Here is a 43,358-nt window from a genome sequence, read left to right as displayed (position 1 = left end):
GCCGCCGCCGCGGCGAACAGCCCCATCCGGTATTCGGCCGGCGCACCCGTCGCAGTGCGAGCACGGCCAGGCCGGCCAGCCCGACCACCGACAGCAGGCGTGCCACCCACCGTCCCCAACGCGCGCGGATCGGGGTGCCCATCGTGACCGTCGACCAGTCCCGCACCAGCAGGCCGCCGCGGCCGCACCGACGAGCAGGGCCTGTACGCGGGTGTCGGTGCCGAAGTACACCCGGTTGGCGCTCGCCTCGGAGGTCAGCAGCACTGCGGCCGTCGCCGACGCCGCCCCACCGACCACCGCCAGCCCGAACACCCCCCACCGCACCGCCCGCAGCGTGGGCGCGGACCGCCGGATCGCCAACACCCCGACGACGGCGATCAGCAGCGGCCACACCAGGTAGAACTGCTCCTCGACGCCGAGCGACCAGGTGTGCTGCAGCGGTGACGGCGGGCTGCCCTGAGAAGTAGTCGGTGTGCTGCGCGACGAACGCCCAGTTGGCCACCCAGAAGAACGCGGCGACGGCGTCGTCGCGCAGCGTGGTGACGGCGTCGGGTGGGAAGAACACCCGCGCGGCGACCACCGCGGCCACCATCGCGAGCAGGGCGGGCAGCAGGCGGCGGGCCCGCCGGATCCAGAACCCGCGCAGGTCGACCCGCCCGGTGCGGCCGAGTTCGTCGAGCAGCAGCGAGGTGATCAGGAATCCGCTCAGGACGAAGAAGACGTCGACGCCGAGGAACCCGCCCGAGACACCGGGCACACCGCCGTGATCGGCCAGCACGAGGGCCACGGCGACGGCGCGGATACCGTCGAGCGCGGGGATCTCGCGGCGCCCGGCCGTTCCGCGGCGCGTCCTGCCCGCGACCGGCGCCACCCAGCGGCGGCGCGCGACAACGCGCACCGGTGCCGCAGTCACGGCAGTCACGTTCCGGCGCCTCCCATATCGGTTCCGAGCACGGAAGTCTATGGGCGCCGGCCGGTCGAATCGCGGAGGCGCACCGCCCCTTCGCGAGCAGACACAAAAGTGCCCGAAAACCCGGGAAATGGGCGCATTTGTTCGCTCGCAGAGAAGGTGACCTACTTCGTCAGCGCGATGTACTTCGTGTCGAGGTACTCCTCGATGCCCTCGGTGCCGCCCTCGCGGCCGAAGCCGGACTTTGACACCGCCGAACGGCGCGGCGGCGTCGCTGATCACGCCGCGGTTGATGCCGACCATCCCGGATTCGATGGCCTCGGCGACGCGCAGCGCACGGTCCAGCGACCGGGTGTACACGTAGGCGGCCAGCCCGTATTCGGTGTCGTTGGCGACGCCCTCCTCCTCCTCGAGTCGAATCCGGTGATCGGGGCGACGGGCCCGAACACCTCCTCCTTGAGGATGGCGTCGGCCGGCACGTCGGCGAGCACCGTGGCCGGGTAGAAGTTGCCGGGTCCGCCGGGGGCGACGCCGCCGACGGCGACGGTCGCGCCGCGCGAGACCGCGTCGGAGACCAGTTCGGTCACCTTCTGCAGCTGCTTGTTGTTGATCAGCGGGCCGAGCGTGGCGGATTCGTCGAGGCCGTTGCCGAGCGTCACCTCGCTCATCCGCTTGACCAGCTTCTCGGTGAACTCCTCGCGCACGGAGTTGGCCACGTGGAAGCGGTTGGCCGCGGTGCAGGCCTCACCGCCGTTGCGCATCTTGGCCAGCATCGCGCCGTCGACCGCGGCGTCGATGTCGGCGTCGTCGAACACGATGAACGGCGCGTTGCCGCCGAGCTCCATCGACGCGCAGCAGCTTGTCGGCGGACTGTTTCACCAGCGACTTGCCCACCCCCGTGGAACCGGTGAAGGTCAGCTTGCGCAGCCGGCCGTCGTCGACGAGCGCCTCGGTGACGGGTCCGCTGCTGGTCGGCAGCACCGACAGCACGCCCTGGGCAGCCCGGCCTCGGCCATCAGCTTGGCCAGGTACAGCATGGTCAGCGGGTTTCCTGCGCGGGTTTGACGATCATCGTGCAACCCGCGGCGAACGCCGGGCCCATCTTGCGGGTGCCCATGGCCAGCGGGAAGTTCCACGGGGTGATCGCGTAACACGGCCCGACGGGCTGTTTGGTGACGATGATGCGGCCGGTGCCGGCCGGGCTCGGCGTGTACCTGCCGCCGATGCGGACCGCCTCTTCGGCGAACCAGCGGAAGAACTCGGCGCCGTAGGTGACCTCACCCTTACTCTCGGCGAGCACCTTGCCCATCTCGAGGGTCATCAGCGCGGCGATGTCGTCGGCGCGGTCGGTGAGCGTCTCGAAGACCGACCGCAGGATCTCGCCGCGTTTCCGCGCGGGCGTGGCCGCCCATTCGGCCTGCACCGCGCAGGCGGCGTCGAGCGCGGCGACCGCGTCCTCGGCCGTCGCGTCGCCGACGGCCACCAGCACCTCGTCGCTACTGGGGTCCAACACGTTGAACGTCGACTTCGCCTCGCGTTCTTCACCACCGATCCACAGTCCGGTGGGAACTGACTTCAACAGTGCGGTGGTGTCCATACATCCATCATTTACACCTTCATAACGGCGTCCGCACTAGGGTCGGAACACATGACGGCCGACGACCAGCTCACCGACATATCCGCCACTTCCGCCTGGCAGGCGTTGCAGCGCCATCACGGCGAGATCGCCGGAGACATCTGCGGGAGCTGTTCGCCGAGGATCCGTCGCGGGGCACCGAGTTGACGGTGTCGGTGGGCGATCTGTACATCGACTACAGCAAACATCGGGTCACCCGGGAGACGCTGCGGCTGCTGGTCGATCTCGCCCGCGCTGCGGGTTTGGAGAAGCGTCGTGACGCGATGTTGTCCGGCGTGCACATCAACACCTCCGAGGACCGGGCGGTGCTGCACACCGCGCTGCGGCTGCCGCGTGACGCGAGCCTGACCGTCGACGGTCAGGATGTGGTCGCCGACGCACGAGGTGCTGGACCGGATGGGCGATTTCACCGACCGGCTGCGCAGCGGCGACTGGACGGGTGCGACCGGCGAGCGCATCAGGACCGTCGTCAACATCGGGATCGGCGGCTCGGATCTGGGGCCGGTGATGGTCTACGAGGCGTTGCGGCACTACGCCGACGCCGGCATCTCGGCGCGTTTCGTGTCCAACGTCGACCCGGCCGATCTGGTCGCGAAGCTCGACGGACTCGATCCGGCGACAACGCTTTTCATCGTCGCCTCCAAGACCTTCTCCACCCTGGAGACGCTGACCAACGCCACCGCCGCGCGGCGCTGGCTGACCGACACCCTGGGCGACGCCGCGGTCGCCAGGCATTTCGTCGCGGTCTCCACCAACCAGAAGCTGGTCGACGAGTTCGGCATCGACACCGCCAACATGTTCGGGTTCTGGGACTGGGTCGGCGGGCGTTACTCGGTGGACAGCGCGATCGGGCTCAGCGTGATGGCCGCGATCGGCAGGGAGCGTTTCGCCGAATTCCTGGCCGGGTTCCATCTGGTCGACGAGCACTTCCGCACCGCGCCGCTGGAAGCCAACGCGCCTGCGCTGCTGGGCCTGATCGGGCTGTGGTACTCCAACTTCTTCGGCGCCCAGTCCCGCGCGGTGCTGCCCTACCCAACGACCTGTCCCGGTTCGCGGCCTATCTGCAGCAGCTCACCATGGAGTCCAACGGCAAGTCGGTGCGCGCCGACGGCACGCCCGTGTCCACGGACACCGGGGAGATCTTCTGGGGTGAGCCGGGCACCAACGGCCAACACGCCTTCTACCAGTTGCTGCACCAGGGCACGCGGCTGGTGCCTGCGGATTTCATCGGGTTCTCCCAGCCCACCGACGACCTGCCGACAGCCGACGGCACCGGCAGCATGCACGACCTGCTGATGAGCAACTTCTTCGCCCAGACGCAGGTGCTGGCGTTCGGTAAGACCGCCGAGGAGATCGCAGCCGAGGACACCCCCGCCGACGTCGTACCGCACAAGGTGATGCCCGGAAATCGGCCCACCACAAGCATTCTCGCGACCAAACTCACCCGTCGGTGGTCGGCCAGCTCATCGCGCTCTACGAGCATCAGGTGTTCACCGAAGGCGTCGTCTGGGGTGTCGACAGCTTCGACCAGTGGGGCGTGGAACTCGGCAAGACCCAGGCCAAGGCGCTGCTGCCGGTCATCACCGCAGACGACTCCCCCGCCGAACAGTCCGACACCTCGACCGACGCGCTGGTGCGCCGCTACCGAGCGGAGCGGGTCGCTCGGCCTGGATTTCGGCGTGCTGGGTCGCGGTAGGCGCGACCCAGCACGCCGAAATCACGCGAAGAGTCGCGTGAGCCGCGGCGGTAGGACCCGCATCAGCTGCACCAGCGGCGCCCACGGCCACCACGGCACGGCGGCGCGGCCGGCCTCCTTCTCGATGACGCGAACCATTGCGGCGACGCCGGTATCGGTGTCGGTCATGAGCATCGTCGACGCGGACTTCGAGGTCATCTCCGACTCGATGTAACCGGGTTCGAGGACCGTCACGCGGATCGGACCCTTGGCGTATTCGGCGCGCAGCGACTCCCCCAGCGACGAGACGCCGGCCTTGCTCGCGGCGTAGGCGGCCTTCACCCCGGGCACGCCCTTGTTGCCCAGCACCGACGAGATCAGCACGAGGTGCCCGGCACCGGTGCGCTTGAACATCTCCAGCGCCGTCTCGATCTGCACGAGCGCCGCGACGAGGTTGGTCTCAATGGTCGCCTTGTTGGCCCACAGCTTGCCCGACCCGAGCGGTGCGCCCTTGCCGAGACCGGCGTTGACGATCACACGGTCGAGGCCGCCGAGTTCGTCGGACAGCGCGGCGAACACCTTCGGCACCTGGTCGTGGTCGTTGACGTCGAGTTCGGCCACTGCGACGGTGATCTCCGGATACCGTTGCGTCAGTTCGGCTTTGAGTTCGTCGAGACGGTCGACGCGGCGGGCGCACAGCGCCAGGTCACGCCCCTGGCGGCGAACGCGCGGGCCATCCCGGCGCCCAGCCCGGAGCTCGCGCCGGTGATCAGGATCCTCTGACGGGTCATACGGGCAGCGTATCGGCGGCGATTTCGGCGTGCTGGGTCGCGCCCAGCGCGACCGCGCACGCCGAAATCGCCACTACTTGAGCAGCCGCGAGAGGCGACGGTCGGCGAGCACCCGGCCGCCGGTCTGGCACGTCGGGCAGTACTGGAACGACTTGTCGGCGAACGACACCTCGCGCACCGTGTCCCCGCAGACCGGGCACGGCAGCCCCGTCCGCGCGTGCACCCGCAGCCCGGACCGCTTCTCCCCCTTGAGCGTCGCGGCCTGCTGGCCCACCGACCGTGACACCGCGTCGGTGAGCACGGAGAGCATCGCGTCGTGCAGGGTGGCCACCTGCTCGGGGGTCAGTTTGTTGGCGGTGGCGAACGGGGAAAGCTGCGCCACGTGCAGGATCTCGTCGCTGTAGGCGTTGCCGATCCCGGCCAGCACCTTCTGATCGGTGACGACGGTCTTGATGCGCCCGCTCTGCTTGCTCAGCAGGACCCCCAGCTCGTCGGCGGTCAGCTCCAGGGCATCCGGCCCGAGCGCGGCGATCCCGGGCACGGCGGACGGGTCGGACACCAGCCAGACCGCCAGGCGCTTCTGCGTGCCGGCCTCGGTCAGATCGAACCCGGGTGCCGCGCCGGGGGTGCCGAGATGCACGCGCAGAGCGATCGGCCCCTTACCGGGTTTCAGCGGTGCGGCGGCCAGTTTGTCCGACCAGCGCAGCCACCCGGCGCGGGACAGGTGGGTGATCAGGTAGAGGTCACCGGCCTGCAGCCCTAGGTACTTGCCCCAGCGGTGCGCATCGGTGACCTCGCGGCCGTGCAGTGCGGTGATCGGCGGGTCGAACGTCTTGAGCACCGAGAACGCCGACACGTCGACGCGTCCGATGGGCAGTCCGACGGCGTGACGGCGCAGGTGGTCCGCCAGTGCTTCGACCTCGGGCAGTTCCGGCATGGGTCCAGTGTGCCGGTCAGCGCTTGATCAGGTTGCCGCTGAGCACAGACAGCACCCAACTCACGATGGACAGCACGATGCCGGCCCAGACCGCCGTCCACCAGAAGTCGTCGATGTAGAGCCCCAGTGGGTGGTGTGCTCGGTGATCCAGGCGGTCAGCCACAACATCAACGCGTTGACGACGACGTGGAAGAGCCCGAGCGTGACGACATACAGCGGAATCGACAAGATCTGGACGATCGGTTTGACGATCGCGTTGACCAGGCCGAAGACCACCGCCACGACGAAGATGATGCCGACGCGCTGCAGCGTGTTCTCACCGCCGACGAACTCCATGCCGGAGACCAGTTGCGTGACAAGCCACAGCGCGACCCCGGTGACCGCGGCCCGGAGCAGGAAACCCACGGGCTGATCTTCGCACGCTCAGGGACGAAGCAGGTAGGTGTCCATGATCCAGCCGTGCCGCTCGCGCGCCTCGGCGCGCAGCGCGACGATCCGCTCACCCACCTCGCCGACGGTCCCGGAGACGAGCAGTTCGTCGGCGGTGCCGAGGTAGGCGCCCCACCAGATCCGGGTCTGCGCGGGCGTCCCGGTGAATGCGCAGTCGGCGTCGAGCATCACCACCGCGGCCCCGGTCAGGCCCTGTTCGCGCAGCCGCCGTCCGGTGGTGATGAGCACGGGTTCGCCGACGTCGTTGAGCGGGATCCGGTGCCGTGCGGTGAGCGCCTGGATGGCGGTGACGCCCGGGATGACGTCGTACTCGATGTCGACGTGGGCGGCGACCCGGTCGAGGATCCGCAGCGTGCTGTCATACAGCGAGGGGTCACCCCAGGCGAGGAAGGCGCCGACCCCGTCGTCGTCGAGTTCGCGTTCGATCGCCTCGGCCCACAACCGCGCCCGCGCGGCGTGCCACTCGTCGACGGCCTGGCGATAGTCGCCGCTCTTGGCCCGCACGGGGTCGGGCATCTCGACGAACCGGTAGCCGGGTTCGGTGATGAACCGTTCGCAGATCAGCCGGCGCAATGCGACCAGGTCGTCCTTCGTATCCGCCTGTTGTCCTCCTCGCGTGCGGGACCCCTTGTCCATCGCGAAGAACACGTCGGTGTCGTTGAGTGCCGCGACGGCCTGGGCGGTCACGTAGTCCGGGTCACCCGCACCGATGCCGATGACGTGGATCCGTCGAGTCACGCAGGTGAGTATGCCCGGGTGCGTGGGTCACCCGTCGTCGCGGCCCCGGCTGCGTCGCAGCGCCTTCGCGCGTTCGACGTCCTCTTCGATGGCGGCTTCCTTCTTCTCGATGACCCGGGTGTCGCGCGGGGCAGCTGAAGTTCCCGCTCGGCGGGCAGGCCGGCCTGCAGCTGGCGGCCCCGTTCGAGTTCGGCGTCCAGTTCGGCGCCGAAGAGCAATGCGAGGTTGGTGATCCACAGCCACAGCAGGAAGATGATCACCCCGGCCAGCGTCCCGTAGGTCTTGTTGTAGCTGCTGAAGTTCGCAACGTAGAACCCGAACCCCACCGACGCCACGATCCAGGTCAGGATCGCCAGCCCGGCGCCGAGGCTGATCCACCGGAACTTGGGTTGCTGCACGTTGGGAGTGGCGTAGTACAGCACCGCGACGGCGACGACGACGAGCAGCAGGATCACCGGCCAACGCCCGATACTCCACGCGGTCACCGCCGCCTCGCCGAGACCGATCGCGTTGCCGAGGGCTTCGGCCACCGGACCGCTCACCGCGAGCATGAACGCCACCAACGCCGCGCCGAGCAGCGCGGCGAAGGTCAGGACGAGTTGCAGCGGCCGCAGCTTCCACACCGGGCGGCCCTCGGCGACCTCGTAGATCCGGTTCATCGCCCGTCCGAACGCGCCGACATACCCGGAGGCCGACCACAGCGCGGTGAGGATGCCGATCACCAGAGCGAAACCGGCAGACGGTGATTCCACGAGTTGCTCGATGGTGGGCCGCAGGGTGTCGACCGTCGAGGCCGGGGCGACGTCCGAGACGATGTCGAGCAGGGCGTCGGTGGTGCGGCGGCCCTGGCCGAAGACGCCGAGCAGCGACACCATCACCAGCACCGCCGGGAACAGCGACAGGACGGCGTAGTAGGTGAGCGCGGCGGCCAGGTCGGTGCACTGATCGTGGCCGAACTCCCGGGCGGTCTTGCGCAGTACGTAGAACGCCGACGGTTTGGTCAGGTCGGTCGGAGACTCCGGTTTGCGCGGATCGTCAGGGTCGGTGCGCGGTGTTTCGTGGACGCAGCTTCGGCCATGCCTCGGTCGATACCCGGACGGCGGTGTCCCAAACTCGCGCGAACGTGAGCTGTGTTCGAGATTCGGCCGAATTCCCAGGCAAAGGCTCACGTTCGGGCCTCCTGTTCGAGCGCCGCCCGCACCTTGTCGGCCTTGCTGTCCGGCATTAGCGGTGGCAGCAGCGGGGTGGCGGCGTCGACCACCGCCTCGATGACCGTCGGCCGGTCGGCGGAGAACGCCGTCGCCCAGGCGTCGTCGGCCTCCTGCGACGAGGTCACCCGGATACCCCGCAGTCCGAGCAGTTCGGCGTAGCCGGCGTACGGGAACCGCGGCACGTCCTGCGACGGGGCGAAGCGCGGGTTGCCCTCCATCTCCCGCTGCTCCCACGACACCTCGGTCAGGTCGGCGTTGTGCAGCACCAGCACCACGAACCGCGGATCCTGCCACGAGCGCCACCGGTCGGCGATCGTGACGAGTTCGAGCAGTCCGCTCATCTGCATCGCCCCGTCACCGACCAGCGCCACCACCGGCCGTTGCGGCGCATCGAGTTTCGCGGCCACCCCGTAGGGCAGCGCGCAACCCATCGACGCGAGATAGCCCGAGAGGTGGGCCGGTACACCCGGCGGCAACCGGAGGTGTCGCGCATACCAGTAGGTCGACGATCCGGTGTCGACGGCGACGCGCGCGTCGGCGGGCAGATGGTCCGACAGTGCCCGCACCACGGCCTCGGGGTTGGCGTCGGAGGTCTCGGCGGCGGCCCGGCGCGCGGCCTCGGCGTGCCACTGCTCACGCCACTGGCGGACCTGCTCCTGCCAGGCCCGGTCCGGTTTGGGTTCGAGCAGCGCTGAGAGAGCCGAAAGTGCCTGTGCCGCTTGCCCGACGACGGGTGCGTCGACGGGATACTTCGCACCGATGACCCGCGGCTGGATGTCGATCTGCACGGCCTTGGCCTGTCCGGGTGCAGGGTAGAACTCCGTCCAGGGATCGTTGGAGCCGACGATCAGCAGCGTGTCGCAGTTCGCCATCAGCTCGGCGCTCGCGGTGGTGCCGAGGTGACCCATCACGCCGGTGTGCCACGGCTGCCCCTCGTCGAGCACCGGCTTGCCGAGCAGTGACGTCGTCACCCCGGCCCCGAGTGTCTCGACCACGCGGGCGATCTCGTCGGCCGCACCGGCGGCGCCGCGACCCACGAGCAACGCCACCCGCCGGCCGGCGTTGAGTATGTCGGCGGCCGAGCGGATCTGGTCGTCGGGGGCGGTGATCCGGGTCGGTGCGCTGACCGCCGCCGAGGGCACCACGCCGTGGCTATGCGCGAGTTCGTCGGGCATCTCGGCCTGCTGCACGTCGTGCGGGATGATCAGGCAGGTCGGTGTCGACGTCGCGATCGCCGTCCGCATCGCGTTGTCGAGCGCCATCAGCGCCTGCTCGGGTGCGAACACCGTCTGCACGTACTGTCCGCAGACGTCTTTGAAGAGCGTGTGCAGGTCGACCTCCTGCAGGTAGCCGCTGCCCAGCGCGGTCGAGACCACCTGTCCGACGACCGCCACCACGGGTCGTTTGTCGAGTTTGGCGTCGTAGAGGCCGGCCAGCAGATGGATGGCGCCGGGGCCCTGGGTGGCCATGCAGACGCCGACCCGGCCGGTGTACTTGGCGTGTCCGCAGGCCATGAACGCCGCGAGTTCCTCGTGCCGGGTGGAGATGAATTCCGGTGCCCCCGAACGCTGTAACGCACCCAGGAGCGTGTTCACCCCGTCGCCGGCATATCCGAACACCCGGTCGGCGCCCCAGTCGCGCAGCCGGGCCACCAATGCATCCGCAACCAGATCTGTCATCGTCGCGGCATACCCGCCGGGACGATCGCCAATCAGCGGTGACGCACAGCGACCACCGCGACGATCACGGCGAACACCCCGCCCGCCAGGCCGGAGATCAGCAGCGGCACCGTCCCGTCGGCGCCCCACAGCAGACCCGCCCACAGCCCGGCCGCCAGGATCGCGAACCCACTTGCGCCCTGGAACACACCCTGGGCGCTGGCCTGCACGTCCGCGCCGACCAGCGATGAGATCCACGCCTTGCCGACCCCGTCGGTGCATGCGGTGAACATCCCGTAGACCCCGATCAGCATCCATGCGGTGAGCGTGTCGGTGGTCAGCCCCAGCCCGGTGTAACCGACGGCGAAGAACCCCAACCCGACGGCGAACACGGCCGGCGTGCCGACGCGGTCGGCCAACGCGCCGGCCGGGTAACTCGCGACCGCGTACACGACGTTGTAGCCGACGTAGGCCAGGATCACCTCGACGACGGAGAAACCGATCTCGTTGAGCCGCAACAGGAGAAGCGCGTCGGGGAAGTTCACCACGCCGAAGCCGACCAGCAGCGCGGTCACCCGCCAGTAGCGCCGAGGGAGGTCCCTGACCCGCGACAACAGCGGCGGCCGCGCCACCGTCGGCACCGCCCTGGCCCGTTCGCGCACGCAGAACACCAGCGCCACGGACAGCACCGCGGGAATCACCGCCACCCACAGCAGCGGTGCGATCTGATGGTCGAGCAGTTCATAGCCGGCCAGCCCGAACAGCGGGCCGACCACCGCGCCGAAAGTGTCCATGGCACGGTGGAATCCGAAGACCCGGCCTCGTGCGGCGGGGTCGATACCGTCCACCAGCAGCGCATCGCGCGGGGCGCCGCGCAGACCCTTGCCGAGCCGGTCGGTGACCCGTCCGGCCAGCACGCCAGGCCAGGTCCCGGCGGCGGCCACGATGACCTTGCCCAGCGCCGCCATCCCGTAGCCGGTGGCGATCAGCGGCCGTCTGGCGAACCGGTCCCCCAGCGGTCCGGAGGCCAGCTTGGTCAGCGAGGCCGCCCCCTCGGCGGCACCCTCGACCGCCCCGACCACCGCCGCCGGCGCCCCCAGCACCGAGGTCAGGTAGATCGGCAGCAGCGGGTAGAGCAACTCGCTGGCCGCGTCCTGCAGGAACGACACCGCCGACAACAGTCGGACATTGCGGGTGAGCCAGGCCTGCCGAGTGGGCACCCGGTCATGATGCCTGAGCCGGGGTTACTCCGGGTTCTCGTTCGCCAGCGCGGCGAATCCCTTGGCCTGTCCCCGCGCGAGCGCGCGCGCACCACGCCGACGATCAAACCCTGGATGGCGGCGGCGACGAAGATCTCTTTCATGGAGCTCTGCAGATCCTCCGGGTCCGGCGGCTCCGTTCCGGCGGGGTTCGCCAACTGCCAGATCTGGGAGAAGATCTTGCCGGCGATCAGGCCGCCCCCGATGCTGCTTGCGAGGGCCAGGGGTTTGTACATGGTTTTCGCGACGCTCACGGGCGTGGCGTTCCCGACCCGCCAATCTTCAAACATCGGACTAGAACACGTTCTAGTATTCGGGCATCCCACAACCAGGAGGCACCGTGCGGTTCACCTATGCCGAGGCGATGACGGACCCGACGTACTACATTCCGTTGGCCAAGGCCGCCGAGGCCGCCGGCTACGACGCGATGACGATTCCCGATAGCATCGCCTACCCGTTCGAATCCGATTCGAAGTACCCCTACACCCCCGACGGCAGCCGCGAATTCCTCGACGGGAAGGCGTTCATCGAGTCGTTCGTGCTCGCGAGCGCGCTGTGCGCGGTCACCACCACGCTGCGGTTCAACTTCTTCGTGCTCAAGCTGCCGATCCGTCCGCCCGCCCTGGTGGCCAAACAGGCCGGGTCGTTGGCGGCACTGTTCGACAACCGCCTCGGCCTCGGCGTCGGCACCAGCCCGTGGCCCGAGGACTACGAGTTGATGAACGTGCCGTTCGCCAAGCGGGGCAAGCGAATGGACGAGTGCATCGAGATCATCCGGGGTCTCACCACCGGTGAGTACTTCGAGTTCCACGGCGAGTTCTACGACATCCCCAAGACGAAGATGACACCCGCCCCGACGAAGCCGGTGCCGATCCTGGTCGGCGGCCACGCCGACGTCGCACTCAAGCGCGCCGCGCGCTGCGACGGCTGGATGCACGGCGGCGGCGACCCGGAGGAACTCGACGGCCTGATCGCCAAGCTCAACAGGTTCCGCGAGGAGCAGGGCCAGAGCGGACCGTTCGAGATCCACGTCATCTCGGTCGACGCGTTCACCCTCGACGGCATCAAACGCCTGGAGGACAAGGGCGTCACCGACGTGATCGTCGGGTTCCGCATCCCCTACATCACCGGGGCCGACACCGAACCGCTCGCCGACAAGATCCGCAACCTCGAGTGGTTCGCGGAGAACGTGATCGGCAAGCTGTGACGGCGTCGCGTCACCCGCGAAGGGTGGTGTGCGGGCTCTGCCCGTAGGCCTCGCGGTACATCACCGCGAACCTGCCGGTGTGGGCGAACCCCCACTGGGCGGCGATCCGTGTGACGGTCTCGCGAGCCGGGTCCGCGGCCAGCAGGTCCATGTGCGCGTGGTGCAGGCGCGACCGGCGGAGGTACTGCAGCGGGGTCGTCTCCAGATGGCGGCGGAACATGTACTGCACCGCTCTCGGCGAGACGTGGACGGCCGCGGCGATGTCGGCGAGGGCGATGTCGTTGACGAGGTTCTCCTCGATGAAGCCGATCGCCCGTTGCAGGAGAACGGGTTTGGCATCGCGGTCATGTGCGGTGGACGCGACCGTCGAGGCGCTCGGGAAGGCCGCGAGCGTCACCGCGGCGAGGAGCCGGGCGGCATGGCCGAGCACCAGCGGCGTGGCGAGCGCCTCGTCGGCGAGCACACACTCCTTGACGTAGTGGACGGTCTGTTGCCAGAGCTGTCGGGCCGAGTCGTCGACGGGCTGGAACAGGGAGAACCGGATCGGCGAGGCCTCGGCCTCCGGCACACCGGTGGCCAGGCTCGCGACCAGCGCCGGATCGAGCAGCACCGTCGTGAGCGCGACGTCCTCGGCTTCGGCATCGTGCGGGAGGTCCGGCTGGGCCATCAGCGCGACCTCGCCCGCGCGGGCCAGGCCGCCGATACCGGCGCACCGGCCTGCGATCCGGCCCCGGTTCGCCCACACCGCGAGCACCTTGTGCAGCGGGTCGGGTGACGCGGTGAACCCGCCGGCCATCGCCATGTCGTCGATCGTGAAGGAGCCGGCGTCGTGACGGCTGTAGGTCAGCACCGGGCCGCCGGTCGGATTCGCCAGCCGCGACAACCGCAGGCGGGAGCCGTAGGCGTCGTCGAGGAACGCCGCCGCCTCGTCGGAATCGATGATCTTGACCTGGGTCCGTGCCAGGACGCCAAGGGAGTCGAGATGTCTTGCTATGGGAGGTACCTCTGCAGGTGACGCAGTGCGGGGCTGAGGCTGAACCCCGGATTGGTGCTCACTTTAACCACCTGTTGCCCACCGCCAGCCGGATGGGCGTCGCGAATTTTGCCGGGAGCGGGTGTGATGGGATGACCCCCATGCCCGTTCTGGACAGATTCCGTCTCGACGACAAGGTCGTCATCGTCACCGGCGCCTCCTCGGGTCTCGGCGTGGCGTTCGCCAAGGCCTGCGCGGAGGCCGGCGCGGACGTCGTACTGGCCGCCCGCCGCGTGGAGAAACTGGAAGGCACCGCCGAGCTGGTGCGCGCGGCGGGACGCCGTGCGCTGTCGGTGGCCACCGACGTCGTCGACCCGGCCCAGTGCCAGGCGATGGTCGACGCGGCGATGGCGGAGTTCGGCCACGTCGACGTGCTGGTGAACAACGCCGGTGTGGGCACCGCCGTCCCGGCCACCCGGGAGACTCCGGACGAATTCCGCGCCGTCGTCGACGTGAACCTCAACGGGGCGTACTGGGCGGCGCAGGCCTGCGGCCGGGTGATGGCCCCGGGCAGTTCGATCGTCAACATCTCGAGCATCCTCGGCATCACCACCGCCGGTCTCCCGCAGGCCGCCTACAGCGCGAGCAAGGCGGCGATCGCCGGGTTGACGCGCGACCTGGCACAGCAGTGGGGCATCCGCAAGGGCATCCGCGTCAACGCGATCGCACCGGGATTCTTCGAGTCGGAGATGACCGATCAGTACAAACCCGGCTACCTCGAGAGCGTCATCGAGCGTGCGGTGCTGGGTCGCACCGGCGACCCGGAGGAGCTCGCGGCCACGCTGGTCTGGCTGGCGTCGGACGCCGGTGGCTACGTGACCGGGCAGACCATCGTCGTCGACGGCGGCGTCACCATCACCTAGCGCCTCCGGGCCTTACCCGGCGGACAGGAAAGCCTTACCCGCCGGCGGAGAACTCTGGCTTCCGCGCGATTACGCCGTCGCAGCCGCGGCCCGAGGATGGATGTCGTCCCTCTCCCTCATCGAACGACATCGAGGAACCTCATGGTTGCGACAGCTCCGACCACCTCCCCCCGCCGGGGCCACGACGAGACCGTGCGGATGCGCAACGCCGATCTGCTCAGGCCGCTGCCGACCGCCGTCGCCCTCGAGGATCCCGAGACGACACGGCTGGGCGCCGTCGGTAAGACCGTGCGGCTGCCCAGCATCGTCATCGGCAACGTCACCAACACCGTTCGGCAGCGGTACGCCGATCTGAACAGCGTCACAGACGTCCCGCCCAGCCGGTGGCAGATCGCGCGGATCCTGCTCGTGCTGTTGCTGGCCTCGATGCCGATCCTGGGCATCTCGGTCGACGTGTTCGGCCTGGTCCCGCAGTCCATCACCTCGGTGGTGATCATCGCGCTGACCGGGGTGCTGGGAGCGATCGTGGTGTTCGCGCCGCACCGGACCGACATGATCGTCGGACGCGGTCTGGTCGCCGGCATGGTGGCGTGCATCGTCTACGACGCCGCGCGGTTGTTCGCCGTGCACGTGCTGGGCCTGATGGAGGACTTCATCCCCGTGATGGGTTCGTGGGTGACCGGTGAGCCGGACACCACCGGCAGCGCCGCGGTCGGCTACGTGTGGCGCTACATCGAGACGGCGGCGGCCTGGGGTGGCGTTCTTCGTGGTCGCGTTCGCGCTGGGCATCGACCGGTGGTCGAAGGTCAGAGCGGTGTCCGCCGCGGTGGCGTTCGCCGTCTTCCCACCTGGGCCGGGCTGATCGCCACCGTCGCGCTGGCTCCGCGCGGTGAGCAGATGATGTTCCCGCTGACGCCGGCCACGGTGACGATCACGCTGGTGGGCCACCTGATCTTCGGCTTCGTTCTGGGGCTGGCGTTCCTGAAGGCGCCGCGCGGCGGGGCCGGCAGCGAATGGCCGTGGCCGCCGCTCCCGCAGATCCTCACCCGTCGGCGCCGCACCGTGTGACCGGCCAGCGGGCCGCGGGCCGTCGGGATCCCCCGGCGGCCCGCCTCGCGTTTTCGACCACCGAACCCGCCTCTGGGTGAGAATTGCCTCCGACAGGAGGACCACATGCCTTGCCACCTCGAAGTCTGGAAACCGTCCGGGCGGGAGCTGATCGCGCTCGACGGCCAGCGGGTGACCCTGGGCAAGGCCTCCACCAACGCGGTCCCGCTCGAACACGACGAGACGGTGTCCCGCCTGCACGCCGTCCTCGAGAACCTCGGATCCGCCTGGTCCATCAGGGATCTGGGCAGCCGGAACGGGACCTACCTCAACGGCGAGAAGATCACCGCCGAACGGGTCCTGAGGTCCGGTGACGAGGTGCGGGTCGGCAGGTCGCGGATGATCTTCTGGCAGGGGCACGGCACCGGTGAAGGGCCGGGCGACGAGCAGACGGTGTCCGCGCAACCGTCCGACCTCCCGCCGCGCCTGACCCCGCGCGAAATCGACGTCCTGATGGCGCTGTGCCGCCCGCTGGTCTCCGACGACCTGTTCCCCGAACCCGCCTCCGTGCGCCGGATGGCCGGTGAACTGTTCGTCACCGAGGCCGCCGTCAAGCAGCATCTGCAGAACCTGTACGACAAGTTCGCCGTGCCCGCCGAGGGCGACCGCCGGGTCCGGTTGGCCAACGAGGCCCTGCGCCGCGGGCGGTCACCATCGCCCAGCTGCGCGACGCTACGTGAAGTCCAGCGCCTCGACGGTCGCGACGGGACCTTCGTGGGTGGGCCGGTCGGCGCCCCCGATGCAGTAGAGGGTCGACCCGACGGCGGCCACCGCCTCACCGTGCAGCGGGGTGCTGATCGGCGTCAGCGTGCTCCACGTGCGGCCGGCGATGTCGTACATCTCGACGGTCGCCAGCACCCGCGTCGGTTCCTCGCCGCCGACCGCCACGATCCGGCCGTCGATGAACGCGGCGCCGTAGCTGCCGCGCGGAGTCGGCATGTCGGGCAACGACTCCCAGGTACCGGATCGCGGGTCGAAGCGTTCGAACGCCGCGGAGTTCTCGTCGGCGCTCAGCAGCCGTCCGCCGACGGTGTAGACGTAGACGCCGTCGGACACCGCGGCGAGGTGTTCGCGCGGTGTGGGCAGGTCCGCGGCCTGGGTCCACGACTGCCCGTCGAACACCTCGGTCTGCGCGACGAGTTGCTTGTCGTCCTGCCCGCCGACGACGACCAGTTGGTCTCCGACCACCGCTGCGGCGCCCGCGACCCGCGCGTGCTGCAGTGGCGGGAGATCCACCCACGCACCGTCGCGGAACGCGAACACCTTGTTCGACGCGTCCGCGATGCTGTCGGTGGCACCGCCGAGGACCACCACCTCGCCGCGGTAGGTCGCCGCCGTCGCGTGGTGCAGCGGTATCGGCAGCGGCGGCTGCGGTTGCCATGTGCCGGTTCGGGTGTCGTAGCTCTCGACTGTCTGGAGGCTCTCGCCGTGGCTCATCCCGCCCGCAACCCAGATCGTGTCGCCGAGCACCGTCCAGGCCATCATCAACCGTGCCGTCGGCGCATCGGGCAGGGTCCGCCACTGCGCCACCGGTTGGGGTCGACGCGCGGCCAGCTTCAACGATTCGGCCGAGGCGGTGACGGCGCCGTCGCCGGTCGCCCCGCCGATCGCGTAAACGGTGCGCCCGACGCCGGCCACCGCCATACCGCGGCGCGGACCCGTCATATCCGGCAGCGGGGACCACGTCCGGGCCACGAAGTCGAGCGCGACGACGCTGCCGAGCTCCTGCCCCGCCGACTCACCGCCCACCGCGACCAACCGCCCGTCAGCGCTCGCGGCCCCGGCAGTCTGCGCGGCTGCGGAAGTGGGGCAGATCGGTCCAGGTGTCGGCGGCCGGGTCGTACGCCTCCACCGTGGCCAGATCGGCGGACCCCGTGGTGCCGCCGACGACGTAGACGAGCCGGTCGTCGGATGCCGCAGCCGACATCTGCCGCGGCGTGGGCATCGCGGCGCCGAGTCTCCACCCGGTGCCGTCGAAGATCTCGGTGGTGTCGAGCACCTTGCCGGATGCGTCCACGCCGCCGGTGACGATGATGCGCTCGCCGACCACCGCGGCAGACGCCGCCGCCCGCGGTTGCAGCAGCGGGGGCAGTTCGGCCCAGCGGCTGTTGACCACCCGCCACACCCGGTCCGTGGCCACCTTGGTGTTCGCGCCCTCGGTGCGCCAGCCGCCGAGGACGACCGGAGTGCCCTGCCAGGTCACGGCCATCGCATGCTGCACCGGCACGGGTAGCGGCTCACCGCTCTTCCAGCTGTCGATCGCCGGGTCGTAGCCCTCGTGCCGTCCGCTGACGCGGCCGCCCTCGCCCAGTCCGCCGAAGACCCAGATCGTGCCGTCGGCCTCGGTGGCCGCCACCGCGTCACGGGCCACGCGGGCATCGGCGATCGTCTGCCACCCGGGCTGGGTTTCCTGGGTGGGTTGCGTCTGCCCCACCGGCCTGGCCGCCTCGCTGCCGGCGTCGTCGCGTGGCGTGACGACCATGTAGACGCCGCTGGCCACGAGCAACAGCACGCGAGCGCCGCGGCGGCGATGAGTTTCCGGTTGCGCCGGCTTCTCGGCCGCACCGTCGGGCGGGGGTCCGGGCGCCGGTGGCGGTGCGGACGGCGAGACCGCCCACGGCAGGCTCGACGCGCTGATCGAGGCGGTGTGGGCGAACATGCCGGGCGTCGGCGGGGCATCGCGCCGGTGGCGCCAGGAGTCAGCGCCGGTGGCGCCAGGAGTCAGCGCCGGTGGCGCCAGGGAGTCAGCGCCGGTGGCGCCAAGGAGTCAGCGCCGGTGGGTTCGTGCCGTCCGGTGGCGTCCGGCGCTTCGGCGCCGGCGGGCTCTCCGGCGGAGCGCTCGGGTCGTTGAGCGCCATCGGATCGGCAGTCAGCCCGTTGTGTCGTTGCGCCAGTTGCAGTTCGAGGCCGAACTCTTCGGCCGACGCATACCGGTCGGCGGGTTCGCGCGACATCGCCTTCTCGATCGCGGCGCAGACGTCGACGGGGATCCCTCGGGACGCAGATCCGGTACCGGTGTCGAGGTGATCCGCAGGTAGTGCGCGATGAGATCCTCGTCGGCCTTGCGCTCGTGCGGGGTTGCCGGCGATCAGCGCGTAGATCGTCGCGCCGAGGGAGTACACGTCGGCCGCGACCGTCGGCGGGGTGCCGCTGAGCACCTCGGGTGCGGTGTAGGACAGTGTGCCGGTGAAGAACCCGGTGACGGTCTTGTAGCCACCGACGATGCGAGCAGTCCCGAAGTCGCTCAACTGCGGTTCGCCGTAGTCGTTGACGAGCACGTTGGCCGGTTTGATGTCGCGGTGCAGCGTGCCCGTCCGGTGCGCGGTCTCCAGTGCCCCGCACAGTTTGACGCCGATACGCAGCGCCTCGGGCCACGCGATCCGGCCCTCCCGCCGCACCCGCTGCGCGAGCGAACTCCTTGCGTGATAAGGCATCACGATGAACGGGCGATTGCCGTCGGTGACGCCGACCTGCAGGATGTTGACGATGTTCGGGTGCCCGGACAGCCCGCCCATCGCGTACCCCTCGCGCAGGAAACGCTCGCGGTCGTCCTTGTCGTCGAGGTCGGAGGCGAGAACCTTGATGGCGACGCTGCGCCCGAGGGACTTCTGGTTGCAGCGATACACCACGCCGCCACCACCGCGGCCGATCTCGACGGCGTCGGTGAACCCGGCGGCTGCCAGTTCGGTCGCTATCCCGCCCGCCATGGTCCCACCGTCCTCCGGGGAGTGCGGATTGTTCGCCTAACGGTACCGAGCAAAAGGCTCCCAGACGCCGGAATCGGGCGTTGTCGTCGGAGTTCGTCCGAGCGCGAGCCGCGGTGGCACCGGGGGCAGATGTCGCCGCCCGCGCCGTCGTAGTCTGAGCCGCGTGCCTGCGGCCATGACCGTCACCGTCGACGAGATCCGCGTCGCCGACCCCGCGGACGCGTGGATACGGGCGGGCTTCGATGTCGACCCCGACGACGTCGCCGGATCGGCGGGTGCGGATCCGACTGGTCGGCCGCGACCGTGGCACCGGCATCGTCGGCTGGTCGCTGCGGGGTCTGCCGGGCCCGTCAGCCGACCTCGACGGCATCGCGACGACCGCCTCGGAGGCGGCCGGCGCGGTTCCGCCACGCACGCCAACGGCGTGAGGGCGATCGACCATGTCGTGCTGATGTCCCCGACCTGAAGCGGACCTCGCCGCGCTGGCCGCGGTCGGCCTGGCCCGCGCCGCGAACGCGCCGCCGACCTGGGCGGTCGACCGGTGCGTCAGATCTTCTTCCGGCTCGGGGAGGTGATCCTCGAGGTCGTCGGGTCCCCGGAGACGGCTCGCGAAGGTCCGTCCAGGCTGTGGGGAATCACGTACGTCGTCGCGGATATCGATGCGACCGCGTCGTTCTTCGGTGACCGCACCGCGCCGGTGAAGGATGCGGTGCAACCCGGGCGGCGGATCACCACGCTGCGGCACCGCGATCTCGGAATGTCGGTCCCGACGGCCGTGATCTCCCCACCTATCCTCATGTCATGACCGACCCCGCCGACCGCGGCGCAGTATTCGACGGTATCCGGATCGGCAGGCCGGCCACCGGCGCGCTCATCGACGCCGGTTACCGCACCCGCGCTGATCTTCCCGCGGATCTCGAGGAACTGCTGGCCCTGCACGGTGTCGGGCCGAAGGCAGTTGAGCTGCTCCGTCGGGCAGAGGCCGGCTGAGCCCGTGGACACCGAACCCGTGATCATCCACACCGACGGCGGCTGCCGCCCCAACCCGGGTCCCGGCGGCTGGGGCGCGGTGCTGCGCCACCGCAACCACATCCGCGAGATGTGTGGCGGTGAACCCGGGGCGACGAGCAACAACCGGATGGAACTGACCGCGCCGATCATGGCGCTCGAGGCGCTCACCAGACCGGTCCTGGTGCACCTGCACACCGACAGCACCTATGTCCGCAACGGCATCACCAAATGGGTGCTGGGCTGGGAGCGCAACGGCTGGCTGACCGCCGCCAAGCAGCCGGTGAAGAACGTCGACCTGTGGCAGCGGCTGCAGGCCGCCTGCGCGCGGCACCGTGTCGAGTGGTTCTGGGTGAAGGGCCATTCCGGTGTCGCGGACAACGAGTTGGCCGACCAGTTGGCCACCCGCGGCCTGCGGCAGGCGCTCGAAGCCGCCGCGATTGTCCTCTGACCGGCCGTATGCGCTACCAGCCTGCAGGCGTTTGGCTTTCGCGCCGCGGCGGCAGTCCCAGCGGTGAGGTGTGGCCATGGACGTCCGTCAGCGCACCGACGCGATGGCCTGACTGATCACGGCGGTCACCGCGTCGGGGTGTGAGATCAGCGTCAGGTGCGAGCCCCCGTCGAAGACGGTCACCTGGGAGCGCGACACCCTGAAGTGGCGCCTCAGCCGGATCGTCGCCCCACTCGAGGTGGCGTCCGTTGTGACTCGAGGCGCATACGCGGGTGACGGCGATCAGGCCGCACGATTGCCGGGCGGTGCGGGCCCGCCGGGTTCGCCGGTGTCGTCGGCCGACCGCGGAGGACCAGACTCGGCGTCGCCGACCTTCCCACCGTCGGCGGGTTCGATTGCCCCACTGCGGTCCTGGCTCGTAGGCACAGGGTCGTCGGATGGCCGGAGAAGGCGTTCGGGTCGGTGGTAGTGGTTCAACCGGGCTTGGCCTGTGTCCAGCCGTGGCGGCGGGATCCATTCGACTTCGCACTGATCGTTCATGCGGGTGGACCAGCCGTCGTCTTTGTCGACGCTGTGGTTGTCCGGCCCGCACGCGAGGCCGAGTTCGTCGACGTTGGTGTTGCCGCCGTCTGACCAGTCGGCATCCACATGATGCACCTGGCAGCCGTAGGCGCCGACAGTGCAGCCCGGTTTGGTGCATCCGCCATCTCGCGCGATCAGCATGATGCGTTGCGCCGGGGAGGCAGTCCGCTTGGCGCGGAACAGATCAAGAGCAGATCCGGTAGCTCCGTCGAACACCGCCAGGTAGTGGTTGGCGTGGCCGGCCATCCGGATCACATCGGCGATCGGCACGACGGTGCCGCCACCGGTGGTGCCGACCCCGGCCCGCGACTCCAGATCCTCCAGCGTGGTGCGGATGATGATCGAGACCGGCAGTCCATTCAGTTGGCCGAGTTCGCCACTCATCAAGGCGATGCGCCCGATCGCGACCATCGCATCGTGTTGGCGCTGGGCCAGGGTGCGGTGGTCGTTGTCGATCTGCTCCTGCGACGGGGTCCCCGACGTGCAGGGTTCGGGATCGTCGGGATTGCACATGCCCGGCGCCGCGTACTTCGCGAAGATCGCCTCCCACACCGCCCACGCTTCCGGCGTCAGGTGCCCGGACAGGTCGACCATCCCGTCGGGGCGTTGTTTCGATCGCGACACGCCACGCTTGCGGGCCCGTTCGGTGTCATCGGGCTCGGGACCGTCCTGATCGAGCAGGAACAACGTGAGGTCGGCTGTGTCCTTGAGTTCCTTGGGGCCCACACCGACCGCGGTGCGGACCAGGGTGACCTCGAACTGCTCCCGCGTGACGGTGTCGACGAACCCCGGCAACTTGTCGACCGCTCTGCGGATGACCTCGACGTGTTCGCTGTTGATCAACCCGTGCGCCTGTGCTGCCGCCGTTGCGGGTAACACCGGCGGCAGCGAAGGACCGGTCAATGCCTGGCGCGGCGCCAGCAGACCGGCCTCGGTGAGTCGTCGGTTGGCCTCACTGCCCGAGATCCGCCAGCGGACCGTCAGCACCTCTCTCCACGACTTGGCACCCATCTGCTGCGGTGTCGCCTCGGACCGCAGACGGGCCAGCAAGCGGTGGCTCATCGTGGGCAGCCGGCACCCCAGGGCCTCGAGTTCATCCAGCGCCGCAACGAGTTCGGCGCGGTCCAACAAGGCGACATCACAGGAGGCCACCTCATCGAAGGCCGCACGCAGCGCGGTCACCGCGGCCTGGAGGTCGTGCCCTGACATACCTCGAACATACATTCGACCACCGACAAATCCACACCGCTCGATGCGACATCGACCGCACCTACTCCCACACGACGTCGTCCGGCGTCTTGTCCGGTCGCAGCCCCCGCCAGGACGGTTGGCGCAACCGGCCGTCGCCGGTACGCTCGCTGTAACGCACCTCGCCGACGAGTTCGGGCCGCACGAACGTCACGCCCTTGGCGTCCTGGGTGGGAAGCCTTGTCGCGAAGGGGGATTCGTAGGTGTGCAGCGGCGCCAACGTCTTCTTGAGACTGCCGAGTTCCTTCTCGGTGAACCCGGTGCCGACTCGGCCGACGAACTGCAGGCCGTCGGGTCCGGGGATGCCGAGCACCAGTGCGCCGATGCCGCTGCTGCGGCCGCCGTTGCCTTCGCGCCACCCGCCGATCACGACCTCCTGGGTGTTCCACAGTTTGTCCTTGATCCACGCCGACGAGCGCCGCCCCGGCTGATAGGTGGAATCCCATTTCTTGGCGACCACACCCTCCCACCTGCGTTTGCGGGCGTCCTCGAGAGCCTCGAGGCCGTCGCCGTCGAGTAGGGGTTGCACGATCAGTCCGCCCCCACTGGCCAACGTCTCCAACAGCTTTCGGCGGTCTCGGTACTTCGCCTTCAGCAGCCAACGGCCGTCGAGGCGCAGGATGTCGAACGCCCAGAACTCGACACGGGTGGACCGGGCCCGGTTCTGCATATGACCGAAGCTCGGCACGCCCTTGTCATCGAGGGCGACGACCTCCCCGTCGAGCACGACATGGTGGTCGGCGAGATCTGCTGCCAGCGCGCGTAATTGGGGATACTCTGCGGTGACGTCGCGGCCGCTACGGGACTTCAGACACAGCTTGCCATGGTCGGCGTCGACCAGCAGCCGGTAGCCGTCCCACTTGCCTTCGAACGCCCACTGTTTCGCCGTGAGCTTCTCGACCGAGCCGTGGGTGGCCAGCATCGGGGCGAAGTCCTCGAACGTCGGGTTGCCCTGATCCTTCATCCGGTGGGCGAGCCAGTTCTTGCCGTCGGTCTGGATCAACGCGTAACGGCCGTCGATCCTGTTGCCGTGCAGGGTGATGATGACCTCCCCGCCCTTGGCGGGTCCGTCCGGGGCGTGGTCGTTGAACTTCTCGGTCTCATACGTGCCGGTGTCCCAGACGATCATGTCGCCGCCGCCGTACTCACCCTTCGGGATGGTGCCGTGGAAGGTGAGGTACTCCATCGGATGGTCCTCGGTGTGCACGGCGAGGTGGTTCTCCGAGGGCCGGTCGGGCAGGTTCTTCGGCACCGCCCAGCTGACCAGCACACCGTCGCGTTCCAGACGCAGGTCGTAGTGCAGCCGCCGGGCATGGTGTTCCTGGATCACGAAGCGGTCGTTGTTGCCGGCCTTCGGCGGTAGCGGCGGCACGGGCTCCGGCGTCCTCGACGGGTCGCGCATGCTGCGGTACTTGGTGAGCCGGTCCTCGACAGGCACGTACTCGTCGAGATCGGCCAGCAGGTCCCCGAACTCCTCGATCCGCTCGAGCACTTCGTCGAATCGCAGATGTCTCAGGTCGGGGTCCTCGATCTCCTCCCAGGTGCGTGGCGCCGCAACCGTCGGATGCTCGCGGCCGCGCAGGGAGTACGGCGCGATCGTGGTCTTGTTGCCGTTGTTCTGGCTCCAGTCGAGGAACACCTTGCCCTCGCGCAGGCTCTTGGTCATCGTGGCGGTGACCTGTTTGGGCATGGCCGCTTCGAGCTGTTGGGCGACGCGTTTGGCGAGCACCGACGCGCCCTGGGAGCTGATCGGCTCCTGGAGCGGGACGTAGAGGTGCAGACCCTTGCTGCCGCTGGTCAGCGGATAGGCCGTCAGCCCGATGCCGGTGATCAGGTCGCGGACCTCGTGCGCGACCTCGCACAGCTGACGGAACGTGACGCCCTCGCCGGGGTCGAGGTCGAACACGATCCGGGTGGCCGGGCCGGGAGTCAGGTCGCCACCCGATCCGACGAACCGCCACTGCGGCACGTGCACCTCCAGCGCGGCCTGCTGCGCGATCCACGCCAGACCTTCGCGGGTGTCGATGATCGGGTAGGTGGTGGTGCCCGATTTGTGCACGATCGTGCCGCGCTGGAGCCAGTCAGGTGCGGAGCTGGCCAGCTGCTTCTCGAAGAACTCCAACTCGCCGACGCCGTTGGGCCAGCGCTTACGGGTGACCGCCCGGCCGGCGATGTGCGGCACCATCGCCTCGGCCACGTCGACGTAGTACTCGAACACCTCGGCCTTGGTGGTGCCCGTCGCCGGGTACAGCACCTTGTCCGGGTTGGTCAGGCGCACCCGACCGAAGTGATCCACCACGTCACGGTATTACCCGTTCGATGCGTTTGGCTCGTCGCCGAGTTCTACGTGAGGGTCGTTGTCGGCGCCGCGGCACGACCCTGGTGTAGAACTCGCCGTTCACAACGACGGCTTTGTCCACAACCACGGTCAGGAGACGCGCTTTCGCAGGCAAGTCGTCGGCTGGGCTCAAGAGCATCGACGCATGTCGGAACCCTTCATCGGACGTGAAGCCATCACTCGCGGGAAACTCACGCGCGGACAACTGCGCGCTCGATACGTCGCCGTCCACCCCGGTGTCTACTTCCCAAAGGGCGCGAGACCCACGCTGGCGGCCAGGGCATCGGCCGCCTGGCTGTGGACCGGGCGCCACGGTGTCATCTCCGGGCGAGCCGCCGCGGCGTTGCACGGCGCGAAGTGGGTCGACGCGACGACGCCGATCGAGATCATCGCCGAGCACGGCCGCCGCAGGGACGGTGTCATCGTCCGCGAGGAGAGGGTCGGCGACGACGAAGTCGTCGTTATCGGCGACCTCCCCGTCACGTCGTCGGCGCGCACTGCCTTCGATCTCGCCCGCCACCTCCCGCGCGACGCCGCGGTCGTTCATCTCGACGCCTTGGCCGCCGCGACGGGAGTGAGCGCTGCCGACACCGCGCCGTTGGCCCGGCGCTACCGCGGTGCGCGAGGTGTCCGGTCCGCGGATGTCGCGCTGGATCTCATGGACGCCGGCGCGGCCTCACCCCAGGAGACCCGATTGCGGCTGACCCTCATCGACGGCGGGCTGCCGAGACCGAGGACGCAGATCCGGGTCACCGACGGATATTCGGAGGCCTTCATCGACATGGGCTACGACGAGCCGAAGGTCGGGCTGGATTACGAAGGCGCGCACCACGCGACGAGCCGAGGCCAGTACGTCCACGACATCGGCCGAGCCGAACTCCTCGACCGCGAGGGCTGGATCGACCTTCGCGTGGTGGCCGAGCACAGCCGTCGGTTCATCCTGCATCGCGTCCGCGAAGCGTTCGCCCGCCGCGGCTGGATTCCGCCGAGTTCTACCTGAGGGTCGTTGTCGGCGCCGCGACACAACCCAGGCGTAGAAGTCGGCGTCCCCAGCCGCCCCGGCTAGTTCAGGCGCGCGCCGGTCTGCGGATGGAACAGGTGCACCGCCCCGTCGGGATTCTTGTGCAACCGCACCGTGTCGGCCAGCCTCGGCGCCGTGCGTGGGTTGCACCGCGCCACCAGCTCGACCCCGGAGCCCGAGCTCGCGTGGGTGTACACATAGGCCTCGCTGCCGAGGTCCTCGACGAGGTCGACGACGACCTCCACTCCGCCGGAGTCGGTGAGCTCGAGCTGCTCGGGCCGGATGCCGAAGGTGACCTCCGAAAGGCCCGCTTCGCTCAGCTTCGCCATGTCGTCGCGCTCGAGTTCCAGCGTCGAGTCACCGATCTTGACGCCGTCGGTGGTCACCGGCAGCGTCACCAGATTCATCGCAGGGGATCCGATGAAGCCGGCGACGAAGGCGTTGGCCGGCCGGTCGTAGAGCTCGTTGGGCGAGGCGAACTGCTGCAGTTTCCCGAAGCGCAGTACGGCCACCCGGTCACCCATCGTCATCGCCTCGACCTGATCGTGGGTGACGTAGACGGTGGTGGTGCCGAGACGCCGCTGTAGCGCCGCGATCTGCGTACGGGTCTGCACCCGCAACTTCGCGTCGAGGTTCGAAAGCGGTTCGTCCATGCAGAACACCTGCGGTTCACGGACGATGGCGCGCCCCATGGCCACCCGCTGGCGTTGGCCGCCGGACAGCTTGGCGGGTTTGCGGTCCAGGAATTCGGTGAGGTCGAGGATCTTGGCGGCCTCCTCGACCTTGCGACGCCGTTCGTCGGCCGACACTCCGCGCAACTTCAGCGCGAAGCCCATGTTCTCGGCGACGGTCTTGTTCGGGTAGAGCGCGTAATTCTGGAACACCATGGCGATGTCGCGGTCCTTGGACGGGACACCGGTCATGTCCTTGCCACCGATCTCGATGGCGCCTTCGTCGATGTCCTCCAGGCCGGCAAGCATGCGCAGTGCGGTGCTCTTGCCCGAGCCGGACGGTCCGACCAGCACGACGAACTCGCCGTCGGCGATATCGAGGTTGAGCGAGTCCACCGCGAGCTTGTCCGAGCCCTCGTAGATGCACGACGCGTTCTTGTACGTGATTGCAGCCATTGCGTTCTCCGTGTCTCCTGTGAATCCGTTTACTTGATCGCGCCGAAGGAAAGCCCGCGCACCAGCTTGTTCTGCGCCAGCCATCCGCAGATGATGACGGGGAGTGCGGCCATGGTCGCGGCCGCCGAGAGAACGGCCCAGTACTGACCCTCACCGGCGATGAAGCCCACGAGGTACACGGGCATGGTCTGGGCGTTCACGGCGGTCAGGTTCACCGCGAAGAAGAACTCGTTCCAGGCGAAGATCACACAGATCAACGCCGTCGCCGCGATGCCGGGTGAGACCAGCGGGAGGATCACCTCACGCACCGACCGCCACAGGCTCGCACCGTCGAGGCTGGCCGCCTCGAGCAGTTCAGCCGGCACCTCGAGGAAGAACGACCGCATCATCCACACCGCGATCGGCAGGTTCATCGCGGTGTAGAGGATCACCAGCGCCCAGATGTTGTCGAGCAGACCGATGTTCGACACGATCACGTACAGCGGCAGGATCACCGCCACGATGGGCAGCATCTTCGTGCTCATGAAGAAGAACAACGCGTCCTGTGTCTTGCGCACCGGGCGCAGCGACAGCGCGAACGCCGCGGGGGTACCCAGCAGCAGCACCAGGATCGTCGAGAGTCCGGTGGCGAACAACGAGTTCAGCATCGCCGGTCCGATGCCCTGATCGAACACCGCGCCGTACTGGTCGAGCGTCGGGGTGAAGAACAACTTCGGCGGATCGGTCGCCGCGTCACCCTCCTGTTTGAACGACGTCAGGATCATCCAGAACACCGGGAAGAAGAACCCGAGCCCGACGAGCCATGCCAGCACGCCCCAGACGGAGAACTTGCGGGACTTCTTCTTCGCCGTGATATCGGAACCCGTTGTCGGCGTGGTCTCCTCGACTGTGGTGGTCATCAGACTGCCTCTTCCTTGCCGGAGAACGATTTGAAGATCAACCGCAGAGCGAAGTTGGCGATGACGATGGTGAAGATGACCACCACCACGCCCATCGCCGCCGCCTGGCCCATGTCGAAGCCCAGGAACGCGCGCTGATAGATGTAGAACGGCAGGTTCGCACTCGCGATGCCGGGTCCACCCTGGGTCATCATGTAGATGGCGTCGAAGGTGTTCATCAGGTAGATCGCCCCGAGGACGACCCCCAGTTCGATGAAGCGCCGAAGGTGGGGCAGCGTCAGCTCACGGAAGAGTTGAACGGCGCCCGCACCGTCGACTCGACCGGCCTCCAGGATGTCGCGAGGCATCGACTGGAGGCCGGCGAGGATCAGAAGCATCATGAACGGCGTCCACTGCCAGATCAGTTCGACCATCACCATCGTCAGCGGGAACTGTCCGATCCAGTCGACCCTGCCGATGCCCACCAGCGACAGCAGCCAGTTCAGGATGCCGTTGTTGGGATCGAGGATGGTCGTCTTCCAGATCAACGCCGCCGCAACAGGAGTGACGAGGAACGGGGTGATGAGCAGCGTGCGGACGACGCCGCGGCCGAGGAATGCCCGGTCCAGCAACAGCGCCAGCAACAGACCCAGGAACGCCGAGATGAGCACCACGCCGACGATGAGGATGACGGTGTTGAACGCCACCGACCAGAACTGGCTGTCCTTGACGACGGCGATGTAGTTCTGGAACCCGACGAACTGCCGGGACCCGGGGCGCACCAGGTTCCACGACAGGGTCGAGTAGTAGAGGGTGAACAGGAACGGGATCTGCGTGACGACGATCATGAAGATCAGCGCCGGGAGCAGCGGTCCACGCCGTCGCCAGCCCTCGGCGCGGCTCACGCCGAGGCCCTGGGCCTCCTTGATCTTGCGGACGCGTTCGGCGACAGCTTTTTCGTCGGTGCCGGCGGCGTCGGTCTCAGCGGTAACGGTCATCACTTCTCCTGATACGTGCGGCCGACGACCTCGGCGTATTCCTGTGCCTGGGCGAGCGCGTCGTCCACCGACTTCTGTCCGGCGATCGCCGCGCTGATCTGCTGGCTCACCCGGGTCCCGAGATCCTGGAACTCCGGGATGCCGACGAACTGGATGCCGGTGTACGGAACCGGTTGCACCGTTGGCTGATTCGGGGTCGCGCTCTCGATCGACTTCAGCGTCAGCGGCCCATAGGACTTCGAGATGGCCTCGTACTCGGGCAGGTCGGTGTAGGTCGACGTCCGGCTGCCCGGTGGGACACGCGCCCAGCCGAGCCTCTCCCCGACCAGTTTCATGTAATCCTTACTGGTCATCCACGAGATGAACTCCCATGCGCCGTCTGGATTCTTGGCAGCCTTGGGGATGCCCAGCGCCCAGGTGTAGAGCCAGCCCGAGTTGGGCTTCACGAGGATCGGGGCGGGCAGGTATCCGATCTTGCCGACCAGGTCGGGATACTCCTTGGGGTCCTCGAGCACCGAGACCGCCGACGTCGCGTCGTACCACATCGCGGTCTGACCCTGGCCGAACAGGTTCGCGCACTCCTGGAATCCTGTTGACGCCGCACCCAGTTCACCGAAGTTCTTGACCGTGTCGACGTAGAAGTTGACGGCCTTCTTGACCTCGGGGCTGTCGAGTTGGGCGTTCCACTGCTCGTCGAACCAGCGCCCGCCGAAGGTGTTGATGACGGTGTCCAGCGGTGCGAGTACCTCACCCCAGCCGGGCTTTCCCCGCAGACAGATGCCGGCGCGGTCGTCGGTCTTGAGCGTCTCGGCCCACTGGGCGACCTCAGGCCAGGTGGGCTGATAGTCCGGGTTCTGGTCGACCTTGATGCCCGCCTGCTCGAACAGGTCCTTCCGGTACATCAGAAACGACGATTCGCCGTAGAAGGGAACCGCGTACATGTCTCCCTCGTACGACAACGATTCCCGCAGCGACGAGATGAAGTCGTCCTGGTCATATCCTGGGGTGTTCTCCGCGTAATCCGAGAGATTCACCAGCCAGCCGTCTTTGGCCCACTGCGGCGTCTCGAAGTTACTGATCATCACGACGTCGAACTCACTGCCGCCCATCGCGGCCGACATGGTGATCTTGGCGCGCGCCTGGTTCTCCGACAGCGTGATGAACTTGAGCTTCGTGCCCGGGTTCTTCTTCTCGAACTCCGAAGACAGCTGCTGCGCGTCGGTCATCTGCGAGTTGGACACCAGGGCGATCGTCACCTCGTTGTCTGACGATCCGAGGCTGCCGGCCCCGGAGCAGCCGGACGTGAACACCAGCCCGGCAGCGGCCAGACCTCCCGCCAGCCGGCGCGCTATTGTCTGCGCTTTCACCGTCACCCCTTTCCGTGGTCGAGAAGCCAACGTGCACAATCGATGTCACATACCAACATCCGGGCCAGCCGGCCGCGGAGCGCGGCGAGAGTGGCCCGGTGTTTCTCGGCGCCGCTGGCGATCAGGATCGTCTTCTCGCAGGCCCGGACGTCCTCGAGCGGAACGGACACCGCGCGCTGCTGGAGTTCGGTGTCGACGGGGACGCCGCGCTCGTCGAAGAACCGGCCGCCGATCTCACCGACCGCACCGGCGGCGATCTGCTCGTCGAGCATCCGGGTGTCGAGGTAGCTGCCCTCGAACAGAGTGGTCGAGGTCGAGACCGCGCCGACCCCGAACATCATCACGTCGGCGTGCCGGCCCGCCTCCAGCGTGCGGGAGATGACCGAGTCGCTGCGCATGGATGCGACGGTGGACGGATCGGCGTAGAGCGGTGCAGGCAGGCGAATGGTGTTGGCGTGCAGTATGTCCGCGCATCGGCCGAGGATCAGCTCGACGCCGGTCTGATAGGCGGCGCTGGACATGGCGCCGTCGAGTTGAACCACCGCGCGGCAGGTCGCCATTCCCGGTGTCAGCGCGGTCGCGACAGCCACCTGTTCGGGCCCCCAGGTGAAGCCCAGGACATCGTCGGCCTCCAGCCGGCGCATCAGCAGCGCGGCGGCCGCGCGCCCGACGCTGGCGTACGCGGCGGGCCGCCCGGGTGCACTGATGTCGACACCGTGGCCGGCGATCACCACTTCGGTGAGGCCGAAGCGCACCTCGAGTTCGCGTTCCTCGTCGGCGTGCAGATCATCCTGCAGGTCCGGCGGGACCACGATGTCGATCCGCACGAGGCCGCGGGCTTTGGCGCGCGCGACGAGTCGGCCGGCGGTGGGACGGGAGACCCCGAGGCGGCCGGCGATCTCGGCCTGGGTGAGTCCGTCGAGGTAGTACAGCGTGGCCGCGCGCAGCGCCAACCGCAGGTCCTCCGGCGAGCGATGCGGCGCCCGGCCGTTCACTGCGGGAGTTGACGTCGGTATCGCCACGCGCTACCTACCTCTCGGATTACCGTGAGCAGATGCTCACTGGTGCGAGTAGATGCTCACCACGCTAACATGGTGAATGTGACGCAGACAACACTTTTCTGCCCGGTAACTTCGAAACGATGGTGACGGTGTCATGAAACTCGACGGGTCGACCCTGCCCGACATCCCCATCGCCAAGCCGACCTACGCCCGCGGCGACGTCTCCGTCGGCATCGTGCACTTCGGTGTCGGCGGTTTCCACCGCGCACACCAGGCCATGTACGTCGACGCACTCCTCGAGAAAGGCCTCGCCGCAGAGTGGGGCATCTGCGGGGTCGGCGTGCTACCCGGTGACCGCAAGATGGCCGATGCACTGGGCGCCCAGGACGGGCTCTACACGCTGCTGCTGGAGAAGCCGGACGGGACCCGCGACGCCCGGGTGATCGGATCCATCGTCGACTATCGCTACGCGCCAGACGATCCCGAGGGCGTCGTCGAGCTGCTGGCCGCGCCGAGCACCCGCATCGTCTCGCTGACCATCACCGAGGGCGGGTACGAGGTGGACAAGGTGGACGCCGATTCCGTCAACGTCTTCGGCCTGATCACCGATGCGCTCGCGCTGCGGCGGGACCGCGGGGTCCGCCCGCCGACGATCGTGTCGTGCGACAACATCGAGGGCAACGGCGACGTGGCCCGCGCGGCGTTCATGTGCTACGCCGACCGGACCCATCCCGGCCTGTCCGAGTGGATCGGCGCGAACACGCGCTTCCCCAACTCGATGGTCGACCGCATCACCCCGGTGACCACGCCGGAGGTGATCGCCACCGTACGAGACGAATTCGGTGTCGACGACGCGTGGCCGGTGGTCGCCGAACCCTTCACCTCATGGGTGCTCGAGGACACCTTCACCGACGGTCGGCCACCGTTCGAGGACGTCGGCGTGCTGCTGGTCGACGACGTCACCCCGTACGAACTGATGAAGTTGCGGCTGCTCAACGCCAGTCACCAGGCACTGTGCTATTTCGGCTACCTGGCCGGCTACCGGCTCGTGCACGACGCCGCGGCCGATCCGCTGTTCGCCGAACTGCTGCGCCGGTACATGGATTCCGAGGCGACGCCGACGCTGCGGCCGGTGCCCGGTATCGACCTGCCCGACTACAAGCGCACTCTCATCGAACGTTTCGCCAATCCCGGTGTGCGCGACACCATCGCACGGCTGTGTTACGGCTCGTCCGACCGGATCCCGAAGTGGCTGCTTCCGGTGGTGCGGGAGAATCTGCGGACCGGCGCGCCGATCCAATTGTCGGCCGCCGTCGTCGCGAGTTGGGCGCGGTACGCCGAGGGGGTCGACGAGCAGGGCCAGCCGATCGACGTACAGGACCAGCTCGCCGACGAGTTGGTACCGCTGGCGCGCGCCCAACGCGACAACCCGACGTCGTTCATCGAGAACCGCTCGGTCTTCGGCGATCTCGTCGACGAGAAACGATTCGTCGACGAATACGTGGCGACGCTGGAGTCGCTGCACCGGGTCGGCGCCCGCGCCACGCTCGAAGCGCTGGTGGGAAAGCCATGAGCCCGCACGCGCTGGTCATCGGAGAGGCACTGATCGACATCGTCGAGCGTGACGGTGAGGTCCAGGGTGAACACGTCGGCGGCAGTCCACTCAACGTCGCCGTCGGATTGTCCCGGCTCGGGCGCCGAGTCGACTTCCTCACCCACATCGCCGACGACGCGCGCGGACGACGGATCGTCGAGCACCTCGAAGCCGCCGGGGTACACCTCGTAGCCGGCAGCAGAAACGCCGCCCGCACCCCGACGGCGCGGGCCATGCTCGACGACAAGGGTTCGGCCCGTTACGAATTCGACATCGACTGGAACCTCACCGGAACCCCCGAGGCGGCGCCTCCGCTGGTCGCCCACACCGGGTCGATCGCCACGGTGCTCGAACCCGGGTGCCGCGCGACGGCAGCCCTGCTCGACGCCTACCACCTGTCGGCGACCATCACGTTCGACCCCAACATCCGCCCGGCGCTCATCGACGACGCCGACGCGGCCCGCGCCCGGATCGACCGACTGGTCGAACGCGCCGACGTCATCAAGGCCAGCGACGAGGATCTGCGGTGGCTCGACCCGAACCGGACGCCGAAACAGATCGCCCGGGCATGGCTGCAACTCGGGCCGTCGATCGTCGCGGTGACCGAGGGCGGCCAGGGCGCCTTCGCGGTGTGCGCGGCGGGTTCGGCGCGCGTGGCCGCGCTGCCGGTCGAGGTGGTCGACACCGTCGGGGCCGGTGACGCCTTCATGTCGGGGCTCATCGACGCGCTGTGGGCCCACGGTCTGCTGGGCGCCGAAAAGCGCCGGGAACTGCGCGCAATCCGCCTCGACGCACTGCACGACGTGCTGCAGACCGCCGCACTGTCCTCGGCGTTGACGGTCACCCGCGCCGGTGCGGACCTTCCGGATCGGGCCACCCGCGACGCCGCGGCGCGCGAACCCGCGACGCTGATCGACCGTCGCCGCTGATGATGTGGGCCATACTGGGCGTATGCGATCCATCTGGAAGGGTTCGATCGCCTTCGGCCTGGTGAACGTACCGGTCAAGGTCTACAGCGCGACCGAGGACCATGACATCAAGTTCCACCAGGTGCACGCGAAGGACAACGGCCGGATCCGCTACAAGCGGACCTGCGAGGTCTGCGGTGAAGTGGTCGAGTACCGCGACATCGCCAAGGCCTTCGAATCCGACGACGGTCAGATGGTCGTCATCACCGACGAGGACATCGCCACGCTGCCGGAGGAACGCAGCCGGGAGATCGAGGTGCTGGAGTTCGTCCCGGCCAGCGACCTCGACCCGCTGATGTACGACCGCAGCTACTTCCTCGAGCCCGACGGGAAGTCGTCGAAATCCTATGTGCTGCTTGCCAAGACGCTGTCGGAGACCGATCGCGTGGCGATCGTGCACTTCGCGTTGCGCAACAAGACGCGGTTGGCCGCCCTGCGCGTCAAGGACTTCTCCAAGCGTGACGTGATGATGATCCACACGCTGCTGTGGCCCGACGAGATCCGCGATCCCGATTTCCCCGTGCTGGACAAGGAAGTCGAGATCAAACCCGCCGAGTTGAAGATGGCCGGTCAGGTGGTCGAGTCGATGACCGACGACTTCAACCCGGACCGGTACCACGACGACTACCAGGATCAGCTGCGGGAGTTGGTGGAGGCCAAGCTCGAAGGCGGTGAGGCGTTCGCCGTCGAGGAACAGCCGACCGAACTCGACGAGACCGAGGACGTGTCCGACCTGCTGGCGAAGCTGGAGGCCAGCGTGAAGGCGCGGCGCTCGGGTTCGAGCTCCGGCAGTGACTCCGATGACGGCGACTCCGCCGACGACAAGCCGGCGAAGAAGGCCCCGGCCAAGAGGTCGGCGGCCAAGAAGACCGCCGCGAAGAAGGCACCGGCCAAGAAGTCCGCTGCGAAGAAGGCCGCCGCCAAGAAGTCCTGACCGTTTGCGTGACCTGTGGCGGCACTTCGCGCCGACAAGCCTGCATTCTCTTCGAGAAGCGATATCACCCGCGCTATCTGATAGCGCATGCGCCATCAGATCCGGCAAGCACCACACACCTCCCCATGCCAGGGCACCCGCCGCATCAATTAGAACGTGTTTCAGAAACCTCTCTCCCCGCGAAGCGCGCCTTGCTACGGTGACGCCGGTCGAAGGGAGTGAGGCACACGTGATCCTGGACAGATTCCGGCTCGACGGACAGGTCGCCACCGTCACCGGCGCGGGCCGAGGACTGGGCGCCGCCATCGCGGTGGCGTTCGCGGAAGCCGGTGCGGACGTGGTGATCGCGGCCCGCACCGAATCGCAACTCGACGAGGTCGCCGAGCGGATCCGGGCGACCGGACGGCGCGCCCACGTCGTCGTCGCCGACCTCGCCCACCCCGAGTCGACGGCCGGGCTCGCACCGGCCGCGGTGGAGGCCTTCGGAAAACTAGACATCGTCGTCAACAACGTCGGCGGCACCATGCCGGCCGCCCTGACCGACACCTCCGCGAAGGATCTCAAGGACGCGTTCACCTTCAACGTCGCCACCGCCCACGCGCTGACCACGGCCGCGGTTCCGTTGATGCTCGAGCACTCCGGCGGCGGCAGCGTCATCAACATCACCTCGACGATGGGCCGCCTCGCCGGCCGCGGCTTCGCCGCCTACGGCACCGCGAAAGCCGCGCTCGCGCACTACACCCGGCTCGCCGCGCTCGACCTCTGCCCGCGGATCCGGGTCAACGCGATCGCGCCCGGTTCCATCCTCACCTCCGCGCTCGACATCGTCGCCAGCAACGACGACCTTCGCGAACCCATGGAGAAGGCGACGCCGATGCGCCGGCTCGGCGATCCCGAGGACATCGCCGCCGCTGCGGTCTACCTGGCCTCGCCGGCGGCGAGCTACCTGACCGGTAAGACCCTCGAGGTCGACGGCGGGCTGACGTTCCCCAACCTCGACATGCCCTTCCCGGACCTCTAGGAGATTCGATGGCGATACGCGTCGCGCAGATCGGCACCGGCAACGTCGGCAGTCACGCGCTCACCCAGCTGATCATCGACCCGCAGTTCGAGCTGACCGGCGTCTGGGTCTCGTCGGCGGCCAAGGCCGGGAAGGACGCCGCGGAACTCGCCGGACTCGACGAGCCGACGGGCGTCACGGCCACCAACGACCTCGACGAGGTGCTGGCCGCGAAACCGGAGTGCGTCGTCTACACCGCCATGGCCGACAACCGGTTGCCCGAGGCGCTCGAGGACTACCGGCGCATCCTGTCGGCCGGGGTGAACATGGTCGGCAGCGGCCCGGTCTTTCTGCAGTACCCGTGGCAGGTGCTGCCCGAGGAACTGATCGCGCCGATCGAGGAGGCCACGCGCACCGGCGGCTCCAGTGTCTTCGTCGGCGGCATCGACCCCGGCTTCGCCAACGATCTGCTTCCCCTCGCGCTGGCCGGCACCTGTCAGCGCATCGAGCAGATCCGGTGCATGGAGATCATCGACTACGCCACCTACGACAGCCCGACGGTGATGTTCGACGTCATGGGGTTCGGCAAACCGCTCGACGATCTGCCGATGCTGCTGCAGCCCGGCGTGCTGAGCCTGGCCTGGGGTTCGGTGGTCCGCCAGCTCGCCGCCGGGCTGGGCATCGAACTCGACGAGGTGACCGAGACCTACGTGCGCGAGCCCGCGCCGGAGGACTTCGACATCGCGTCCGGTCCGATCGCGAAAGGCACTGCCGCCGCACTGCGTTTCGAGGTGCGCGGGATACGCGACGGGAAGGTCGCGGTGGTGCTCGAACACGTCACCCGGTTGCGTGAGGACCTGTGCCCGGACTGGCCCCAGCCCGCACAACCCGGCGGCTCCTACCGCATCGAGATCACCGGTGAACCGACCTACACCCTGGATCTGTGTCAGAGCAGTCCGCACGGCGATCACAACCGGGCCGGTCTCGTCGCGACGGCCGCACGCATCGTCAACGCCATTCCCGCCGTGGTCGCTGCGGAACCGGGCATACGGACAACTCTCGACTTGCCTCTCTTAACTGGGAAAGGGCTGTACGCTTCCTGACTAGCGAACACTCGATTGAAGGACGTGGCTATGCGGACCTCTCTGCGCTACCTCACCCCATTCGCCGTCGCCGCCGGCATCGCCGGCGCGATCCTCGCGGCGCCGGTCGCCGTCGCCCAACCCAGCGGCGACGACGACGGCAAATGCCTCAACGTGGCGCCCAACGCGCTGGGCCAGGGAAGCACCTGCCCGCCGTGGGAGACGCAGTTCGCCACGCAGCCCAAGGACATCCACAACCAGAGCACCTTCCTGTACCCGTGGGGCGACTCCTACTACGGGCCTGCCACCGTCGTCGACTGGGGCTAGAGAATCGTGAACAAGTTCATCGGCTTCGCGCCGCTCGCCGTAGCCGCGGGTATCGGCGCGGCGGTACTGATGGCGCCTGCCGCGGCAGCCCAGCCGAACTGCGTGACCACCGGTCAGGGCGCTTACGGTGGGTCCACCACGCAGTGCAGCAGTCCGGGCAACACACAGATCGTCACCTCGCCGGGGCAGACCAACTACCTGTACCCGTGGAACGACTACTACTACGGACCGGCACTGGTCTTCGGTTGGTAGTCGCCACCACGACAACCCGGCCGTACCTGGAGGTCACCGATGTACATCGGGTTACCTACGGCCACAACACTTTCCACCTTTGCGATCGTGGGCGCAACCGTCCTGACGGCACCCGTTGCGACGGCTGCGCCCGAGTGCGTGAACACCGGTCCGCGCACGACGCAGTGCGAGACCGGTGGCAGCACACAGATCGTCACCACACCACCGGAGACCAACAACGGTTGGCCGTACGGCGGCTGGGGCTACGGCGGCCTGATCATCGGCTTCGGCATCTGAGCCGGTACCCACCTACGCCTGACGGGAGTTTTCGGCTAACCTAACTTTTCTATTCGCTGCTCCGCAGGAAGGAAAAGGGTGCTGCCGGACACCGACCGTCGGACCAGATCGACGTGGCTGCTCCTGGGCCCGGCGTTCGTCGCCGCGATCGCCTACGTCGATCCGGGCAACGTCGCGGCCAACGTCAGCGCCGGCGCCCAGTTCGGCTTCCTGCTCGTCTGGGTCATCGTGCTGGCCAACGTGATGGCCGGATTGGTGCAGTACCTGTCGGCGAAGCTGGGTCTGGTCACCGGCCGATCGCTGCCCGAATCCGTCGCGGGCCGCACCCGCACGCCGACCCGCATCGCCTACTGGCTACAGGCCGAATTGGTCGCCATGGCAACGGATCTCGCGGAAGTGGTGGGCGGCGCGATCGCGCTGTACCTGTTGTTCGACCTGCCGCTGCTGATCGGCGGCGTGATCACGGGCGCGGTGTCGCTGGCCCTGCTGGCGGTGCAGAACCGCCGCGGTCAACGGCACTTCGAGCGGGTGATCAGCGGTCTGCTGCTGATCATCGCCATCGGCTTCCTGACGAGCGTGTTCGTCGAACCGCCGCCCGTCGCCGACGTCGCCGGCGGCCTCATCCCGCTCTTCGAAGGCACCGACAGCGTCCTGCTGGCGACCGCGATGCTGGGCGCGACCGTGATGCCGCACGCGGTCTATCTGCACTCCGGGCTGGCCCGCGACCGCCACGGCCACGCCGAACCCGGCGCCCGGCGGCGCCTGCTGCTCAAGGCCACCCGCATCGATGTGGGCCTGGCGATGCTGATCGCCGGGGCGGTGAACATGTCGATGCTGCTGGTCGCCGCCACCAACCTGCAGGGAATGTCCGATACCGACACCCTCGAGGGCGCGCATGCCGCGGTGCAGCAGACGCTCGGCCCGGCCGTGGCACTGTGCTTCGCGATCGGCCTGCTGGCATCCGGTCTGGCGTCGACGTCGGTGGGCGCCTACGCCGGCGCGATGATCATGGGCGGACTGCTGCGCCGCACCTACCCGCTGCTGGTGCGCCGCCTCGTCACGCTGGTGCCTGCCCTGGCGATCCTCGCGATCGGCGTGGACCCCACCCGTGCCCTGGTGCTGTCGCAGGTGGTGCTGTCGTTCGGGATCCCGTTCGCGCTGATCCCGCTCATCCGGCTGACCAGCGATCGGGCCGTGATGGGTGACGACGTCAACCACCGCATCACCACCACACTGGGCTGGGTTGTCGCGGGTTTGATTAGTCTTTTGAACGTGGTGCTCATCTATCTGACCGTGACAGGCTGAATGCTGCGCCCTGGTCGACACGCCTACTTCGCGTACGGGTCCAACCTGTGCGTGCAGCAGATGGCGCAGCGCTGCCCCGACGCCGCCGACCCGCGTCCGGCCACCCTCGCCGACCACGACTGGCTGATCAACGAACGCGGTGTCGCCACGGTCGAACCGGTCGACGGCGCACAGGTGCACGGCGTGCTGTGGCAGGTGTCCGATCACGACCTCGCGACACTCGACAGCGCCGAGGGGGTTCCGGTGCGGTACCGCCGCGACCGGCTCACCGTGCAGACGGACGACGGTCCGGCACCGGCGTGGGTGTACATCGACCACCGCATCGAACCGGGCCCGCCGCGACCCGGCTACCTGGAACGCATCATCGACGGCGCACTGCATCACGGGCTGCCGCACCGCTGGGTGGAGTTCCTGCGGCGGTGGGATCCGATGCACTGGCCGCACCGTCCGCACCATGCGGACACCGAAGGTCCCAAATCGCTTTCGGAGCTGCTCACCGACCCCGCGGTCACCGAACACAGTGTGCTGCGGTCACGCTTCGGGTTCCTGGCGATCCACGGCGGCGGGCTGGAGCAGATGACCGACGTCATCGCCGAACGCGCCGCCGAAGCCGCCGACGCGTCGGTGTACGTGGTGCGCCATCCCGCGCAGTACCCCCACCATCTGCCGTCGGCGCGGTACCTGGCCGCGGAGTCGGCGCGACTCGCGGAGTTCCTCGACCACGTCGAAGTGGCCGTCTCACTGCACGGCTACGGCCGCATCGGGCGCAGCACCGAACTGCTGGCCGGCGGCGGCAACCGGGCCCTGGCCGCGCACCTCGCCGCGCACGTCGAGATCCCCGGCTACCGGATCGTCACCGACCTCGACGACATCCCGCCGGAGTTGCGGGGGCTGCACGCCGACAACCCGGTCAACCGGGTGCGCGGCGGCGGCGCCCAACTCGAACTGACCTCCCGGGTGCGCGGCCTGAGCCCGCGCAGCCCGCTGCCGGGCGACGACGGTCTCTCCCCCGCCACCTCGGCGCTGGTGCAGGGGCTGGTCGCGGCCGCAAGATCCTGGTGAGCTACTTCGCCGGCTGAGCCGGCAGCTCCTCCAGGTCGAGGACCGGTGTCGGGCGACGGAAGCCGCGGGTGACGCCGAGCAGCCACAGGAAGCCGATCGCCAGCCAGATCAATCCGATCGTGAGCGACTCGGCCGACAGGCTCGTCCACAGCCACACCGTCAGCACGAAGCCGATCAACGGCAAGACCAGGTTGTTGACCACGTTCTTCTCGCCGGCGTCGACGAAGTAGTGCTTGATCACGGTCAGGTTGACCGCCGAGAAAGCCACCAGCGCACCGAAGCTCACGACCGAGGCCAGGATCGCCAGGTCGATCACGAGTGCCAGCAGCGAGACGATCGAGATCACCAGGACCGCCCACGTCGGCGTGCCGAACTTCACCGAGACATGCCCGAACACCTTGCGGGGCAACACACCGTCGCGCCCCATCGCGTACAGGATGCGCGCCACCGACGCCTGCGACGTGAGCGCCGACCCCGACGCGCCCGCGACGTACGCCGCGGTGAAGAACGCCGCCAGGAACGCCCCGCCCGCGGACTGCATGACGTCGAGCGAACCCGAGTCGACGTCGGTGAACGCATTCGACGGGAACACCAGCTGCGATACGTAGGACAGGATGATGAACAGCACGCCGCAGATGATCGTCGCCAGCATGATGGCCTTGGGCACATCGCGTCGCGCGTCCCTGGCCTCCTCGGAAAGCGTTGACACGGCGTCGAACCCGAGGAACGACAGGCACAGGATCGCCGCACCCGCCAAGACGGGGGCCATCCCGTCCGCGGTGCCGTCGCCGCGGAACGGCGCCATCACGTCGACGCTTCCCGAACCCGAGACCGCCGCAACCGCCATGACGATGAACACCACGATGAAGATCGCCTGGATCGCGATGATGAGCAGGTTGGCCCGCGCCACGGACACGATGCCGATGATGTTGAGCACCGTCACGATGGCGATGGTCACCACCACGATGAGCCACTGCGGGATCGCGGGCACCGCGGCATTGAGGTAGAGGCCGATGACGAGGTAGTTGAGCATCGGCAGGAACAGGTAGTCCAGCAGCAGCGACCAGCCGGCGAGGAATCCGACGGGCGCGCCGAACGTCTTCTGCGTGTAGGCATACGCCGACCCGGCGACCGGGTACGCGGCCGCCATCCGCGCATACGACCGCGCGGTGAAGATCATCGCCGCCAGCGTCACCACGTAGGCCAGCGGTACGCGGCCACCGGATTCCACGGTGACGATCCCGTAGGTGGTGAACACGGTGAGCGGCACCATGTAGACCAGGCCGAACAGCACCAGGGACGGCACGCCGAGCACGCGGCGAAGCTGTCCCTCACCCTCCCCGACGGACGGGTTCAGGGGTGTGGTCGAGGACATGAGAACTCCCTTCAGCGGGCCGACGGCCCTACGAGCTTGCCCGCCAGACACGTTCCGCGCACCTCGATCGCCGGAATCTCCAGCGCGGGCGTCGATCTCGGGTCGGCGCTCAGCCACACCAGGTCCGCACTGGCGCCCGGAGTGAGTATGCCCCACCGCCCTTCGGCGAACGCCTGGCGCGCGACGCCCGCGGTGTAGGCCCGCATGGCCCGTTCGACCGGCACGATCTCCTGCGGGGTCCAGCCACCCTCCGGGGTGCCGTCGACAGTGCGCCGCGACGCCGCGACGGCGATCCCGTCCAGCGGGGCGCCCGAGGACACCGGCCAGTCCGATCCGAAGGCCAGCACACCGGCCTCGTCGAGCGTGCGCATCCGGTACTGCCGGTCGGCGCGTTCGGGGCCCAGCCGCGGCACGGTCAGCACCGTCATCAACGGATCGAGCTGCGCCCACAGCGGCTGCATGTTCGCGATCACGCCGAGCCGGGCGAAGCGGTCGATGTCGGCGTCGTCGACGAGTTGGGCGTGGGCGATGACGGGGCGGCGGTCCCGCGGACCGTTGACGGTGATCGCGTGTTCGATGGCGTCGAGGGCCTGGCGGACCGCCGCGTCGCCGATGGCGTGGATGTGGATCTGGAAGCCGAGTTCGTCGACGCGGCGCACGGATTCGGCCAGCGAATCGCCCTCCCACACCTGCATGCCCCGTTTGTCCCCCGGGTCGCTACGCTCCTGCCCCCTGGAATGGTTGTGCAGCCCCGAGCAGTACGGCTCGATCAACGCACCGGTCTCGTTCTCCACCACCCCGTCGGCGAAGAACTTCACGGTCTGCGCGGTCAACAGCGGGGCGGCCAGCTCGTCGACACGGCGACGGGCCTCGGCGAACTGCGGCAGCTGGGCGTCGAAGTGCCGGGGATCGGCGTAGAGCGCGAGGTTGAACCGGATGCGCAGCGCGTCGCGACGGGCGGCGGCGAGGTAGGTCTCGACGTCGCCGGGTTCGACCCAGGCGTCCTGCACCCACGTCACGCCGCGGGCGAGGTAGTAGTCGGCCGCGGTGCCGAGCGCGGCCACCCGGATGTCCTCGTCGCGTTCGGGCATCGCCGCGGTGACGAGGTCGACGGCACCCCACTCGCGCAGTGTGCCGAGCACCGACCCGTCCTCTCGGTGCGGGATCTCCCCCAGCACCGGGTCGGGGGTGTCGGCGGTGATGCCGGCGCGCTGCAGGGCCACCGAGTTGCACCACACCGTGTGGTAGTCCCAGGCCCGCAGCACGACCGGGCGGTCCGGCACCGCCGCGTCGAGCCAGCGCGCGTCGAACAGTCCACCTTCGGCGAGGCTGCCGTCGTAGGAGGCGCCGACGATCCACTCGGCCTCGGGGTGGCGCTCGGCGTACCCGCGCACCGCCTCGACGATCTCGTCCACCGAACCGCAGCCACGGACCGGCGGGCCGACCTCCTCCAGGCCACCGAGCAGCGGGTGGGCGTGGCCGTCACCGAACGACGGCATCAGGAACCCGCCGTCGAGGTCGACCTCCTCGTCGGCCGTGCGGGCGGTGGCGTCCGCACCGACCGCGGCGACGGCGCCGTCGACCACCAGCAGCGCCTCGGCGACGGATTCTGACGTACCGGTCCAGATCGTCCCGTTCCGGAACAGGGTCGCTGCCACGGCAGGGAACTATAACCATCCATCCGCACATCGGCTCCGAATGAAGGATGTGGAACCGAAAACGACGCCCGCGCTGTACCGGACCCGCGTCACCCACCTGCGCCGGGCACCCGTGCATCACTACTTCGAGCTGAACAGTTACAGCTGGTACGTCGACCTCGACGAACTGCCGCAGCTGCCCCTCGGACTGCGATCCCTCGCCCGGTTCGACGCCCGCGACCACTTCGACGGCGTCGCCGGTGACACGCTGCGGGCGCGGGTCGACGCCTTCCTGGCCCAGCGGGGGATCGACCTCGGCGGCGGGCGGATCACCGCACTGCTGCA

The 43,358-nt window shown here is 68.6% G+C and carries 31 protein-coding genes and 10 pseudogenes (1 of these 41 only partly in view); 20 read left to right on the top strand and 21 right to left on the bottom strand.

Going from position 1 to position 43,358, the window contains the following annotated elements; all coding sequences use genetic code 11:
• Together G6N49_RS29135 and G6N49_RS29130 are read right to left on the bottom strand one after the other, a co-directional pair.
• A pseudogene (locus tag G6N49_RS29135) lies at positions 1-922 on the bottom strand (acyltransferase family protein); the annotation flags it as partial.
• 152 nt (positions 923-1,074) lie between these two features.
• A pseudogene (locus tag G6N49_RS29130) lies at positions 1,075-2,507 on the bottom strand (NAD-dependent succinate-semialdehyde dehydrogenase).
• A gap of 51 nt (positions 2,508-2,558) precedes the next feature.
• Between G6N49_RS29130 and pgi the strand changes: the two are divergent.
• Positions 2,559-4,242 (top strand): annotated as a pseudogene (gene pgi, locus G6N49_RS29125) (glucose-6-phosphate isomerase).
• Between the two features lie 21 nt (positions 4,243-4,263).
• On the opposite strand, the pseudogene G6N49_RS29120 reads toward pgi, so the two are convergent.
• The 8 genes and pseudogenes from G6N49_RS29120 to G6N49_RS29085 form a co-directional block, all read right to left on the bottom strand.
• Positions 4,264-5,012 (bottom strand): annotated as a pseudogene (locus G6N49_RS29120) (SDR family oxidoreductase).
• A 73-nt stretch (positions 5,013-5,085) separates the two neighbouring features.
• Entirely contained in the window at positions 5,086-5,949 is an 864-nt protein-coding gene (locus G6N49_RS29115; RefSeq protein ID WP_064876254.1) for an Fpg/Nei family DNA glycosylase, read from the bottom strand.
• A gap of 16 nt (positions 5,950-5,965) precedes the next feature.
• Positions 5,966-6,354 (bottom strand): annotated as a pseudogene (locus G6N49_RS29110) (phage holin family protein).
• A gap of 18 nt (positions 6,355-6,372) precedes the next feature.
• A complete protein-coding gene (gene cobF, locus G6N49_RS29105; protein WP_011856951.1) occupies positions 6,373-7,137 on the bottom strand; it encodes a precorrin-6A synthase (deacetylating) in 765 nt (254 codons plus the stop codon).
• 27 nt (positions 7,138-7,164) lie between these two features.
• A pseudogene (locus tag G6N49_RS29100) lies at positions 7,165-8,306 on the bottom strand (YihY/virulence factor BrkB family protein).
• Positions 8,303-10,027: a thiamine pyrophosphate-requiring protein gene (locus G6N49_RS29095; RefSeq protein ID WP_011856952.1), complete on the bottom strand. Its 1,725-nt coding sequence runs from the start codon at positions 10,025-10,027 to the stop codon at positions 8,303-8,305. Before G6N49_RS29095 ends, G6N49_RS29100 begins: the two are co-directional and overlap by 4 nt.
• Positions 10,028-10,059: 32 nt before the next feature.
• A complete protein-coding gene (locus tag G6N49_RS29090; RefSeq protein WP_083045638.1) occupies positions 10,060-11,226 on the bottom strand; it encodes an MFS transporter in 1,167 nt (388 codons plus the stop codon).
• Between the two features lie 24 nt (positions 11,227-11,250).
• Positions 11,251-11,519, bottom strand: a pseudogene (locus G6N49_RS29085) (DUF4235 domain-containing protein).
• 86 nt (positions 11,520-11,605) lie between these two features.
• On the opposite strand from G6N49_RS29085, the gene G6N49_RS29080 reads away from it, so the two are divergent.
• Positions 11,606-12,472: an LLM class flavin-dependent oxidoreductase gene (locus G6N49_RS29080; RefSeq protein WP_011856955.1), complete on the top strand. Its 867-nt coding sequence runs from the start codon at positions 11,606-11,608 to the stop codon at positions 12,470-12,472.
• Positions 12,473-12,482: 10 nt separating this feature from the next.
• Here the strand turns inward: G6N49_RS29080 and G6N49_RS29075 are convergent, their stop codons facing one another.
• Positions 12,483-13,355, bottom strand: coding sequence for a helix-turn-helix transcriptional regulator (locus G6N49_RS29075; RefSeq protein WP_235679593.1), 873 nt, complete (start codon positions 13,353-13,355; stop codon positions 12,483-12,485).
• 251 nt (positions 13,356-13,606) lie between these two features.
• Between G6N49_RS29075 and G6N49_RS29070 the strand changes: the two genes are divergently transcribed.
• The 3 genes and pseudogenes from G6N49_RS29070 to G6N49_RS29060 all read left to right on the top strand — a co-directional run bounded on the left by G6N49_RS29070 (position 13,607) and on the right by G6N49_RS29060 (position 16,155).
• The gene (locus tag G6N49_RS29070) at positions 13,607-14,368 is read left to right on the top strand and encodes an SDR family NAD(P)-dependent oxidoreductase (RefSeq protein ID WP_011856957.1); all 762 of its coding nucleotides are present in this window, start codon (positions 13,607-13,609) and stop codon (positions 14,366-14,368) included.
• A gap of 141 nt (positions 14,369-14,509) precedes the next feature.
• Positions 14,510-15,436, top strand: coding sequence for a hypothetical protein (locus tag G6N49_RS29065; protein ID WP_235679592.1), 927 nt, complete (start codon positions 14,510-14,512; stop codon positions 15,434-15,436).
• Between the two features lie 105 nt (positions 15,437-15,541).
• A pseudogene (locus G6N49_RS29060) lies at positions 15,542-16,155 on the top strand (FHA domain-containing protein).
• Here the strand turns inward: G6N49_RS29060 and G6N49_RS29785 are convergent.
• Positions 16,148-19,182: pseudogene (locus tag G6N49_RS29785) on the bottom strand (Kelch repeat-containing protein). The pseudogenes G6N49_RS29060 and G6N49_RS29785 sit on opposite strands and share 8 nt — an antisense overlap.
• Positions 19,183-19,357: 175 nt before the next feature.
• Here G6N49_RS29785 and G6N49_RS29050 point away from each other — a divergent pair.
• From G6N49_RS29050 to rnhA, 3 genes and pseudogenes are all read left to right on the top strand, one after another.
• A pseudogene (locus tag G6N49_RS29050) lies at positions 19,358-19,987 on the top strand (glyoxalase).
• Positions 19,984-20,172 carry a hypothetical protein gene (locus G6N49_RS29045; protein ID WP_041925157.1) on the top strand — a complete coding sequence of 63 codons (189 nt, stop codon included), beginning with the start codon at positions 19,984-19,986 and terminating at the stop codon, positions 20,170-20,172. Before G6N49_RS29050 ends, G6N49_RS29045 begins: the two are co-directional and overlap by 4 nt.
• Before the next feature lie 4 nt (positions 20,173-20,176).
• Entirely contained in the window at positions 20,177-20,641 is a 465-nt protein-coding gene (rnhA, locus tag G6N49_RS29040) for a ribonuclease HI (RefSeq protein ID WP_083045633.1), read from the top strand.
• A 282-nt stretch (positions 20,642-20,923) separates the two neighbouring features.
• On the opposite strand, the gene G6N49_RS29030 is transcribed toward rnhA, so the two are convergent.
• Positions 20,924-22,447, bottom strand: a complete 1,524-nt coding sequence (locus tag G6N49_RS29030; RefSeq protein ID WP_163647442.1) for an HNH endonuclease signature motif containing protein — start codon at positions 22,445-22,447, stop codon at positions 20,924-20,926.
• A 46-nt stretch (positions 22,448-22,493) separates the two neighbouring features.
• Positions 22,494-24,770: an ATP-dependent DNA ligase gene (locus G6N49_RS29025; protein WP_064917388.1), complete on the bottom strand. Its 2,277-nt coding sequence runs from the start codon at positions 24,768-24,770 to the stop codon at positions 22,494-22,496.
• 184 nt (positions 24,771-24,954) lie between these two features.
• On the opposite strand from G6N49_RS29025, the gene G6N49_RS29020 reads away from it, so the two are divergent.
• On the top strand, positions 24,955-25,809 hold the full coding sequence (locus G6N49_RS29020; RefSeq protein WP_011561731.1) for a putative endonuclease domain-containing protein: 855 nt from the start codon (positions 24,955-24,957) through the stop codon (positions 25,807-25,809).
• Between the two features lie 62 nt (positions 25,810-25,871).
• On the opposite strand, the gene G6N49_RS29015 is transcribed toward G6N49_RS29020, so the two are convergent.
• From G6N49_RS29015 to G6N49_RS28995, 5 genes are read right to left on the bottom strand one after another with little or no spacing between them, the layout of a single operon-like run.
• Positions 25,872-26,957, bottom strand: coding sequence for an ABC transporter ATP-binding protein (locus G6N49_RS29015; RefSeq protein ID WP_011561732.1), 1,086 nt, complete (start codon positions 26,955-26,957; stop codon positions 25,872-25,874).
• Positions 26,958-26,986: 29 nt separating this feature from the next.
• The gene (locus G6N49_RS29010) at positions 26,987-27,856 is read right to left on the bottom strand and encodes a carbohydrate ABC transporter permease (protein WP_011561733.1); all 870 of its coding nucleotides are present in this window, start codon (positions 27,854-27,856) and stop codon (positions 26,987-26,989) included.
• Positions 27,856-28,833: a carbohydrate ABC transporter permease gene (locus tag G6N49_RS29005; RefSeq protein ID WP_011856965.1), complete on the bottom strand. Its 978-nt coding sequence runs from the start codon at positions 28,831-28,833 to the stop codon at positions 27,856-27,858. Before G6N49_RS29005 ends, G6N49_RS29010 begins: the two co-directional genes overlap by 1 nt.
• A complete protein-coding gene (locus G6N49_RS29000) occupies positions 28,833-30,200 on the bottom strand; it encodes an ABC transporter substrate-binding protein (RefSeq protein WP_011856966.1) in 1,368 nt (455 codons plus the stop codon). Before G6N49_RS29000 ends, G6N49_RS29005 begins: the two co-directional genes overlap by 1 nt.
• A gap of 2 nt (positions 30,201-30,202) precedes the next feature.
• Entirely contained in the window at positions 30,203-31,222 is a 1,020-nt protein-coding gene (locus G6N49_RS28995; protein ID WP_011856967.1) for a sugar-binding transcriptional regulator, read from the bottom strand.
• A 133-nt stretch (positions 31,223-31,355) separates the two neighbouring features.
• On the opposite strand from G6N49_RS28995, the gene G6N49_RS28990 reads away from it, so the two are divergent.
• From G6N49_RS28990 to G6N49_RS28945, 10 genes are all read left to right on the top strand, one after another.
• Positions 31,356-32,774, top strand: coding sequence for a mannitol dehydrogenase family protein (locus G6N49_RS28990; protein WP_011856968.1), 1,419 nt, complete (start codon positions 31,356-31,358; stop codon positions 32,772-32,774).
• Entirely contained in the window at positions 32,771-33,724 is a 954-nt protein-coding gene (locus G6N49_RS28985; protein WP_083044984.1) for a carbohydrate kinase family protein, read from the top strand. The genes G6N49_RS28990 and G6N49_RS28985 overlap by 4 nt, the downstream gene beginning before the upstream one ends.
• A 22-nt stretch (positions 33,725-33,746) precedes the next feature.
• Entirely contained in the window at positions 33,747-34,697 is a 951-nt protein-coding gene (gene ku / locus G6N49_RS28980; protein ID WP_064873170.1) for a non-homologous end joining protein Ku, read from the top strand.
• A gap of 229 nt (positions 34,698-34,926) precedes the next feature.
• Entirely contained in the window at positions 34,927-35,718 is a 792-nt protein-coding gene (locus tag G6N49_RS28975; protein WP_011561740.1) for an SDR family oxidoreductase, read from the top strand.
• 8 nt (positions 35,719-35,726) lie between these two features.
• Positions 35,727-36,800: an NAD(P)H-dependent amine dehydrogenase family protein gene (locus G6N49_RS28970; protein WP_011856971.1), complete on the top strand. Its 1,074-nt coding sequence runs from the start codon at positions 35,727-35,729 to the stop codon at positions 36,798-36,800.
• Between the two features lie 30 nt (positions 36,801-36,830).
• Positions 36,831-37,106, top strand: coding sequence for a hypothetical protein (locus G6N49_RS28965; RefSeq protein WP_011561742.1), 276 nt, complete (start codon positions 36,831-36,833; stop codon positions 37,104-37,106).
• 6 nt (positions 37,107-37,112) lie between these two features.
• Positions 37,113-37,358: a hypothetical protein gene (locus G6N49_RS28960; RefSeq protein WP_011561743.1), complete on the top strand. Its 246-nt coding sequence runs from the start codon at positions 37,113-37,115 to the stop codon at positions 37,356-37,358.
• Positions 37,359-37,445: 87 nt separating this feature from the next.
• A complete protein-coding gene (locus tag G6N49_RS28955; RefSeq protein ID WP_235679589.1) occupies positions 37,446-37,634 on the top strand; it encodes a hypothetical protein in 189 nt (62 codons plus the stop codon).
• A 78-nt stretch (positions 37,635-37,712) separates the two neighbouring features.
• Positions 37,713-38,939, top strand: coding sequence for an Nramp family divalent metal transporter (locus tag G6N49_RS28950; RefSeq protein ID WP_011856973.1), 1,227 nt, complete (start codon positions 37,713-37,715; stop codon positions 38,937-38,939).
• Complete coding sequence (locus tag G6N49_RS28945) at positions 38,940-40,001, top strand: poly-gamma-glutamate hydrolase family protein (RefSeq protein WP_083044985.1); 1,062 nt, start codon at positions 38,940-38,942, stop codon at positions 39,999-40,001.
• A gap of 1 nt (position 40,002) precedes the next feature.
• Here the strand turns inward: G6N49_RS28945 and G6N49_RS28940 are convergent, their stop codons facing one another.
• Both G6N49_RS28940 and G6N49_RS28935 read right to left on the bottom strand, forming a co-directional pair.
• Positions 40,003-41,376: an APC family permease gene (locus G6N49_RS28940; RefSeq protein WP_011561746.1), complete on the bottom strand. Its 1,374-nt coding sequence runs from the start codon at positions 41,374-41,376 to the stop codon at positions 40,003-40,005.
• An 11-nt stretch (positions 41,377-41,387) separates the two neighbouring features.
• Positions 41,388-43,034: an amidohydrolase gene (locus G6N49_RS28935; RefSeq protein ID WP_083044986.1), complete on the bottom strand. Its 1,647-nt coding sequence runs from the start codon at positions 43,032-43,034 to the stop codon at positions 41,388-41,390.
• Positions 43,035-43,074: 40 nt separating this feature from the next.
• On the opposite strand from G6N49_RS28935, the gene G6N49_RS28930 reads away from it, so the two are divergent.
• A protein-coding gene (locus G6N49_RS28930; protein ID WP_011561748.1) for a DUF1365 domain-containing protein crosses the window boundary here: on the top strand, positions 43,075-43,358 show its 5' end (the start). Its footprint extends 496 nt past the window's final position; the window shows 284 of its 780 coding nt (coding positions 1-284); it begins with the start codon at positions 43,075-43,077; its stop codon lies off the right edge, out of view.

Source organism: Mycolicibacterium monacense (assembly GCF_010731575.1).
Taxonomy (GTDB): Bacteria; Actinomycetota; Actinomycetes; order Mycobacteriales; family Mycobacteriaceae; genus Mycobacterium; species Mycobacterium monacense.
This window is presented reverse-complemented; position numbering and strand designations above follow the sequence as displayed.

Bases quoted from the DNA above. Each gene is read 5' to 3' on its own strand.
- G6N49_RS28945 (WP_083044985.1), top strand. From the start codon at position 38,940: ATGCTGCGCCCTGGTCGACACGCCTACTTCGCGTACGGGTCCAACCTG.
- G6N49_RS29015 (WP_011561732.1), bottom strand. From the start codon at position 26,957: ATGGCTGCAATCACGTACAAGAACGCGTCGTGCATCTACGAGGGCTCG.
- G6N49_RS28985 (WP_083044984.1), top strand. From the start codon at position 32,771: ATGAGCCCGCACGCGCTGGTCATCGGAGAGGCACTGATCGACATCGTC.
- G6N49_RS29045 (WP_041925157.1), top strand. From the start codon at position 19,984: ATGACCGACCCCGCCGACCGCGGCGCAGTATTCGACGGTATCCGGATC.
- G6N49_RS29070 (WP_011856957.1), top strand. From the start codon at position 13,607: ATGCCCGTTCTGGACAGATTCCGTCTCGACGACAAGGTCGTCATCGTC.
- G6N49_RS29005 (WP_011856965.1), bottom strand. From the start codon at position 28,833: ATGACCGTTACCGCTGAGACCGACGCCGCCGGCACCGACGAAAAAGCT.
- G6N49_RS29010 (WP_011561733.1), bottom strand. From the start codon at position 27,856: ATGACCACCACAGTCGAGGAGACCACGCCGACAACGGGTTCCGATATC.
- G6N49_RS29020 (WP_011561731.1), top strand. From the start codon at position 24,955: ATGTCGGAACCCTTCATCGGACGTGAAGCCATCACTCGCGGGAAACTC.
- G6N49_RS29095 (WP_011856952.1), bottom strand. From the start codon at position 10,027: ATGACAGATCTGGTTGCGGATGCATTGGTGGCCCGGCTGCGCGACTGG.
- G6N49_RS28970 (WP_011856971.1), top strand. From the start codon at position 35,727: ATGGCGATACGCGTCGCGCAGATCGGCACCGGCAACGTCGGCAGTCAC.
- G6N49_RS28940 (WP_011561746.1), bottom strand. From the start codon at position 41,376: ATGTCCTCGACCACACCCCTGAACCCGTCCGTCGGGGAGGGTGAGGGA.
- G6N49_RS29065 (WP_235679592.1), top strand. From the start codon at position 14,510: ATGGTTGCGACAGCTCCGACCACCTCCCCCCGCCGGGGCCACGACGAG.
- G6N49_RS29115 (WP_064876254.1), bottom strand. From the start codon at position 5,949: ATGCCGGAACTGCCCGAGGTCGAAGCACTGGCGGACCACCTGCGCCGT.
- ku (WP_064873170.1), top strand. From the start codon at position 33,747: ATGCGATCCATCTGGAAGGGTTCGATCGCCTTCGGCCTGGTGAACGTA.
- G6N49_RS28965 (WP_011561742.1), top strand. From the start codon at position 36,831: ATGCGGACCTCTCTGCGCTACCTCACCCCATTCGCCGTCGCCGCCGGC.
- G6N49_RS28990 (WP_011856968.1), top strand. From the start codon at position 31,356: ATGAAACTCGACGGGTCGACCCTGCCCGACATCCCCATCGCCAAGCCG.
- G6N49_RS29030 (WP_163647442.1), bottom strand. From the start codon at position 22,447: ATGTATGTTCGAGGTATGTCAGGGCACGACCTCCAGGCCGCGGTGACC.